The 57,671-nt window shown below is 35.5% G+C and carries 52 protein-coding genes and 1 pseudogene (1 of these 53 running past the window's edge); 9 read left to right on the forward strand and 44 right to left on the reverse strand.

Annotated features, from left to right (window positions below; translation table 11 throughout):
- Positions 1–35 precede the first annotated feature (35 nt).
- The 4 genes from brnQ to HMPREF0631_RS06565 form a co-directional block, all read right to left on the reverse strand.
- Positions 36–1,340, reverse strand: coding sequence for a branched-chain amino acid transport system II carrier protein (gene brnQ, locus HMPREF0631_RS06550; RefSeq protein ID WP_002844061.1), 1,305 nt, complete (start codon positions 1,338–1,340; stop codon positions 36–38).
- A gap of 534 nt (positions 1,341–1,874) precedes the next feature.
- A complete protein-coding gene (gene clpB, locus HMPREF0631_RS06555) occupies positions 1,875–4,469 on the reverse strand; it encodes an ATP-dependent chaperone ClpB (protein ID WP_002844048.1) in 2,595 nt (864 codons plus the stop codon).
- Complete coding sequence (locus HMPREF0631_RS06560; protein ID WP_002844103.1) at positions 4,470–5,114, reverse strand: hypothetical protein; 645 nt, start codon at positions 5,112–5,114, stop codon at positions 4,470–4,472.
- Positions 5,115–5,119: 5 nt separating this feature from the next.
- Positions 5,120–5,539, reverse strand: a complete 420-nt coding sequence (locus tag HMPREF0631_RS06565) for a replication/maintenance protein RepL (RefSeq protein WP_002844104.1) — start codon at positions 5,537–5,539, stop codon at positions 5,120–5,122.
- A gap of 352 nt (positions 5,540–5,891) precedes the next feature.
- On the opposite strand from HMPREF0631_RS06565, the gene HMPREF0631_RS06570 reads away from it, so the two are divergent.
- The 3 genes from HMPREF0631_RS06570 (at position 5,892) to ispG (ending at position 9,295) form a co-directional block, all read left to right on the forward strand.
- A complete protein-coding gene (locus tag HMPREF0631_RS06570; RefSeq protein WP_002844114.1) occupies positions 5,892–7,079 on the forward strand; it encodes a 1-deoxy-D-xylulose-5-phosphate reductoisomerase in 1,188 nt (395 codons plus the stop codon).
- Between the two features lie 40 nt (positions 7,080–7,119).
- On the forward strand, positions 7,120–8,133 hold the full coding sequence (rseP, locus tag HMPREF0631_RS06575) for an RIP metalloprotease RseP (protein ID WP_002844034.1): 1,014 nt from the start codon (positions 7,120–7,122) through the stop codon (positions 8,131–8,133).
- A 106-nt stretch (positions 8,134–8,239) separates the two neighbouring features.
- Positions 8,240–9,295 carry a flavodoxin-dependent (E)-4-hydroxy-3-methylbut-2-enyl-diphosphate synthase gene (ispG, locus tag HMPREF0631_RS06580; protein ID WP_002844051.1) on the forward strand — a complete coding sequence of 352 codons (1,056 nt, stop codon included), beginning with the start codon at positions 8,240–8,242 and terminating at the stop codon, positions 9,293–9,295.
- A gap of 208 nt (positions 9,296–9,503) precedes the next feature.
- On the opposite strand, the gene HMPREF0631_RS06585 is transcribed toward ispG, so the two are convergent.
- The 8 genes from HMPREF0631_RS06585 to HMPREF0631_RS06620 form a co-directional block, all read right to left on the reverse strand.
- Positions 9,504–10,427, reverse strand: a complete 924-nt coding sequence (locus HMPREF0631_RS06585) for a DUF4846 domain-containing protein (protein ID WP_002844067.1) — start codon at positions 10,425–10,427, stop codon at positions 9,504–9,506.
- A gap of 19 nt (positions 10,428–10,446) precedes the next feature.
- A complete protein-coding gene (locus HMPREF0631_RS06590) occupies positions 10,447–11,226 on the reverse strand; it encodes a phosphatidate cytidylyltransferase (RefSeq protein WP_002844069.1) in 780 nt (259 codons plus the stop codon).
- A gap of 11 nt (positions 11,227–11,237) precedes the next feature.
- A complete protein-coding gene (locus HMPREF0631_RS06595; protein ID WP_002844087.1) occupies positions 11,238–11,969 on the reverse strand; it encodes an isoprenyl transferase in 732 nt (243 codons plus the stop codon).
- Between the two features lie 214 nt (positions 11,970–12,183).
- A complete protein-coding gene (frr, locus tag HMPREF0631_RS06600; protein WP_002844086.1) occupies positions 12,184–12,741 on the reverse strand; it encodes a ribosome recycling factor in 558 nt (185 codons plus the stop codon).
- Between the two features lie 79 nt (positions 12,742–12,820).
- The gene (gene pyrH, locus HMPREF0631_RS06605; protein ID WP_002844026.1) at positions 12,821–13,528 is read right to left on the reverse strand and encodes a UMP kinase; all 708 of its coding nucleotides are present in this window, start codon (positions 13,526–13,528) and stop codon (positions 12,821–12,823) included.
- Positions 13,529–13,592: 64 nt separating this feature from the next.
- Entirely contained in the window at positions 13,593–14,501 is a 909-nt protein-coding gene (tsf, locus tag HMPREF0631_RS06610; RefSeq protein ID WP_002844025.1) for a translation elongation factor Ts, read from the reverse strand.
- 158 nt (positions 14,502–14,659) lie between these two features.
- Positions 14,660–15,406: a 30S ribosomal protein S2 gene (rpsB, locus tag HMPREF0631_RS06615; protein WP_002844082.1), complete on the reverse strand. Its 747-nt coding sequence runs from the start codon at positions 15,404–15,406 to the stop codon at positions 14,660–14,662.
- 197 nt (positions 15,407–15,603) lie between these two features.
- A complete protein-coding gene (locus HMPREF0631_RS06620) occupies positions 15,604–16,704 on the reverse strand; it encodes a protein kinase domain-containing protein (RefSeq protein WP_002844065.1) in 1,101 nt (366 codons plus the stop codon).
- A 297-nt stretch (positions 16,705–17,001) separates the two neighbouring features.
- On the opposite strand from HMPREF0631_RS06620, the gene HMPREF0631_RS06625 reads away from it, so the two are divergent.
- Positions 17,002–17,592, forward strand: a complete 591-nt coding sequence (locus tag HMPREF0631_RS06625) for a hypothetical protein (protein ID WP_002844102.1) — start codon at positions 17,002–17,004, stop codon at positions 17,590–17,592.
- 68 nt (positions 17,593–17,660) lie between these two features.
- Here HMPREF0631_RS06625 and HMPREF0631_RS06630 read toward each other — a convergent pair whose 3' ends face one another.
- The 13 genes from HMPREF0631_RS06630 to HMPREF0631_RS06690 all read right to left on the reverse strand — a co-directional run bounded on the left by HMPREF0631_RS06630 (position 17,661) and on the right by HMPREF0631_RS06690 (position 31,450).
- Entirely contained in the window at positions 17,661–18,692 is a 1,032-nt protein-coding gene (locus tag HMPREF0631_RS06630) for a biosynthetic peptidoglycan transglycosylase (RefSeq protein WP_002844097.1), read from the reverse strand.
- A 33-nt stretch (positions 18,693–18,725) separates the two neighbouring features.
- Entirely contained in the window at positions 18,726–19,250 is a 525-nt protein-coding gene (locus tag HMPREF0631_RS06635; RefSeq protein ID WP_002844109.1) for a 3'-5' exonuclease, read from the reverse strand.
- Between the two features lie 9 nt (positions 19,251–19,259).
- Entirely contained in the window at positions 19,260–20,159 is a 900-nt protein-coding gene (locus HMPREF0631_RS06640; RefSeq protein ID WP_002844037.1) for a tRNA 2-thiocytidine(32) synthetase TtcA, read from the reverse strand.
- Between the two features lie 42 nt (positions 20,160–20,201).
- Positions 20,202–22,403 carry a type IA DNA topoisomerase gene (locus HMPREF0631_RS06645; RefSeq protein WP_002844059.1) on the reverse strand — a complete coding sequence of 734 codons (2,202 nt, stop codon included), beginning with the start codon at positions 22,401–22,403 and terminating at the stop codon, positions 20,202–20,204.
- A gap of 204 nt (positions 22,404–22,607) precedes the next feature.
- Positions 22,608–24,047 (reverse strand): amidophosphoribosyltransferase, encoded by a 1,440-nt coding sequence (gene purF / locus HMPREF0631_RS06650; RefSeq protein WP_002844115.1) that lies wholly within the window; start codon positions 24,045–24,047, stop codon positions 22,608–22,610.
- Positions 24,048–24,057: 10 nt separating this feature from the next.
- Complete coding sequence (gene purC, locus HMPREF0631_RS06655) at positions 24,058–24,762, reverse strand: phosphoribosylaminoimidazolesuccinocarboxamide synthase (RefSeq protein WP_002844074.1); 705 nt, start codon at positions 24,760–24,762, stop codon at positions 24,058–24,060.
- 345 nt (positions 24,763–25,107) lie between these two features.
- Entirely contained in the window at positions 25,108–26,751 is a 1,644-nt protein-coding gene (gltX, locus tag HMPREF0631_RS06660) for a glutamate--tRNA ligase (RefSeq protein WP_002844111.1), read from the reverse strand.
- A gap of 87 nt (positions 26,752–26,838) precedes the next feature.
- Positions 26,839–27,726: a pyridoxamine 5'-phosphate oxidase family protein gene (locus HMPREF0631_RS06665; RefSeq protein WP_002844101.1), complete on the reverse strand. Its 888-nt coding sequence runs from the start codon at positions 27,724–27,726 to the stop codon at positions 26,839–26,841.
- Entirely contained in the window at positions 27,726–28,532 is an 807-nt protein-coding gene (gene folK / locus HMPREF0631_RS06670; RefSeq protein ID WP_002844072.1) for a 2-amino-4-hydroxy-6-hydroxymethyldihydropteridine diphosphokinase, read from the reverse strand. Before folK ends, HMPREF0631_RS06665 begins: the two co-directional genes overlap by 1 nt.
- 13 nt (positions 28,533–28,545) lie before the next feature.
- Positions 28,546–29,364, reverse strand: coding sequence for a dihydropteroate synthase (gene folP / locus HMPREF0631_RS06675; RefSeq protein WP_002844066.1), 819 nt, complete (start codon positions 29,362–29,364; stop codon positions 28,546–28,548).
- Positions 29,365–29,379: 15 nt separating this feature from the next.
- Complete coding sequence (locus HMPREF0631_RS06680; RefSeq protein WP_002844036.1) at positions 29,380–29,955, reverse strand: HD domain-containing protein; 576 nt, start codon at positions 29,953–29,955, stop codon at positions 29,380–29,382.
- On the reverse strand, positions 29,956–30,510 hold the full coding sequence (gene folE / locus HMPREF0631_RS06685; protein WP_002844047.1) for a GTP cyclohydrolase I FolE: 555 nt from the start codon (positions 30,508–30,510) through the stop codon (positions 29,956–29,958).
- A 181-nt stretch (positions 30,511–30,691) separates the two neighbouring features.
- Positions 30,692–31,450, reverse strand: a complete 759-nt coding sequence (locus HMPREF0631_RS06690; RefSeq protein ID WP_002844050.1) for a peptidylprolyl isomerase — start codon at positions 31,448–31,450, stop codon at positions 30,692–30,694.
- A gap of 730 nt (positions 31,451–32,180) precedes the next feature.
- On the opposite strand from HMPREF0631_RS06690, the gene HMPREF0631_RS06700 reads away from it, so the two are divergent.
- Positions 32,181–32,651, forward strand: a complete 471-nt coding sequence (locus HMPREF0631_RS06700; RefSeq protein ID WP_002844073.1) for a hypothetical protein — start codon at positions 32,181–32,183, stop codon at positions 32,649–32,651.
- Positions 32,652–32,743: 92 nt separating this feature from the next.
- On the opposite strand, the gene HMPREF0631_RS06705 is transcribed toward HMPREF0631_RS06700, so the two are convergent.
- Together HMPREF0631_RS06705 and HMPREF0631_RS06710 are read right to left on the reverse strand one after the other, a co-directional pair.
- Positions 32,744–33,184 (reverse strand): CBS domain-containing protein, encoded by a 441-nt coding sequence (locus HMPREF0631_RS06705; RefSeq protein ID WP_002844041.1) that lies wholly within the window; start codon positions 33,182–33,184, stop codon positions 32,744–32,746.
- Positions 33,185–33,439: 255 nt separating this feature from the next.
- Positions 33,440–33,640, reverse strand: coding sequence for a cold-shock protein (locus HMPREF0631_RS06710; protein ID WP_002844033.1), 201 nt, complete (start codon positions 33,638–33,640; stop codon positions 33,440–33,442).
- 285 nt (positions 33,641–33,925) lie between these two features.
- Between HMPREF0631_RS06710 and HMPREF0631_RS06715 the strand changes: the two genes are divergently transcribed.
- Positions 33,926–34,756: a pyridoxamine kinase gene (locus HMPREF0631_RS06715; protein ID WP_002844045.1), complete on the forward strand. Its 831-nt coding sequence runs from the start codon at positions 33,926–33,928 to the stop codon at positions 34,754–34,756.
- A gap of 201 nt (positions 34,757–34,957) precedes the next feature.
- On the opposite strand, the gene HMPREF0631_RS06720 is transcribed toward HMPREF0631_RS06715, so the two are convergent.
- The 3 genes from HMPREF0631_RS06720 to fsa form a co-directional block, all read right to left on the reverse strand.
- Positions 34,958–35,599, reverse strand: a complete 642-nt coding sequence (locus HMPREF0631_RS06720) for a hypothetical protein (protein WP_002844053.1) — start codon at positions 35,597–35,599, stop codon at positions 34,958–34,960.
- Positions 35,600–35,827: 228 nt separating this feature from the next.
- Positions 35,828–37,324 carry a phosphohexomutase domain-containing protein gene (locus tag HMPREF0631_RS06725; protein ID WP_002844098.1) on the reverse strand — a complete coding sequence of 499 codons (1,497 nt, stop codon included), beginning with the start codon at positions 37,322–37,324 and terminating at the stop codon, positions 35,828–35,830.
- 34 nt (positions 37,325–37,358) lie between these two features.
- A complete protein-coding gene (gene fsa, locus HMPREF0631_RS06730) occupies positions 37,359–38,009 on the reverse strand; it encodes a fructose-6-phosphate aldolase (protein ID WP_002844094.1) in 651 nt (216 codons plus the stop codon).
- Between the two features lie 343 nt (positions 38,010–38,352).
- Between fsa and HMPREF0631_RS06735 the strand changes: the two genes are divergently transcribed.
- Positions 38,353–39,852 (forward strand): IMP dehydrogenase, encoded by a 1,500-nt coding sequence (locus tag HMPREF0631_RS06735; protein ID WP_002844046.1) that lies wholly within the window; start codon positions 38,353–38,355, stop codon positions 39,850–39,852.
- 163 nt (positions 39,853–40,015) lie between these two features.
- Here the strand turns inward: HMPREF0631_RS06735 and HMPREF0631_RS06740 are convergent, their stop codons facing one another.
- From HMPREF0631_RS06740 to HMPREF0631_RS06775, 8 genes are all read right to left on the reverse strand, one after another.
- Entirely contained in the window at positions 40,016–40,327 is a 312-nt protein-coding gene (locus HMPREF0631_RS06740; RefSeq protein ID WP_002844084.1) for a hypothetical protein, read from the reverse strand.
- A 19-nt stretch (positions 40,328–40,346) separates the two neighbouring features.
- Positions 40,347–41,621 carry an alanyl-tRNA editing protein gene (locus HMPREF0631_RS06745; RefSeq protein WP_002844075.1) on the reverse strand — a complete coding sequence of 425 codons (1,275 nt, stop codon included), beginning with the start codon at positions 41,619–41,621 and terminating at the stop codon, positions 40,347–40,349.
- A gap of 176 nt (positions 41,622–41,797) precedes the next feature.
- A complete protein-coding gene (gene msrB / locus HMPREF0631_RS06750; protein ID WP_002844031.1) occupies positions 41,798–42,742 on the reverse strand; it encodes a peptide-methionine (R)-S-oxide reductase MsrB in 945 nt (314 codons plus the stop codon).
- 108 nt (positions 42,743–42,850) lie between these two features.
- Positions 42,851–43,525, reverse strand: a complete 675-nt coding sequence (locus HMPREF0631_RS06755) for a Crp/Fnr family transcriptional regulator (RefSeq protein WP_002844058.1) — start codon at positions 43,523–43,525, stop codon at positions 42,851–42,853.
- Between the two features lie 27 nt (positions 43,526–43,552).
- Complete coding sequence (locus tag HMPREF0631_RS06760) at positions 43,553–44,716, reverse strand: AI-2E family transporter (protein WP_002844077.1); 1,164 nt, start codon at positions 44,714–44,716, stop codon at positions 43,553–43,555.
- A 2-nt stretch (positions 44,717–44,718) separates the two neighbouring features.
- On the reverse strand, positions 44,719–46,527 hold the full coding sequence (locus tag HMPREF0631_RS06765) for an ABC transporter ATP-binding protein (protein WP_002844092.1): 1,809 nt from the start codon (positions 46,525–46,527) through the stop codon (positions 44,719–44,721).
- On the reverse strand, positions 46,511–48,688 hold the full coding sequence (locus HMPREF0631_RS06770; RefSeq protein ID WP_002844040.1) for an ABC transporter ATP-binding protein: 2,178 nt from the start codon (positions 48,686–48,688) through the stop codon (positions 46,511–46,513). The genes HMPREF0631_RS06765 and HMPREF0631_RS06770 overlap by 17 nt, the downstream gene beginning before the upstream one ends.
- 152 nt (positions 48,689–48,840) lie before the next feature.
- Positions 48,841–50,349 (reverse strand): SH3 domain-containing protein, encoded by a 1,509-nt coding sequence (locus HMPREF0631_RS06775; RefSeq protein WP_002844043.1) that lies wholly within the window; start codon positions 50,347–50,349, stop codon positions 48,841–48,843.
- 312 nt (positions 50,350–50,661) lie between these two features.
- Here HMPREF0631_RS06775 and HMPREF0631_RS10380 point away from each other — a divergent pair.
- Positions 50,662–51,427 (forward strand): annotated as a pseudogene (locus HMPREF0631_RS10380) (NAD-dependent protein deacylase).
- 173 nt (positions 51,428–51,600) lie between these two features.
- Here HMPREF0631_RS10380 and HMPREF0631_RS06785 read toward each other — a convergent pair.
- From HMPREF0631_RS06785 to HMPREF0631_RS06805, 5 genes are all read right to left on the reverse strand, one after another.
- A complete protein-coding gene (locus HMPREF0631_RS06785; protein ID WP_002844071.1) occupies positions 51,601–52,041 on the reverse strand; it encodes a MarR family winged helix-turn-helix transcriptional regulator in 441 nt (146 codons plus the stop codon).
- 211 nt (positions 52,042–52,252) lie between these two features.
- Positions 52,253–52,783: an SMC-Scp complex subunit ScpB gene (gene scpB, locus HMPREF0631_RS06790; protein WP_002844052.1), complete on the reverse strand. Its 531-nt coding sequence runs from the start codon at positions 52,781–52,783 to the stop codon at positions 52,253–52,255.
- A gap of 3 nt (positions 52,784–52,786) precedes the next feature.
- Entirely contained in the window at positions 52,787–53,524 is a 738-nt protein-coding gene (locus HMPREF0631_RS06795; protein WP_026333387.1) for a segregation and condensation protein A, read from the reverse strand.
- A gap of 28 nt (positions 53,525–53,552) precedes the next feature.
- Positions 53,553–54,164 carry a site-2 protease family protein gene (locus tag HMPREF0631_RS06800; RefSeq protein WP_002844028.1) on the reverse strand — a complete coding sequence of 204 codons (612 nt, stop codon included), beginning with the start codon at positions 54,162–54,164 and terminating at the stop codon, positions 53,553–53,555.
- A 145-nt stretch (positions 54,165–54,309) separates the two neighbouring features.
- On the reverse strand, positions 54,310–55,980 hold the full coding sequence (locus tag HMPREF0631_RS06805) for a ribonuclease J (RefSeq protein WP_002844110.1): 1,671 nt from the start codon (positions 55,978–55,980) through the stop codon (positions 54,310–54,312).
- A 177-nt stretch (positions 55,981–56,157) separates the two neighbouring features.
- Here HMPREF0631_RS06805 and HMPREF0631_RS06810 point away from each other — a divergent pair, with 177 nt between their 5' ends.
- On the forward strand, positions 56,158–56,907 hold the full coding sequence (locus HMPREF0631_RS06810; RefSeq protein WP_002844099.1) for a metal-dependent hydrolase: 750 nt from the start codon (positions 56,158–56,160) through the stop codon (positions 56,905–56,907).
- Between the two features lie 335 nt (positions 56,908–57,242).
- Here HMPREF0631_RS06810 and HMPREF0631_RS06815 read toward each other — a convergent pair whose 3' ends face one another.
- On the reverse strand, positions 57,243–57,671 hold the 3' portion of the coding sequence (locus HMPREF0631_RS06815) for an isoprenylcysteine carboxyl methyltransferase family protein (protein WP_002844105.1). The gene runs 102 nt beyond the window's last position; only the last 429 of its 531 coding nucleotides appear in the window; the start codon falls outside the window, past its right edge; the stop codon is at positions 57,243–57,245.

The following is a 57,671-nucleotide window of genomic DNA, read 5'->3' on the forward strand; positions in this document are numbered from 1 at the left end:
TTAACCACCCCTTTTATTATAAATTTAATCTTCTACTATGCCTTAACCTTTGAAGGTACGAACTTACCTACTAGTCCAGCTACAGCAACTGGTATTATCCAGAAGAATCCGAATTCTCCACCTGGGAATGCATTTAATTTTGCACCCATTGCCTGGATAGATGCGTTATCTGCTAGTCCTGGAACTGCTGGAAGAGCTGACAATAATCCAAGTACAACTGCAACCCATATAGCAAACTTGAATATATTGTCGTTACTAATCTTGTCATTAAACAATCCAAATATGATGTAAGTAACAACTGCTGGATATACGGTTAGTAGGATTGGCACTGCCATAGATATAATCTTATCTAGTCCTAGATTAGAAACTATAGCTGAGAATATACAAACAACTATAACTGTTCTTTCATATTTAAGTTTACCGCCTGTTATATCTCTGAAGTAGTTACCACAAGCTGAAGTAAGACCTATTGATGTAGTTAGACAGGCAAGAGCAACTATTATTGCTAATATAACCTTACCTGGTCCACCAAGTATAGATTCTGTTATAGATATTATAAGAGCTGATTTACCAACTGTGTCATCAAACATTGGAGATACAGTAGCACCTAAGTATGTAAGACCACCATATACAAATGCTAGACCAGCAACTGCAACAATACCTGCGTATAATGTAGCTTTTACGAGTGAGCCTTGGTCTGTATATCCCTTTGCCTTAACAGAACTGATTACTATACCTGCAAATATACAAGAAGCCATTGCGTCCATCGTCTGATAACCATCATATATACCCTTTACAACAACATTGTCTACTAGTGTTCTCTCTAATGGAGTTCCAAGTGGGCTTATTATACCCTTAACTATTAACACTGCAAGACATATTAGAAGTGCTGGAGTAAGGAACTGTCCAACTATATCTACAACCTTTGAAGGTTTGATTGTTAGGAATAATGTTATAGCAAAGAATATTATTGAAAATACCACTGGGCTAAAACTATCTCCAAACACTGGGTTGATACCAACCTCAAATGTAACAGCTGCTGTTCTAGGTATAGCTAGGAACGGTCCTATACATAGAATTGATGCTGTACCTATTACCAATCCAATCTTCTTACCAGCTCTACTATATAGGGCATCCAAATCTCCTCCCGTCCTAGTCATTGCTATAACACCTAGTAAAGCAAGTCCACCATCTGCAAATAGGAAGGCTATAAATCCTATAAACCACTTCGTACCATCAAGTACACCAAGGTATGGCGGGAAAACAAGGTTACCGGCTCCGAAAAACATTGCAAATAGTGCAAAACCGATAACTACGATGTCTTTCATCTTAATCTTCATTTTTTTAATCCTCCTTAAAAATTTTACATATTTATTAGTACAGTATTAGTATACAATCAATTAACAGTATTGTCAAACAATTCTTTAAATTATATTTTTTAATAACAAAGTAAAAATAAACAATAAAATTTTCATGATAAGGTTTTCTACTTTAATATATTAAGGCCTTGTCGTAAGGTCAATGTATTAGAGCAATAGTTTGAGAATTTTGTCCTTATATATTTAACCCATTTTTTCTGATAATTCTGTCTAAAAAAACGTTTTGTTTAAATTTAATTGGGTGCATACCCAACATTATCCAAATTTAATACAAAAAAAATTTTATTTAGCCTGTTTTTGTCTATTCATTAACACTTATTCTGATTTTTTCCATTAAAGATTTTAATATATTAATCTATTCTCTCAATAATTTCAATCTATTTTCCTGTTTTTATAAATAAAGATAGCCCCATCACACAGTTCAGGGGCTATTTTAAAGTCAAAACCTACTATTTGCTTAATTAATTTATTAAATATATTTTTGGTCCACTAAATTTAAACTATTTGTATATCTTCTCCTAATTTATCGACCTTAACTTTTGTATGGGCTTTGATCTGTCCACTGATTATAGCCTTTGCAAGTTTAGTTTCAAGATTAGAGTTTATGTATCTCTTAAGTGGTCTTGCACCATAGACTGGATCATAGGCTATATCAACTATAAAGTCTTTTGCCTCATCAGTTATCTCAATTTCGATATCCCTCTCTTTAAGCTTTGATTTGATTGACTCAAAGAATATATCTATTATCTTCTTGACCTCTTCCTTCATCAAAGGCTTGAACATTATGATATCGTCGACCCTGTTCAAAAATTCAGGTTTAAACTTAAACTTCATTATATCCATTACACTCTTTTGAACTGACTCATCTATCTTGCCCTTAGACTCCAACAAGATATCGCTACCTATATTTGAAGTCATTATTATAAGAGTATTCTTAAAGTCTACAGTCTTACCCTTGTTGTCAGTTAGCCTACCTTCGTCTAGTATTTGTAGGAACATATTGAATACATCATCATGGGCCTTTTCTATCTCGTCAAATAGGATTACTGAGTATGGCTTTCTCCTAACAGCCTCTGTAAGTTGTCCACCCTCTTCGTATCCTACATATCCTGGAGGTGGTCCAACTAGTCTTGATACACTGTGCTTTTCCATATACTCTGACATATCTAGTCTAATTATGCTGTCCTCTGAATCAAATAACTCTCTTGCTAGGGTCTTGGCAAGTTCTGTCTTACCTACACCTGTTGGACCTAGGAATATAAATGATCCGAGTGGTCTATTCTGGTCACTTAGTCCTGCCCTAGACCTCAATATAGCATCTGATACAGCCCTAACCGGTTCATCCTGACCTATGACTCTTTCATGGAGTTTGTCCTCTAGTCTTAATAGTTTTTCTTTTTCACTTTCAACTAGTTTCTTAATCGGTATACCAGTCCATTTAGATATTATATCAGCAATCTCTTCTTCAGTTACCTCTTGCTTTAATAGGCTGTATTCTTCATTGCTGTCTATATTTTCTTCTATCAGCCTTAACTCTTCCTCTAACTTAGGTATTTTACCATACTTCAACTCTGCAGCCTTGTTAAAATCACCCTCTCTTTCATACTTCTCAGCAAGGGCTTTAGCGTCATCTAGGTCCTGCTTGATGTCCTTGGCTCCTGTCAACCTAGACTTCTCCTTTTCGTATTTTGCAGTCATATCGTCATTTTCTTCTCTTAAAGTGACCAATTCTTTTTCAAGTTCTTCAAGTCTAGCCTTTGACTTGTCATCATTCTCTAACTTTAGGGCTTCTCTTTCTGTCTCTAATGTAAATAACCTTCTTCTTACAATATCAAGCTCAGTAGGTAATGAGTCTATCTCTGTTCTAATCATGGCACCAGCTTCGTCTATAAGGTCTATAGCCTTGTCAGGTAAGAACCTATCCTGTATATACCTATCTGATAACTTAGCAGCTGCAACTATCGCATTGTCATGTATTCTAATACCATGATGGATTTCAAATTTTTCCTTAAGACCTCTAAGTATAGATATTGTATCCTCTACACTCGGTTCGTCTACTATAACTGGTTGGAACCTTCTTTCAAGGGCCTTGTCTTTTTCTATATACTTTCTATATTCGTCAAATGTAGTTGCTCCTATACAATTTAGTTCCCCTCTTGCAAGCATTGGTTTTATTAGGTTACCTGCATCCACAGATCCTTCAGTCTTACCAGCACCTACAATTGTATGTATCTCGTCTATAAATAGTATTATCTTACCTTCAGACGCCTCTACTTCTTTAAGGACTGCCTTTAACCTCTCTTCAAACTCTCCCCTGTACTTGGCTCCTGCTATCAAAGAACCCATATCTAGAGAAAATACAATCTTATCCTTTAATCCCTCTGGAACATCGCCCTTTACAATTCTCTGGGCTAGACCCTCAACAATGGCTGTCTTACCAACACCTGGTTCACCAATAAGTACAGGGTTGTTCTTTGTTCTTCTGGATAATATTCTTATGGCTCTTCTAATCTCGTCATCCCTACCTATAACTGGGTCTAACTTGTTGTTCATAGCCCTCTTGACTAGGTTGGTACCGTATTTTGATAGGGCATCATATGTGCCCTCAGGGTCTTGACTATCAACCCTTTGGTTACCCCTGATTTCATGTAAAACAGCCAAGAAAGACTGCTTGTCTATCCTATATTTTTTTAATATTTTTCCTACATTTGATGTCGATAATCCCTTTGAAGATTCAAGATTTATCATAGCCAAGAAAAGATGCTCGACACTGATATATGAATCCTTGAATTCACCTGATATTTTCTCTGCCTCTATAAGGATCTTGTTTATCTTAACACTAGCTGTTACATTTACACCATCACCTGTAACCTTAGGTAATTTTGAGACTTCATCATCTATATCATTCTGGATACTAGTTCTGTCTATTCCCATCTTATCTATTATACTACCTATTAGCCCATCCTCCTGGACCATCAAGGCTGACAGTAGATGAATTGGCTCTAACTGTTGGTTGTTATTGCTTACTGCTATGTTAAAGGCTTCGTTTAAAGCATTTTGTACTCTTAATGTCATTTTATCTGCGTTCATTTATTCATTCCTCCTAATAATTATTGACCTACTAAGGTCTAACAAACTGTCTATTAGAGACTCTCCTATAGACGAATTGTACATGAGATTTAGGTCTATACTCTCATCCAAATTTGTGAATTTTACCTTATCTTGGTTTATAGGACAAAATACCAAGTCCTTGTCTATAAGCACTTTTTGACCTATGCCTACATTACTACACATATTCAAAAACTCTTGTCTATAGGATAAGACATATGCTCTTTTAATATCACTGTAGCTATAATCCAAGACAGAATTATAAAGATCTTGTAGCCATGTGTTTAGCTGCCTATACTTTTCTTGATCTTCATAAATTGATATTTCCTCATATACATAACCGCCAAACAAGGGATGGACATTGTCCCTCAATCTTCTAATATATTTGTAGGGTAGGCTAATATCTATTGTCCAATATATATGATTTGCCCTATTGAGACTTATTTTAGTGTCTATTTCAGCCTTATTCTTCCTTGTCAAATCTGCATTAGCCCTAGCATCCAAATCCACATTGTTCTTAGTGTCCAACAAAGAGCATACGAAATCGTCAATACTTATAGTCATTAGATTTTTTTCGAACAGTTCGTCAAACCACTTCATTATATTTCTATCTAAGTTTATGGACATCTACATCACTCTCCTTCCCTCAATTTATCTTCTATTTTGTTGTAGTCTTTAATCAATTTATCTCTTTCATATTTTGACCCCCTATATGACACCAGGGGATTTATCATATACACTCCATTTCTTTCCTTCTTCATAAAATCACCCTTTCTAAATTCAGTGATTGCCAGTGAAAGGCTCGTCTTTGGATAATCTAGGTCTTTTGCCAAATCTTCAAGTCTGGCATTGATCTTATTGTTTTTGTCCATCATTTCTATCATCCTAAAAGGTATCAAGGCCTTTTTAGAATATATTTTATCTACTGATTTGATAAAATTTGAGGGGGATATATTCAAAAACCTTTCATTTTTCTTCCTAATTGTAACTTGCTGACTCTTAGTTTCTTCTATATCGTTCAATATTCTTTGAGTATTCTCAATCTTAAACATATGTACCCCCTTTCTAATGCTTATCTTACTGATATAGTAAGCCTAATTTTATATCGTGTCAAGACAAACAAAGTATATTGTTTAGCAAAATGCTAAATTTTTATTATGCATTATATATAATTTTTATTTTTGCTATAGCTTATAATACTAGGTCTATGCTATATTTTTAAAAAAATAATAATATTTTTTATCTATCTTCTAAAAATACCAAGATTTAAGCTATACATATGTTTTTTATGCTATAATTTTATAGTAAATATATAGGTTGTATACCATAAATCTTCAATAAGACTCTTATCATGACCTATAGGATTACTCAATTAGATTTAATTATAAGAATGGATGTGAGTATATGCTTAATAAAAGTGATAATAATAGAAAAAAGTTAATTTCAATATTGGGTTCAACTGGCTCAATCGGTACTCAAACACTCGATGTTGTAAGAAAAAAACCAGACTTGTTTGAGGTTGAAGGTATATCCACAAATAAAAACCTAGACCTTTTTATAGATCAAATAAAGGAGTTTAGACCATCTATAGCAACTATTTTCGACAAGGATGCCTATGAAAGGTTCCAAGTTATAAAGACCATAGACCAGGACCTAATAGGTATAGAGGTCTACCAAGGTCTTGAAGGACTGATTAAAATAGCATCTTCAAAATCTATAGATACGCTTGTAACTGCTGTAGTAGGAATGATAGGTCTAGTACCTACAATGGAAGCTATCAAAAACTCTACAGATATAGCTTTGGCAAACAAGGAAACATTGGTTACAGCAGGTAAACTAGTCATGGAAGCCGCAAAGAAGTATGGTTCTAAAATACTTCCAGTTGACTCAGAACACAGTGCCATTTTCCAATGCCTAAATGGTGAAGAAAACAATAAAATTGATAAAATTCTTTTAACTGCATCAGGTGGTCCTTTTAGGGGTAAATCAAAAGAAGACCTTATAAATGTCAAAAAAGAAGATGCCCTTAAACACCCAAATTGGACAATGGGACAAAAAATAACTATAGACTCTTCTACCCTTATGAATAAAGGTTTAGAAGTTATAGAAGCAAGGTGGTTATTTGATGTAGATGCCAAGGACATAGTTGTACACGTCCACCCTCAGAGTATAGTCCACTCAATGGTTCAATTCAAAGACTCAAGTGTTATTGCCCAACTAGGTTGCCCTGATATGAGAGTTCCTATCCAGTATGCACTTACCTATCCAAATAGGTTGGATAGCGATTTTGAAAGACTTGACTTATTTGAAGTGGCAAGCCTGAGCTTTGAAAAGCCAGACCTTGAAGTATTCCCTTGCCTGAGACTGGCCTATGAAGCCCTAGAACATGGTGGTACTGATTGCGCAGTCCTAAACTCTGCCAACGAGGTGCTTGTTGATATGTTCCTAAAAGACAAAATCGGCTACTACGATATACCTAAGTATATTGATATGGCAATCAAAAGCCACAAATATATAGCTAATCCAAGTCTAGAAGATATCTTAGATATAGACCTATGGACTAGAGTCTATCTAAATGGTATACTAGCATAATAACAAATATAAATAATTTAAAAATTGAGGAAGGTGAAATATGAACATACTAGTAGCACTCTTAGTTTTTGGATTTATAGTATTTTTCCACGAACTAGGACACTTTTACTTCGCTAAAAGAGCTGGAGTAACAATACACGAATTCTCTATAGGCATGGGGCCTACAATATATGAGAAAGAAAAAGAAGGAATAAAATACTCTCTTAGACTACTTCCTATAGGTGGTTTCGTAGCTATGGAGGGTGAAGACGAAGAATCAGATGACCCAAATTCTTTTGAAAAGAAAACAATCGTAGAAAGGCTCAAGACTATACTGGCAGGACCGATAGCCAATATTGTTCTTTGTATACTGCTACTCCTACCTGTGTATGCTGTCATGGGTACTCCATCTAACTATGTTGATCAAGTACCTAAAAATATGCCAGCCTATACTAGTGGTATAAGAAAGGATGACCAGATTATAAGCCTTGATGGCAAGAAGGTTGACTCATTCGAAGACTTGACAAAGATTGTCAACCAATCAAAGGGAAAGGAAATGAAACTTGAATACAAGAGAAATCAGAAATTGATGTCTACAAATATCAAGCCTATTTCAACCCAGGGAAGATACCAAATAGGTGTCACTTCTCAATACAAAAAGAACAATCCTCTTGCCATAGTAAAGTACTCTTTCACTACTACCTATAGTGTTGGAAAGGGTATGTTAGAATTTTTATGGAAGCTTGTAACCGGACAGTTGTCTAATAAAATAGTAGACTCGCTATCAGGTCCTGTAGGTGTAATAAATATGGTATCAAATGCCGCCACAAATGGTTTTGTCAATGTATTGTACTTGACTGCCATAATAAGTTTAAACATAGGCATCATGAACCTACTCCCTATACCAGCCCTAGACGGTTGGAGAATCTTGATACTCCTACTTGAGGCCCTTAGGAAGGGTAAAAAACTTCCAGCCAAGGTAGAAGGATACATAAATGCAGGTGGACTTGTCTTCCTACTTAGCTTTATGCTATTTATAACATACAAGGATATTTTAAGGATATTCTTTAAATAAAAAAAATTGGTCATCTATAGATAACTTGGGTATATTACTTATTGTTGTCGTATAGATGACCAAATTTTTATCAAGATATATATGTAATTATAGAAAGGAATATGTTATGACATATAAAAGAAGGAAAACTAGAGTTGTAAATATAGGCTCTATTAAAATAGGTGGAGATAATCCAATCGCAGTCCAGTCAATGACTACTAGCGATACAAGAGACCCTCAGGCTACAATAGACCAGATACTAGCCCTTGAGGAAGTAGGATGCGACATAGTGAGAATAGCCGTACCAGACCTAACTGCTGCCAAGGCAATAGGAACTATAAAGGCTGCTACAAATATACCTATAGTTGCAGACATACACTTTAACTATAGACTAGCCCTTGAAGCTGTTGAGCAAGGTATAGACGCAATACGTATCAATCCTGGTAACATTGGTGATATAGATAGGACAAAGGCTGTTGTTGATGCATGTAAAGCCAAAAATATACCTATTAGGATAGGCGTAAATGGCGGTTCACTAGAAAAATCAATACTTGAAAAATACGGTCATGCTTGTCCAGAGGCCATGGTAGAATCTGCCCTAGGTCATATAAAAATTCTAGAGGACCTAGATTTTCATGATATAGTTATCTCCCTAAAAAATTCTGATATTAGAAAGTCTGTTGAAGCCTATAGGTTGATGTCAGAAAAGGTTGACTATCCACTACACTTGGGTATCACAGAATCAGGAGGAGTTGAAAAGGGAACTATAAAGTCTTCAATAGGTGTTGGAAGTCTATTGGTAGATGGTATAGGTGACACAATCAGGATATCGCTTACAGGAGATCCAAGAGAGGAAATCAAGGTAGGAAAGCAGATCCTAAGAAGTATCGGCCTATTAAATGACAAGATAAAGATTGTATCATGCCCAACATGTGGTAGGTGTAATATAGACCTTATCAAGTTTGCAGGTCAGATAGAAAAAGAAATCGAAGACATAGAAAAAGATATCACAGTTGCAGTCATGGGTTGTGCAGTAAATGGCCCAGGTGAAGCAAGAGAAGCAGATATAGGAGTTGCCGGTGGAGACGGAATGGGACTTCTCTTCAAAAAAGGAGAGATTGTAAAAAGAATTCCTGAGGATGAGATTGTTAGTACCCTTCTCGAAGAAATAGATAAATTATAAATGGGGATTTTAAGATCTTCTATTTGCAATATAAAGTAGTATTTCAAGTACATCAATACTAACTTAAGCGTTAAAAAACGACCTAGCCTGCATGAGCAGGCATTGAATTTTTAGCGAAAGTAGTATATGATGTACTAAATACTATGAGCAATTGCATAAGAAGACTTAAAGTCCCCATTTAAAAAATACATAACTAAAAATATATAAGTTAATTAAACCTAGCTAACTGGTCTAATTCAAATGTCCACTGAGGTGTCTTTAGTTTACCCATTTCCTTGACTTCTTTTAGCGAGTACCAAGGTCCTATTTCATCATTGTTTTTATTTACTAATATCTGTGGTTGCTGGGCTGGCATATATGACTGAGCCAGCATAAAAGCCTTATCTCCCCTTGAGTTTTCAGCCATATCAACTACTGTTATGGCGTGTCCCACCCTCTTAGAGCCAGGTGTTCCATCTTTTAGGAATATATCTCCAACTCTTATATCATCAATCTTAACCTTTTTTGTATCCTCTACTAGGGATATTGTCGATGAGTATATATAGACAGTATCCATAAATTTCTTGTACACTTTGGTATCGGACGATTTTTCACCCATCAGGAAGTACTCTCCCGTCTCCGGGTCTACCCTGTAGCCTTTTGTGTACTTATCAAAGTCGGCTATACCCTTGCCTACAAAATGGAATTTCATCTTGTCATATCTGCCTATAGAATATAGGTAATCTCCCCTAAACTTATAGCATGAATCTGCACAATGGAGTATATTTTTGCCTTCTAAATCTACATCGAATACTGCATCATAGACCCCCTCAGACTTTTTGGGCTTTCCATTATAATATATGGATTTTTGTCCATAAGGCTTGAGCTTTTCATTTCTTACAAAATTTGTAAATGTATACTTATCTGCCTTGACTCTCTTATAGCCCTTAGGAGGATTATATCTCTTTTCTATGGTATCTCCGTCCTTATTGACAAGTTCCGGATTGATACCTATAGTTTTACCCTTATCCGTTCTGCTTTCTTTCTTTGTCTGTGAATCACCCGAATCCTTGTCGAGTTTCTTGGTACAAGACGCTAGTGAAAATACTAATGTTAAAGTTAAAATACTTACAACAAGCTTTTTATTATACATATTTCCTCCATATTCTAGCCTATACAGCAAATAATGATAGTATTAGATAAACATAAGGCGCTACTAATAATACACTGTCAAACCTGTCAAGTATACCACCATGACCTGGTATAAGTCTGCCAAAGTCCTTGATGCCAACATATCTCTTGATAGATGATGCTATCAAGTCTCCCATCTGGGCTACTGCGCTACCCAACAAGCCCACAAGGAATATAGGACCTATCTGCAACTTGAAGATCAAGCCAAATAAGACACTAAATACCACACTAGCGACAACACCACCCATGCTGCCCTCTATTGTCTTCTTAGGGCTAACTGATGGTATTAGTTTATGGCTACCAAATCTCCTACCTATAAAGTAAGCGAATATATCAGTTGCAAATGAAATTATAAATATCAGCCATACATACAAGTATCCCTTCTCGCCCATATCAAACAATCTGATAATATAGTTAAAGCATAGGCATACATAGAAAATACCTGAAAAAGTAATTATAAGATCCATAACATCTGCCCTATGCAGAAGTACATACACTATTCCTATAACAAATGTCAAATACATTCCAACAGCATAGGATTCCTTATTCCATGAAAATATATTTATCAAAAATATCATAATTGCATATAGGTAACCCAATTCCTTGATTGGGCTGTGTCCTATATTGTTAAAGGCTGTGTAAAATTCGTGTAGTCCTATAGCCATGACAACTAGCCCTATACAATATAATGGGCCCCCACCTACATACAAAAATACCAGCAAGGGTAACATAATTAAAGATGAAATTATTCTTTGTTTCATAAAAACCACCCCTATTTCACATTTCCAAATCTTCTATCTCTTGCCTGATAATTGTATATTGCCTCTTGAAGTGCCTCTTCATCAAAATCAGGCCAATGCTTGTCTGTAAAATAAAACTCTGAATATGCAACTTCCCACAATAAGAAGTTTGATAGTCTCTGTTCACCACTAGTCCTGATGACAAGGTCTGGGTCTACTATATTCCTTGTAGACATGGAACTTGATATCATCTCATCATCAATATCATCAATGCTTATCTTACCTTCCTCAACCATCTTAGCTATTCTTGTCACTGCAGATTTGATGTCTGCCCTAGAACCATAATTAAGGGCTAACGATAATACTAGTCCAGTGTTGTCCTTTGTCTCATCAATAGACTTATTTAACTCATCTATGCAAGCCTGTGGTAGTTTAGATATATCACCAATTGTCAATATCTTTACATTGTTCTTGTGAAGTTCAGCCAGTTCCTTTCTAAGGTAAGAAACTAGTAGGCTCATTAAAGCATTTACCTCATCTGCTGGTCTCTTCCAATTTTCTGTTGAAAAAGCGTATAGGGTAAGGTATTTTACTCCTAGTCTAGAGCATTCCTTGACTACCTTCCTGATAGTTTCAACTCCCATCTTGTGACCATATGTCCTAGGCATCATCCTTGATTTTGCCCATCTACCATTACCATCCATTATAATTGCTATATGCTTAGGGACTCTTCCCAAATCTATATCATAGTATAAATTTTCCATACATTCCTCCGATCCTTTATTTAAAGATATTCTTATAATTATTATACCATAGTATAACACTATGGTATATAGAAAGAAGGCACGGTATCTCCTATTACCTAAATGTCAAAAATAAAAAAGACCTCTATTGATGATACTCCACCTCAAAATAGGATTTTGAGTGAACATAAAATAAAGGTCCTTTTTATTGTTCTAAAAACAAATACTATACTTCTTATACAGATAGTATATCCTTTTCTTTTTCGTCTGTTAACTGGTCTATAACCTTGATGTACTTGTCAGTCATTTTCTGAACTTCGTCAGTTGCCTTTTTTGCATCGTCTTCTGTAAGTTCAGCAGCCTTTTCCATCTTCTTGATCTTATCGTTGGCATCTCTTCTTTCGTTTCTAATCCTTACCTTGAAAGATTCAGAAGCCTTGTTAGCCTTCTTAGCAAGTTCTTTTCTTCTTTCTTCTGTTAACTGTGGTACAGTAAGTCTGATAACAGAACCATCATTTGATGGAGCTATACCAATATCAGAATCACTTATAGCCTTTTCTATAGCATGGATCACTGACTTGTCCCATGGTGTTATTGTCAGTACTCTACCTTCTGATACTGCAACGGCAGCCATCTGGTTTACTGGTGTTGGTGTTCCATAGTAGTCCACTCTTACCTTATCTAGCATTGAAGCATTAGCTCTACCAGCTCTGATTGTTCCAAACTCAAACTTTAAAGCTTCAATCGTTTTTTCCATTTGTTCTTCTAATTCTACATGAAGATCTAATTTCATAAGTCTCCTCCTAAAAATTAAATATGTGAGCTGGTTCTTTACATATGTAAGTACAGCCCGCTAAAATATTTTCTTACTACTATTCTACTATAGTTCCCATATTTTCGCCATACACAACTTTGATAATATTTTCTGTAGATAGCTCAAATACCTTGATTACGATATTATTGTCCATACATAATGAAGTTGCTGTTGAGTCCATTACCTTTAGTTCTCTGTTAATAACTTCCATATAAGTTAGGTGAGTAAACTTCTTAGCATCTGGATGAACCTTAGGGTCCTTGTCGTATACAGCATCGACATTCTTAGCAAGAAGGATAACTTCTGCTTCCATCTCTGCCGCTCTAAGGGCAGCTGCTGTATCAGTTGAGAAATAAGGGTTACCAGTACCTGCACCAAATATTACTACTCTACCCTTTTCAAGGTGTCTTACTGCTCTTCTTCTGATATATGGTTCTGCAACCTTGTTCATTTCTATACCAGTCTGAACTCTTGTTGGAACGTCAAGACTTTCTAGAGAATCCTGTAGTGCCATTGCATTCATAACTGTTGCCAACATTCCTATATAGTCGGCTGTTGTCCTATCCATTCCTTCGCTAGTACGACCTCTCCAGAAGTTACCACCGCCTACTACAACGGCTATCTCTACTCCAGATTCAACTAGTTCCTTTATCCCCAATGATATATCCTTTAATACATCATTATTGATACCAAATCCAGTACCACCAGATAGGGCTTCTCCACTTATTTTTAATAGCACTCTCTTGTACATTGGCTCTTGTGTCATTTCTATTCCTCCTAACAAAATCTTCAAAAAAAGAGAACACCAGAAGTGTCCTCTTTAATTACAATTACTTCATCTGCTTAGCTACTTCTTCAGCAAAGTTTTCTTCTTTCTTTTCTATACCTTCACCAACTTCATATCTTAACATACCAGCTACCTTGATATCTGCTCCAACTTCCTTAGCAACCTTAGCAACTAGCTTAGATATTGTAAGTTCTGAATCCTTTACGAATACCTGGTCTAATAGACAAACTTCCTTTAGTTCCTTGTTTAATCTACCAACAACCATCTTTTCTACTATGTTAGCTGGCTTACCTTCGTTAAGAGCCTGCTGAGTAAGAACTTCTGTTTCATGAGCTATGTAATCCTTGTCTACATCGTCTCTTGATATATACTTAGGGTTCATAGCAGCAACCTGCATAGCTATATCTCTACCAAGAGCTACAACCTTTTCGTCGTTTGCTGATGTTTCTAACTGAACTAGAACACCTATCTTTCCACCACCGTGGATATATCCTACTACCTTACCATCAACTGATAACTTAGCAAATCTTCTAACGTCTATCTTTTCACCTATTGTAGCTATTCTATCGTTTAGTACATCCTGAAGTGCCTTTCCTTCCTTGTGGTTAGCAGCAAGAAGAGCTGGAACATCAGCATAGTCTCCTTCAAGTACCATCTGAGCAACATCCTTTACAAAGTCCTTGAAATCCTGGTTCTTTGCAACGAAGTCTGTTTCAGAGTTAACTTCTACTATAGATGCAGCATTTCCTTCTGCATTCATTTCTATATTTACAAGACCTTCAGCAGCGATTCTGTCTGCCTTCTTAGCAGCCTTAGAAAGTCCCTTTTCTCTTAATAGGTCTATTGCTTTTTCCATGTTACCATCAGCTTCAGTAAGTGCCTTCTTACAGTCCATCATACCTGCGCCTGTAGTTTCTCTCAATTCTTTTACCATCTGAGCAGTTATAGCCATTGTAAAATCCTCCTAAAAATTTTGTTATTTTATTATAATTTTGTCTTGAACTATTTATATAGTTCATTTATTAATCATATGGGAATTCTCCCATTCATTCACAAAATGGTAAGGGCAAGGCCCTTACCATAAGCTTTCATATTAATGCTCGAATAGAATTATTCTGCAGCAGTTTCAGTTTCTACAACTTCTGCTTCAACTTCTTCTGCAGCTACATCATCAGCACCCTGTCTAGCTTCGATAACAGCATTTGCCATAGCACCAGTTATTAGCTTTATAGCTCTTATTGCATCATCGTTTGCTGGTATTGGATAGTCGATTTCTTCTGGATCACAGTTTGTATCAACTGTACCTATTACTGGTATTCCCAATCTATGAGCTTCCTGTATAGCTATATTTTCTTTTCTTGGGTCTATAACGAACATAGCAGCTGGTAGTTCAGGCATATCCTTAATACCACCTAAGAATTTTTCTAGCTTTTCTTTTTCAGCTCTTAGCTTGATTACTTCCTTCTTTGGAAGAACGTCGAATGTTCCGTCGTTTTCCATAGCTTCAAGTTCTCTAAGCTTCTGAATTCTAGTCTTTATAGTCTTGTGGTTTGTTAACATACCACCTAGCCATCTTTCGTTTACATAGTACATTCCACATCTCTGAGCTTCATCCTTGATAGCTTCCTGAGCCTGCTTCTTAGTACCTACGAATAGGATTGGCTTACCAGTTTCTGCGATTTCCTGCATATACTTGTATGCTTCATCAACCTTCTTTACTGTCTTCTGTAGGTCGATTATATATATTCCATTTCTTTCTGTGAATATATACTTCGCCATCTTTGGGTTCCATCTTCTAGTCTGGTGACCGAAGTGTACACCAGCTTCTAGTAACTGCTTCATTGAAATTACTGACATTAATTTTTCCTCCTTGGTTTTTACTTCCAGCACGATCTACTTCCTAAAAAACCTCTTTGGCACCTTCTAAGAATCCCGTTGCTGTGTTTAATTATATTTTTATGCCCGGTGGAATACACCACCAAAACCATTAAAGCGAATAAATCCGCACTAATGACCTCTATCATTGTATCACTAACCTAATATCTATGTCAATACTAAATATACCTCAAAGCCATTATTATCACAGTTGCCAACATTACAACTATTAGAGCAAGTGATACGACCTTAGCAAGAGTCGCTCCTTTCTTATGAGACTTCTTACTGATGTCTTTTAAAGACCTGTCTATAGTCTTGTATTTTTGTTTTTCTAAGGCTTCTTCAATATCCTTTAGGTATATTTGCTTAGTCTTGTAAAAGTCTTCTGGATTTACTCTACCTGTCTTATGTAGGACTGCCTCAAGTTCCGGTTTTAATTCCTCTTCTATATCCTTTATTGTAATTTTTGATGTCTTATACATAAAATTACTCAAACTAAGGAGCAACTCGTTGTAGTCCTTGTAGCATAAGTTATCATTTCTCTCTAATAATTTCTTTATAATCTCAACAAAATCATAGTTTTGATCATTAAGATTAACCTTAGACCAAATAACTCCCCTATCGACAACCTTCATCAACTGCTTCTCTGTATGTGCTTCTGAAAAAGGGAACTTCTTAAAAGTAGCCTCATAAAGAATGACCCCCAAACAGTATAGGTCAGTTTTTATGTCTGTAAAGTCTATAGACAGCTGAGATGGCGAAAGGTACTTCAAGTTACCTGAACACCTAATATTTGTCCCCCTATTTGCCTCAGTAAAGCCAAAGTCAGCTATTTTAATAGCATACCTATCATCTACAAGTATATCGTTTGGCTTAAGTGAACCATGGTGTTTGCCAATGCTATTGTAGGCCTGTAGGGCTTTGACAATCTGGTTGGATATTCTTATTAGGGCATCCATGTGTAGGTAGGCCCCCCTAGTAAGAGTAGCCAGGGACACACCCTTGAAATCCTCATATACTATATAATATAACAAGTTGTCTATTGTCCTATGAACACCTACATCTATAATGTTAAGTATATATGGACAGCCAAGCTCATTTAATATCATACTTTCATCTATAAGGTTGGGTATAAAGTCTGGACTAATATACCTGTTGTTTTCAATTATTTTAATCTTTACATTTATGTTTTTTTCAGAGTCATATGCATTGTAGAGTTTATTTTCTTCAATATATACTGGCTTATCTGTTATCTCATATCTATTGCCTATAAATATCACGCCTATTCCCCCCTGAATATTTAAATTTACTAAATAAAAAGTCGATAAAAAATATCAATTTTTGTCTCGACTGGTCGCTACACCCTGTAGCCTTATCAATATTATCCCTATAATAAATATATACTTATAATTTTACCACAAAGAAACTTTTCTTTCTATCCTAAATCTTCTATTTTATTGACTTAATTGGCTTTTTTTTATATAATTATATTATTATGCAAGATTTATTTTTGAGTATTTTGGATTAGATAAAAATACAAGCGAACTGATACTATTATGAGGATAAGGAGGTTTAAAATGGCTGACAACAAGAAAAAAAATAGTAAGACTATCAACTTTGCTGAAAAGAAAAGAGAAATAGCCAACAAAAAACAAATACCAACAGAACCGCCTTTAATCCACCATGATAACAGGGTAATTCAGTACGATATAAACAAGATGCGTGAAAAGATAAATCAAAAATCTAAAAATAAAAAACCTAGAAAATCTACTAATCTATCTAGGTCCAAGGTCCAATTAGCCCTGTACTCAGTCATATTCCTATTGTTTATGATTTTAGCTGTATATAGGGTTCTGGCAATCACACATATCATCGAGCTGGACAAGCCACCTGAAAAGTTTGTATCTCAATCTACCAAGCTTTCCACTGATGAAACTGTAAAGTACCAAGATATAGTGGAGTCTCTATTGGCAAAGGAAATCAAGGCAAATGGCAACATAGATATGGTCACTACTAGTGTTCACAAAAACGGAGACACAGTATTTTGCTCTGGCTACTTTACTTATCCCGATGAAAAAAACAAGATATACTTCGATTCTGTCGTAAAAAAAGACAAGGTGGCTTCACTTCTCGTCAACGGATTTGAATTAAAGGATAGAAAAAAATAAATACAGATATTAATTAAAGCGTTGAAGTTAGTAACCTAGCCTCAACGCTTATCTTTTGCTTTCATACACTATCTATCAATTTCTGATTTAAAGGGTGTATCCCTATATAATTGGGCCTTATAGACGTGCTCTTTTATCATGCCCAACTTGAACATTCTAAGACAAACAACAGCCTGTCTCTTCTTGGCCTGTTCATAATTCTGGTATAAACCAGGATTGTTGGTTATGCCTGCAAGCATAGTCGATTCGCCAAAAGTCAACTTCCAAACACTCTTTCCAAAGTATAATTGGGCTCCTGATTCTACTCCATAGGCTGATTTACCCAGATAGATATTGTTTAAATATGCCTCTAATATCTCATCCTTTGTCATTATCTTATTCAACTGCCTAGCATTATACATATCCTGTATCTTCCTCTTGATAGTCCTCTCATTGCTGGTCAAAAGGTTCTTGGATAATTGCATATCTATAGTAGAACCACCCTGCTTTTTCTCACTTGTCAAGTTATTAAAAAATGACCTGAACATAGACTTATAGTTAATTCCCTTGTGCTTGTAAAATGAGTCATCCTCTACCGCTATTACAGCCTTTTGAAGGTCTTTTGGAATCTTGTCCAAACTAACCGGCTGCTTATTGATATAAGATTCTCTGACCACCTTCTTAGTCAGCACTGGCATATCACTAACTATAGATCTAACATACAAGAATCCTGCTGAACCAAGAACTACAGTTATGATCAGTACTATAGTCAATACCTTTCTCAAAATATAGTAAATTCTTGACCTATCTACATGATAAGAATTGTCCTCTTCATCATATTCATCTTCTATATCGTAGTCCATCCTATAATCATATTCAGACCTGTCTCTATGACTTTTCTCAGACCTGTTACGACTCTTATACTTTTGAAAATCATACACATCAGCCCCTGATTTACTCCTCTTGTTTATCTCTCCAGAACCACTGCTTACTTGCTTTTTTATTCTCAAGCCTCTTCTATCATCACTAGAGTTCCTAGACCTATTTTCTGCAGTTAGATCCTTGTCTCTTGATGAAACGGTTTTTCGTCTTATTTTATTTTTATCATTAGTATCTGACATATATCCTCCTGCCTATAATATTACACCCATAACCTAGATTTCGTCCCTTATCTTCAAAAATAGCAAGGCTGTTGCATGTGTATCCGCATAAGCCCTGTGTGCCTCTACATTTTTAATACCATAAAAATCACACGCAGCAGACAAACTTTTCTTTTTAAGTGGGTACATCTTATTCATCTTTAGCATCTCTAGGGTGCATATGTAGTTTTTAATAGGCTCTAGTCCCATCTTTTCAAGATAATAGTTTAGAAATGGGATATCAAACTTCGCATTGTGGGCTATTAGAACACTATCACCTATGTACTCTCTAAATTTAGGTAAGACTTCTTCAAGCGTCTTTTCACCCTCAACCATCTCATTTGAAATATGAGTTAGGTTTGTGATAAAACTAGATATAATACCCTTAGGCTTGATAAGTCTAGAGTAGTTTAAAGTTATATCTCCCTTTTTAATCTCTGTAACACCTATTTCAATTATCTCATGACCTTGTAGAGGATCAAGCCCTGTTGTTTCAAGGTCAACAACTATGTATTCGTCTTTATAAAAATCTTTTACCATCATTTACTCCTAGTAAACATCCTCTTGGAACCTCTCCAAGAAAGAGTGTTTTTCTCCATCTATCTGCCATCCAAGTATAGAGTCTACATTTACATTTTCTGCCGCCTTGAATATGGACTTTTCTACATTGGTAAAATCCTTGGACAGGTTTTTAATCAAGTCTTTGATTTCATACCTCTTGTTTCCTGTCTTTTTGGCTGCAACCATGCAGGCACAGTTAAGTGGCCATATACCAGTATATGTCATCCACCTTATAATATCTTCTTCTCTTATATAGTATAGGGGTCTGATCAACTCTATACCTTCAAAGTTTGTTGATTTTAGTTTTGGCAACATAGTCTTAAAATTACCAGCACACAATACATTTAGCATCGTTGTCTCAATTACATCATCAAAATGATGTCCTAGGGCTAACTTATTGCAACCCAACTCTTCTGCTTTTCCGTATAGGGCTCCCCTTCTCATCCTAGCACACATATAACATGGATAATCACTAGCTATCCTGTCTGCCACCTCAAATATCTGAGAATCGAAAGTTACAAGTGGTATATCTAGATACTCACAATTGTCCTCTAACAACTTTCTTATAGAATCATGGTAGCCTGGATCCATAGCAAGGTAGACAACCTCAAAATTAACTGGTGAATGCCTCTTAAGCTCTTGGAACATCTTTGCCATCAGCATAGAATCCTTACCACCTGATATTGCTACTGCAATCTTATCCCCTTCTTGGACCAACTCATATGTCTTTATAGCCTTTATAAATTTGGACCAAAGTCTCTTTCTATATCTTTTTGTTATTGATTTTTCTATTTCTTTTAAAGATTTTCTATCTTCTTCTGGAACTAGGACCTTACATCCCGATCCAGCCAATTTATTAGTAGATTCTTCTAATATTTTCTCCGTCAAAATATTGCCTCCTATTTAATACTAGTAGATTATAGCACAATTTTACTTGCCGGTCAAAATCCTAAGGTGTAGCTTCTTGTCTGGTCCAATCTCATATTCAATTTCTGAATCAAACTTATTACCATCTGGTCCAACCATTCCTTTTACCTTTGCCTTTTTGGACTTGGATATTGACTTTACCATAGTTTTATTTGGTTTTTTCTTGTATTTAGCCAGCAAGGAATCATTCTTCCATAGGGTAAAGCCACAATTCTTGTAGTTCTTGCAGGCAAATGCCTTGTCTGACTCTATTATATCCCCTCCACATTCAGGACATGAGGATATTATTTCAAGGCCTGTATCTGGGTCTATCTTGGTTTTTGAGGCGGCCTTAGGGGCTTTTGAACCATATTTTTTAAGCTGACTTTCCTTGACATATTTTTTAGTCTTTGGATTATATACGATCTTATCAGTGTTTATAGGTCTAGCCTGACCATGCTTGATTTCGTTTACACTCTCATATATAAAGGCACAGACCATATTTAGGTAGTCCTTCCTTGAGAAGGCCCCCTTTTGTATATCCAGTAGATTTTTTTCTAGTTTACCTGTAAAATCCACATCGAAGAGGTTCTTAACCGGGAATATCTCTACTAAATTAATACCCAAGTCAGTTATATAATAACTCTTACCTTTTTTATTTACATATCCAACCTGCTTGATTTTCTTAAGGACATCTGCCCTAGTCGCTGATGTTCCTATTGAATAACCCGATAAAACGCTAGTATCGTCATCAGGCACATTCTTACCACAGTTTTTCATAGCCTTTAGCAGGGTATCTTCAGTGTATGACTTTGGTGGTGTAGTAGTCTTTTCTTCCGGCACAATATCTACCACATCTACACTATCTCCCTTTTCAACCCTAGGTAGGAGACTCGCCTTGGATTCTTTATTGTATATTTCAAGAAAGCCCTTGACCACTAAGACCTTGCCCTTAGTGTAGAACTTGTACTTGTCCACACCTGTAATGATTTCAGTATTCTCATATTCAGCTGGTGGCATAAAGTTTGCCAAGAACCTATCCCTAATAGCCTCATAGACTATCTTTTCATCACCAGTCAGGTTCTGAGGAGGTAGTATATAGGTAGGTATTATAGCAGAGTGACTCTCAACCTTTGATGAGTCGAATACCCTCTTGGACTTTGAAAATTTTATATTATCCTCACATGGATGACCCTTTTTCACTATCTCTAGGGTCTTTTTTGCCTTGTCTACAAGGGATTCCTCCAAATATATAGAGTCGGTCCTAGGGTATGTTATGTATCCTCCCTTTCCCTTACCTTCATAGAGGCTCTGACATACTGATAGTACCTTGTCAGATGTGAAACTTGCATATCTCGAAGTTATATATCCTTGTAATGATGTAAGCGAAAATAGCTTGGGAGCATATTCCTTGGTCATAGTCACCTTTTTATCTAGTATTTCTGCCCTTGACCTATCAATAGAGTCAATAATGGCCCTGGCATCTTCTAGCTTGTCGAACTTGGTTTCCTTGCCTTTTTTGTACTTACCTGTATAGATACCATTTGTATGTTCAAACTTGCCCCCTATCTCATAGTAGATTTCAGGCTTGAAATTTTTTATCTCCATGTCCCTGTCGTATACTAGTTTGACAGTTGGAAGTATTACCCTGCCTATGTTGAGCAACTTGCCATTACCGTATTTTAAGGTTGCAGCACAAGTAAAGTTGATCCCTATTAACCAGTCTGTTATAAGTCTTGTATAGCCGGCTGCCTGTAGGTTTCTCATTTCGCTATCATCCTTTAGGGCAGACATCCCCCTTGTTATATCTTCAGGAGTCCATTCATTAACCAATATCCTCTTTACAGGCTTCTTATTTTTAGACATCATAAGTATTAGGAAGGAAATAAGCTCACCTTCCCTATCGTTATCTGTAGCATTTATTATATATTCAATATCGTCTCTTTTTAATAAATCTTTTATAATTTTAAATTGCTTATTCTTGCTCTTATCTACCTTAAATCTAAACTTGTCTTCAGGTATAAAGGGATAGTTCTGCATCTTCCACGATCCAGAGTACCTTTCCTTGTCGTAGTCCTTCATATCGAATAGAGAGATCAAATGACCAACTGCATAGGTTACTATATAATTGTTTCCTTCAAAATAACCTTCCTTCCTAGCATTAGCCTTTAAAAAAGAGGCTATTGTTTTGGCAACAGAAGGTTTCTCCGCTAAAATTAAAATCATTTTTCTATCCCTTTCTATACTTTTTGCAATTAACTATTATCTTATCTATTATATCAGATTAGCATAAATTCTACCATAATCCAAAAAAAGAATGTGCCCAAAAGGACACACTCTTAAAAAAATATATAATTATAAAATTATTGTTAGCAAATTTAATATAAACTTGAACACTAGCACTAAATACTCAGATTTAGATATCTAGTATTAAAGTACCTTGGCTGATGAACAAGGCTTCCTGTCCTGCTCATCTGTTGGTATACCACCCTTGTATCTACCTGTGAAACATGAATCACAGTAGTCAAGTCCTGGACATAGGCATCCTAGACTGTCAACTGATAGGTATCCCAATGAGTCAGCATCTATGCTTTCTCTGATTTCTTCAAGTGAATTGTTGTAGGCAACAAGGTTTTCACTACTTGGTACATCTGTTCCATAGAAACATGGGAACTTGAAAGGTGGTGAAGAAACTCTTACGTGGACTTCTGTAGCCCCAGCCCTCTTTAACATTCTCACTATGTTTCTTATAGTAGTACCTCTAACTATAGAGTCATCTACCATTATTATCCTCTTGCCCTCTACTACTTCCCTGATTACATTCAGTTTAACCTGAACGCTGGCAGTTCTCTCATTCTGCTTTGGCTTGATAAACGTACGCCCAACATAAGAGTTCTTGTAGAATGCCATACCATATGGTATACCTGATTCCTGTGAATAACCTATAGCTGCAGCTAGTCCAGATTCTGGAACACCTACAACAAGGTCTGCCTCAACAGGATGTTCTTGGGCCAATAAGCTACCAGCCTTTGTCCTTGATGTATAGACACTCTGTCCATCTATACGACTGTCAGTTCTTGCAAAGTATATATATTCAAATATACATCTTGCAGCCTTTGTCTCTCTTGATATCCTATGTGTAGTCAAAGATCCATCCTTGTCTATAACTACCATTTCTCCTGGCTCAACATCTCTTATAAACTCCGCACCTATAGTATCTAGGGCTGCAGATTCTGATGATAGGAAGTATATATCCTCCTTCTTACCTATACAAAGTGGTCTAAAACCGTGGGGATCTCTAACACCTATAAGCTTTGATGGACTAGATATAACAAGTGAAAATGCACCTGTTAACCTCTCAGTAGCTGCCTTAACTGCATCTTCTACTGTAAGTGTATTTAGTCTTTCTCTAGCTATCATATATGTTATTAACTCAGAGTCTGTATTAGCCTGGAATATGGCACCAGTCTCAGCTAATTCATCTCTCAATTCCATAGCGTTTGTCAAGTTACCGTTGTGGGCCATTGATAGTATACCCTTAGTATAGTGGATAACAAAAGGTTGGGCATTTTCCCTACCTGTTCCACCAGCTGTAGAATATCTAACGTGACCAACACCAAGGTTTCCCTTAAGTGATAATAGGCTCTTCTTGTCAAATACTTCATTGACCAAGCCTGTATCCTTGTGATACATAACGTTGTTGTCCTCACCCGTAGTATCAGTTACAGATATACCTGCAGACTGCTGGCCCCTGTGCTGTAGGGCAAACAAACCGTAATACACATATGAAGCAACATCATCTCCCGCTAGGTCATAGGCTCCAAATACACCGCACTCTTCGCCTAATCCTGTCATTATTTCCTCTACCATATTTTATCTCCTAGAATCCAAGACGTCTTCTTACTTCGGCATAGGCCCCCTCAACGTTACCCATGTCTCTTCTGAATCTATCCTTGTCTAATTTTTCATTTGTTTCTTTATCCCATAGACGACATGTATCTGGTGATATTTCGTCTGCTAGTATTATCTGTCCATGGAAACGTCCGAATTCAAGCTTAAAGTCTATTAGCTTGATGTTACATTCAAGGAATAAGTCCTTTAACAATTCATTTACCTTTAAAGCCATTGACTTTATCTGGTCTATTTCTTCCTGAGTAGCAAGCTTAAGTGCTAGTGCGAATGAATCGTTGATCAGTGGATCGCCTAAATCATCGTTCTTGTATGAAAATTCTACTGTAGGCTGATCAAAAGGTGTACCTTCTTCTACTCCAAGTCTCTTAGAGAATGATCCCGCAGCAACGTTTCTTACTATTACTTCAAGTGGCACTATCTCAACATGCTTAACAACTGTATCTCTATTGTCTATAGTCTCAACAAAGTGAGTATTTACTCCGTTCTTTTCTAGGTATTCGAACAACTTATTTGACATAAGGTTGTTTATTACACCCTTTCCTTCAATTGTTCCCTTCTTTAAACCGTTAAAAGCAGTAGCATCATCCTTATAAGACACTATCACATAGTCAGGGTTCTCTGTCTTAAATACTTTTTTAGCTTTTCCTTCGTATACCTGTTCTAACTTTTCCATAACATTCTCCTTATAAAAATAAACTCATATTCAAACGTACCTAACGTACGCCATTAATCCGTATATTAAACAAACTAAAGATAAAAATGTATGTTTTTATCCTACAAGTATATTTTAGTAGTTATCTTGCTTTTTTGCAAGGGTAAATACGTATTTTTTTATTTTTTTTATAAAAATATGTATTTTTAGGCTTTTTTACGAACATTAATCCCGGACATCCTAGTATTATGTTCGTTTTTATATAAAAAGCGTTGGAAAAATCACCATAGCCCCTTAATAGGATTGGCGATTTGCTCCAACGCAATATAAATCTAATATATGCTTTATATTAGTATAAGCTTCTATTTATAATCTATCCAAGTACTTTTCTATTCTATTTAGCACCCTGTCTTTTCCCATAATCTGCTGGATACTCCAAAGATCTGGTGACTGCTGACGACCTACAACCGCAACTCTTATAGCTGTAGACACATCTGTGATGTTACCCTTGTAGGCTTCTGGATTCTTCTTGAACTCCTTGTTGTTTGAAGTGAATCCATGGGCATCTGTTATAGTCTTTACCTTTTCAAACCATTCTTCATTGGTATCTTCCTGACTATATCCATCTACATATTCCTTTAGGATAAGCTTGGCATCTTCCTTTGATACTCTCTCTGGTAACTCATCTACAAAATCAAAGTCCTCTTCAAAATAGTAGCCTATAAATTTCATGATCTGTGTACAGTTTACTAGGTCCTTTCTAGGCTTCTTACCACCCCTACCTATGGCAAGTAATTTGATAAGTTCATCGTAGTACTTAGTAAGTAGGTCGTGGGCCTTTTGGTCAAACTTATTAGACCAATCAAGCATAAACTTTAATATCTCTTCTTCTGACAACCTAACTAAAACATCTTTTGATATATCGTTTAATTTATTAAGGTCGAACAAGGCACCTGAAGATGACATATTCTTAGCCTTGAATGGGAATTCAGCATAGGACTTGTCAGGATTCTTCATTCTCCACTCTTCATAGTTAGAGTTCATAAGAGTCATCAGGTATTCTGTGACAGCCTGTGGGAAGTAACCATCTCTCATGTAGTATTCAAGAGATAGCTCTGGATCCTTTCTCTTAGATAGCTTTCTCTTTTTACCATCCTCTGTCTTCATCAAATGAGCAGTATGGTTGTAGTTAGGTCTTCTCCATCCCATCTGGAAGAATAATTCTAGGTGGATTGGTAGTGTTGATAGCCACTCTTCACCCCTGACAACATCAGTTACCCTCATAAAGTGGTCATCCACTACATGGGCAAAGTGGTAAGTTGGTATACCATTGTTCTTTAGGACTACAACATCTAGGTTGTTCTGTCTAACATTTATTTCTCCACGGATACCATCCTTAAACTTCATGGCAACTTCTGGGTCTCCAGTAGATTTTAGTCTTAGGGTCCAAGGCATACCAGCATCTAGCTTGGCCTTGATTTCATCCAAAGTCAAATCCCTATCCTTGGCCCATTCACCATAGTAGCCTGGGTTAACTCCTGCCTTTTCTTGTTCTTCCCTGATTTGAGCCATCTCCTCTTCAGTTACGAAAGATGGGTAGGCACACCCCTTTTCAGTTAAAAACTTTGCAGCAGTCTGGTAGATTTCTTTTCTCATTGACTGAGTGTAAGGTCCATATTCGCCCTTGTAACCATCTATAGTCACACCCTCGTCAAACTCTATACCGAAAAACTTAAGAGAGTTTATGATTAGTTCCTCTGCTCCCTCAACCTTTCTCTTATCATCTGTATCTTCTATTCTTAAAAACATCGGTCCCCCAGATAGGTGGGCAATTCTCTCATCGACAAGAGCCCCGTACAAGTTACCTAAATGTATAAATCCTGTTGGACTTGGACCTAGTCTAGTTACCTTAGCACCCTTCTCTAGATTTCTCTCTGGGTACATTTGCTCATAGTAGTCTAATGTTTTATCTACATTAGGAAACAATAGGTCTGCTAATTCTTTACTCATTATTTTGCCTCCGTTACTTAGTATATTAATATTCAACCATTCAATTATACCATATGTGACCCCTATACTCTATATTTATTCTTAGTTTTATTTAAGGTCTTTGCTATTTAGAAACTGGTATGGACTATAGCCATCAACCCTTAGGCTAAAATCTGTATATATATAGTCTAAAGGACTTAGTTTTAAGACATATAGGTCTATATCAAGCCTAGATAGCTTGTTCTCATCAAGTCCCCTAAGGGCCATTGCCATCTTATACTCTTGGGATTTAAGGTCAAGTAGCTCAGATTTTGTATATACGACAAGCCCTTTTACCTTTGCCATAGATGTAAATTCATCATGGATACTTATAGAAGCCCTCTCATTTATCAGGAGGTTGGAGAATTTTATCCCACCCTCAGTTATAATATAAAATGAACCTTCGTGGTATATATATTCGAGTATTGTAGACCTAGGTACATCAGCTGAGCATGAAGCTAGATTTAGGGTCTTGTGGTCTAAAATAAATCCATCTATTCTCTCTTTTAGCTTGGACTTGTCAATTAACTTTTCAGAGCTATTGAATATGTCAAACTCCTCCCTGATCTCAAGGGCAGATGATATGGAATCATTTTCTACATCCTTATTTATGAATACAAAGTTGTTGGCTGACATGACATTATTTTTGAGGACCCTTACACACTCGTTTAATTGGTATATCTGGCTGGCATCAAATAGGACTCCCAACTTTATTTTTTTATCCAAAAAGTTGACCTTCACATAATTTGTCATCTCCAAAAATGTCTTATCGCCATCTAAATACTTAATCTTTTGTCCTAGAACTTGGTCTAGGTCAACAAGCATAAGAAGGTTGTCATACCTATCGTAATCTATATGGTCCATGTAGGTTTTGATCTTTGAATGGGAAATTATGGATCCCAGGACCTGGCTAGACCTTTCCTTTGTATTATTGGTCAATATAAGTGTTTTTCTCATTACTCCACCTCTTTCAACAATTCTCTTATAGATTTATTCTTTATAGGGTGTATCAAGTGGGGCTCTATCTCTTCAAGAGGCCTTAAGACAAAGTCTCTTATATGCATTTCAGGGTGGGGGATTATTAAATCATCTGTAAAAACAGTATTATTGCCGTACATTAGTATATCTACATCGAGTACCCTCTCTCCCCACCTCCTAGTAGCTACCCTACCTGCAAGCTTCTCTGTACGCTTACAAAAGTCTAGTAACTCCTTGGGAGTATAGATTGTCTCAACCTTTATAGCCCCATTTAAAAAGTCCGGTTGATCAAGCACTCCATATGGTTTTGTCTCTATATAGGATGACTTGGCAAGTAGCTTGATACTCGGATCGCTATCTATGGCCTTGCCAACATAGTCCAAATTGTCCTTCCTATCCCCCAGGTTGCTGCCTATTGCAAGGTAGACCCTCTCTCTTTTTCTCCTGACTGTCATAGTCACATCGTCAAACTTTGTAGCTATTGGGGCGTGTGGCTTGTGAACTGCTAATTTGATATCGTCCATCAGTTCATATTTTTGAAGAAGGTAGCTAGCAAGCTTATTGGCTAGGCTCTCTAGAAGATCATACCTATTTTGGCTGGCAAATTCTTTTATATCTAGGGCTACTTGACCGTAGTTTACTGTCTTATTTATATCGTCATTGCATACTGACGAATCTAAAGAAAACTCGCAGTCTATCCTAAAAGTCTGCCCTAGTTCTTTTTCACTATCAAGTACACCGTGGTAGGCATAGAATTCTATGCCATATATCTTTATAGTGTCCATTTTATCCTCCTGCTTACTTAGACCACTTCTGCTCAGACATTATGGCCTTTGTCATTTTAATTATATCTGCATTTTCTTCTATGTCATGCACCCTGACAAAAGATGCTCCTTTTTGGATACCTATAACTGTAGTAGCTAGTGTTGCTATAGTTCTTTCTGTCACAGGCTTATCGATTGTAAGACCTATTACTGATTTTTTTGAGGTAGCCATCAAAAGTGGATAGCCCAACTTGCACAGGTCCTCAGTCCTATTGATCACCATTAGGTTTTCCTCGTATGTTTTTTGGAATCCCACACCACCGTCAAGCATAATCCTGTCTTTTTCAATGCCTGCATCAAGGGCAAGCTTGACTGATCCCTTAAGGTCATCAAGAAGGTCACTCCAAAAATCCACATAATCGTGTTCTCTTCTATTGTGCATCAAACAGCAGGCTAGGTCCAGGTCTTTTACGGTCTTAGCCATATTAGGATCGTATTTAAATCCCCATATATCATTTACAAGGTCTATTGTATGCCCTGCTCCTCTTACAACACCTGACTTGTATGTATCAAGAGACAGGCAAGTGTTAAACCTTGACCTGATAGCCTCAAGAACAGGGACTACCCTATCTATTTCCTCTTGGTCAGATATCTTTGTGTAGCCAGGCCTAGTAGATTCTCCACCAACATCTATTATATCTGCACCAGCCTTTATCATTTCCTCAACGTGGAATAGGGCCTTGTCCATATTGTTAAACTTGCCCCCATCTGAAAATGAATCCGGTGTAACATTCAAGATACCCATTATATATACATTATTTTTTGTATCAAAATTCTTATTTCCTATCCTCATAAAATCCCCCTCTATTTATATCAACAATCTTTTATTTTTCTTGTCATCAGACCACTTACAAGTGTCTCTAGTCCCACAGTAATAACAGAGTCTCGACTTCTTATCAACATACCTGAGTAGGTCTGCTAGCCTTTGTCTTTTATTATCTTGGTTCTCGTTTTTTTGATTCTCATTTTTTGGGCTATTATTCTCTGTTCCACAAGTGGCTACTTCTTCCTTGCAAGACCTATGCCTGCCAATGGCATATAGACTAATGTCTATCTCTTTGCTTGAAAAACCAGCATCTTGCATGAGTTTGTCAGCTATTTTGCAACTAGCTACATGGTGGTCAATACCTTTTTCATACTCGTCAACCCTTCCTATATCATGAAGAAGACCGACAGCATATATTAATTCCTTATCAAGACCTAGGCCATCCTCGAGGTTTATAATATACATCATCCTAGCTACGGATAGCAAATGATCTATATCGTGACCACAATAAATCCTATCTTGCTCAAGTTTTTCTATCTTAGATATATAATATTTAAATTCTCGACTTGCCATAAGACTTTCTATCCTAGGCATTAGGTACTTATTTTCATTTATCATTTATTTGATCAGCTCCCTAATAGACATGAGTAAATTGTGGTCTTCCTTAAATCTACCCCTAGTAGCTTGGGTCACTGTTATAGTACCCGGCTTTTTTATACCTCTCATAGTCATACACATATGCTCAGCCTCTACTATCACGACAACACCTAGAGGACTTAGCTCTTTTACAAGGGCATCGGCAATTTGAACTGTCATCTGTTCCTGTAGCTGGAGTCTTCTAGCATAGACTTCCACAAGCCTAGCCAATTTACTGAGTCCAGTAACCTTGCCATTTGGTATATAGGCTATATGGACCTTGCCAAAAAACGGTAGCATATGGTGTTCACACATGGAATAAAAGTGGATGTCCTTTTCCAATACCCAATCGGCATCATCAGCCTTGAATACCCTTGATAGATATTCACTAGGATCATCATCATAGCCTGCCAAAACTTCCTTATACATCTTTGCTACCCTCTTAGGAGTATCAACCAAACCTTCCCTATCTGGGTCTTCACCAATAGCAATCAAAAGGTCTCTTACGGCTTTTTGAGCCTTATCTATATCTATCATCTTATCCTCCCAATTAAAATACTTTTAATATTAAATACATAGTTTAGACTAGCTAGGTCTAAACAAACCATACCAATATTATATCAGATATACAAAAAAAAGACACCCTATAGGATATACCCAAGAGTGTCTAATATTCCATTTTTACAAATACTAATAATATGATATAGTAATTTTAAAATTACTTATTGATTACTAGTATATCCTTATATCTATCAGTTAGTTCAGTCAACTTACCAACAAATGCTTCATTCTGCTTCTTGTAAGCAACTGCATTTGCAACTTCATCCTTAACATCTTCAAATTCAAGCTGCCCCTCTTCCTTGTGAGACTCAACCTTTATGATGTGGTATCCAAACTGAGACTTAACTGGTTCAGATACTTTTCCAACTTCTAGAGCAAAAGCTGCTTCTTCAAATTCAGGTACCATCTGACCCTTGCCAAATTCGCCAAGGTCTCCACCCTTCATATTTGATGGACACTTAGAGTACTCAACAGCTGCATCTTCAAAAGACATTTCCTTCTTGTCTATTTTAGTCTTTATTTCCTTAGCCTGGTCTTCTTCATCAACTAGTATGTGCTTTGCAGAAACCATCTCAGGGCTTACAAACTGAGCCTTGTTTTCTTCATAGTAGTTTAACTTTTCTTCGTCACTTACTTCAACGCTAGCTATAATTTTGTTTATAGCATACTGCTTGATCATGTTAATCTTTATTAACTCCATTTCTTTAACGAAGTTTTCATCCTGGTCTAGCTTATTTTCGATAGCATCAAGATAGAACAGTTCCTGGTTTATTAAGTCAGCAAGTATTCTCTTTCTTCCTTCTTCATTGTCAAACTGCTGTCTCTGATATGGGTCTATACTACTAATAGCTGCTTCAACATCAGCTGCAGTTATTTCTTTATCACCAATTTTAGCTAAATAATTTAATTCTGTCATTTTATTCCTCCAATAATTAATTTCTACCTCGATTTTTATGATAACATTTTTTCTTATAAAAGTCTACTAATTTAGTGGGTATTCTAAAAGTTTAGCTGACAAGTAAAACTAGGCTAAGACCAAAATTGCGCCAACAAATAAAATTATGACCGAACAAGAGGTCTAATAAAAATAAGTCAATACTAATATTAGTATTGAGGATAGAATACCTACAACACCTGTATCATTTTTATCCTTTTTTATCAACTTGTTAGACACTAGCAACAATAGGACACAAAGTATAATTTTGACATACAGAGCCTCAATATTCCTAGGAGCCACCATAAAACTGTACAAGGACTCAAGATATGTAAGTATCAGTACCATCCTATACAAATAGTAAATTCCTGTTGTGGACTTTTTAATTATATATACCATTGTGCAAACAATTAAAAATAATCCTGAAACCACCAAATATATGTTAAACAATATCTCGTTGTAGTTTGCAATTGTTATTACACTCCACTTGTACCAATATAGAGGCCAGAATAACATACACGTAAACCTAAAAAAAACTTCCAAAAATCCTAGATTTTTAACCGATTTAAACATCTCGCCTCCCAAATTCACCCTTATAGTCTTCTTATATTTAAATTATACCATAGTTTACTAATATTATCTTTCAATTTAGGTCCGAATATGTTAAAATAGAGAAGGTATTTATAAGAATAAGAAGATAGGAGGCATTAGTATGGGCTTAAGAGATAGATTTGCAGATCAGTTCGCTAGACAGAAGACTATGACTGGTCCAGAGAAAAAGGCAAATGATATAATCGGTAAATTGATAATGAAAAAAGCTCTATGGTTTATAGTTGCCATGGTAGTGGTTGGAATCTTAGTAGCTACAGTATTGAAGTTCCCTTGGTGGGCCACACTTCTAGTAGATGTTGTGATACTAGTAGCAGCATATTTCTTTATGAAAAAAGAAAGTGAAAAATATCAGGAATTCACTCCTTATGTGGGCAACCTGATCAGCCTTGAAAACAAGGGTAAGGACGGTTACACTGCCCTAATCAAACAGGGTAAGAAGCCTATTAAGTTGGACATAAAATACGGTGGCGAAGACCTTGTAAAGGTTAAAAAGAACGCTATTGTACAGATAACATACAATCCAACAGGAAAAATAGCTATATTAGTAACTAAAAACGATATAAAAAGATAAACAAAAAGAGCTCAAATTGAGGTGTCTAAGATTAATCTGACCCCAAAATTCGAGCTCTTTTCTATTAACTAATATCGTAACTAGTCTAATTATCAATTTTTGTTGAACATATCATCTAGAGACTGGTCTTTCCCCTTCAATAAATCATATGTATAAGAGATTACCTCTCTTCTCTTGACTATACCTATAAAGATACCTGCATCATCTATAACAGGAACAAAATTCTGGTTGATAAGAACCCCTAGTAAATCTTCTACATTGGCGTCTATCTTGGCAGTGTCATTATTGCTCCTCCTAGGTACTTCCATTATATTGATTTCTTTAAGCGATTCAAGATCATATTTCTTCATGCTATCTATATACCACAATAAATCACCTTCTTTTACTGTACCTACATAGTTACCCGCTTCATTTAGTATAGGCACAGATGCATACCTATATTTTTTAAGTGTTTCTAAAACAGTATAAACAGAATCTGTATCCATCAAACTGACTACATCCGTTTTTGGCGTTAAGAAAAATAATATATTCATAGCCTTCTCCTCGATTAATAATTTATATCTGTAAAAAAGATATATATATTTATAAGATACCCAATGCCGATTACTTTAGCAAAGGATCTCCATAGTTATTATAACACAAGTAAAAGGAATTCACCTATAAATACCTTGAAAATGTTTGCTTAAATGTCAATATGCAAAAGAGACCAGTAAACTGGTCTCTGTACTAACTGATTCAAATTTCAAAATTTCTCATACTACAGAATAAACTGTAGCTTAATTTATAATTTAAACTCTTGTTACGTTTGCAGCCTGAGGTCCCTTTGAACCGTCTACGATTTCAAATTCAACCTGCTGACCTTCTTCAAGAGACTTGTAACCATCGCCCTGTATTGCTGAAAAATGTACGAATACGTCATTTTCTCCATCTACTGATATAAAACCAAATCCCTTTTCATTGTTAAACCACTTTACTACTCCGACTTTCATTAAATCCTCCTAAAATTGTGAACGTTTGAATTTTTTGCTGTTCACTACTTCTCCAATATAACATAATAAATAAGAATAGTCAATTATATTTTAAAAATAATAAAAATTTAATTTTATTTTTAATAATAATTCTCCACTTTTAGCCGGTAACTTGATTAATTGTGTAATATTGATATATAATAATATACAAGAAGAACTATTATTGTAAATTCTTGATATTGTTCAACAATTTCACCAAAACTTAACAATATATAAGAATTACAAGTATTTACGGAGGATTTACAAATGTCTAAGCAAAAGAAAATAGCCTGTATAAACGATATTTCCGGACTTGGAAAATGTTCTCTAACAGTAGCTATACCAATAATATCAGCACTTAAGTGTCAGTGTTGTCCCCTACCTACATCCGTTCTGTCTAGTCAAACAGGCTATCCTAAATTCAGCTTTGTAGACTTGACTGATTCCATAGAAGAATACATAGATATATGGCAGGAATTAAGGGCCAATTTCGATACTATTTATTCAGGATTTTTGGGTTCATCAAGGCAGATTAAACTAGTAGAAAATTTAATTAAGAATAACCCAGATTCATTTGTAATTGTAGACCCTGTATTGGCGGATAACGGAAAGATGTTTCCAATTTTCACAGATGAAGATGTCGTAGAAATGAGAGAGTTGGTCACAATGGCGGATTTGATAACACCAAATATCACCGAAGCCAACCTATTGTCAGGTCGCAAAATAGACAATTTTGACTACAAGGAAGAAGACCTACTTGAACTGTGCAGAGACCTTTCCAAGACTGGTCCTTCTTATGTCATTATCACAGGCTTTGAAGAAAAAGACTCAATATACAATATATGCTATGATCGTAGACAGGATTCAATATCAAAGATAGGAGTCCCTTTCAATAGAGTTAGTTTCAGTGGTACAGGAGATATATTTACATCCATAGTATCTGCCCTTATAACAAGAGGCTTTGAACTAGAAAAATGTGTCAGTGCTGCTGTCGATTTTATCTACAAATCTGTAAACTATACAGTAGAAAGCGGCGACTTTGACAGGAACGACGGTATATTATTTGAATACTTTTTAGATAACCTAACACAGATATAAGATAAATTTAGTATATAAATTAGAGAAGTATTTTAATACATAAATAAAAAGGTTATGCAAAATTTCTTTTGAAATCAAATGCATAACCTTCTTAAGTGCCTATATTACTTCGCATATTTAAATTAAATTTTATAAACAACCTATATTTGGACCAACTGCTTGCCTCTTTAAATACCTGTCCAAGTAAGCTTGTACTTACTACTAATACTGGTCAATATAACCTGATGGATGGAAGTAGTATACTTCTTTTGTATTCTTGTCTACAAATAAGCCCATATCAGTGTTTGTATTAGGTAGGAACACATAGCCTTCATGTCCTTTTTCCTTTAGCACTGAGTAGTCTTTTTCATCGCCCATATATGAGTAGTCTAGGTTTGTTCCCTGGTTCTTTAGTACATTTAAGGCCTCTTCCCTGTTTAATGACTTGTTAGCCTTAGGAGCTTCTTGACTTGTTAAATCACCTATCTTATTTGTTTTATTTTCTGCTACATTATTAGCAAGAGTCTTTTCAGATTTATTTACTGTTACATTATTAGCAAGAGTCTTTTCAGATTTATTTACTTCAACCTTGTTTATAACTCTATCTTGATTCCTAACCTTGTTTACATCCTGCATCTGATTTGACTTTAGGCTTGTATCTGCCTCAACTATGTCTTCCTTCTTCTTGTCTGAAACAGGTGACTCATTATCTATAACTGTATCATCGCTATCAGCTACCACATCCTGCTTTGCTGGCCTTGCATACATCATATCTTCTTGTTGCCTATTTACTGCATCGCTTAGGGGGCTGACTGCAAATATACCCATCATCACTACCATCGCTAAAACTATTCTCTTCTTCATAAGATCACACCCCTTCTCAAATTTATATAATTAATATTTATGTCTTATTTATGTCTTTCTATATTTATAATATACCACAATATATACATAAAAAACGTTACAGGGGTGTTATCTAGCATTACAGGTCTGTTACTATAGTTACAAGCTGTAATAATATTATTATAAAAACAAAAAAAGTCCCAAAACAGTTGAAATCAACCATCTTGAGACTTTCACTACATATTAATTTTATAAATCTAGATTGTATTCCTTTAAGAAGTTCTCTATTTTAGAATACATTTTGTTACATCCACTGTCAACATCTGACTCTAAGTTAAGAACTAATAGCGGCTCGTGTAGGGATGCCCTTAACAAGAACCAACCATTTTCATCTGGATATGCAGAATCAACTCTTACACCTTCAAAGTTTTTCTCTAGCTCAGACCATGAGTCACTAGATTTTGCAAATTCCTTTAAGTCTTCTATTACTTTAGCAGCATAGGCCTTAAAATCCTCTTCCTTGATCTTAATCCTGTATTCTGAAGATTCCTTTGCTTCTTTTAGGTCGGATATGATATCTGCAACACTCTGACCCTTCTCATGCATCTGGGCAGCCTTCATCAATATCTTGGCTATTAAATAAGCTCCATCATCCAAGAAATAATTCTCCCTAAGTGCTGCATGACCTGATGTCTCTATAGCAAGTGGTGATGATATACCTTCCTTGTTTAGTCTTACTGATTCGTTGATTACATTCTTGTAACCCCTCTTAAACCTATGGTGAACCCCACCTCTTTTTTCTATAAATTCAGCAAGGCCCTTAGAAGTTACAGAATCTGTTACTATTGTAGCCCCAGCCTCTTCTTCTAGTAGGATCGATGCAATCAAGGCTATCAAGGCGTTTTTATTTATAGATTTTCCATCTGGACCTACTATAGCTGCCCTGTCTACATCGGTATCAAATATAATACCAAGGTCAGCACCTACATTTACAGTAGCCTGAGATATAGACTTCATAGCTTCCTTGTTTTCAGGGTTAGGTATATGATTAGGGAACATTCCATCTGGCTCTAGGAACTGACTTCCCTCTGTATCGGCACCAAGTCTAGCAAGGACCTTTTCAGCAAAAAATCCACCTGCACCATTTCCGGCATCTACTATGATCTTCATACCAGCAAATGGCTTATCATGGTTTATCTTAGAGTCCACACCTTTTATTATCTTATCTACAAGGACCCTTGAATAGTCCTCTAATAGGTCTCTAGTTTCGTAACCACCATATTCTAGCCCCTTCATGATATTCTTAGATACAGCTATATCCAAGACATCCTTTAGGTCCTGCTTGTCTAGGCATCCATCCTCAGTAAACATCTTCATTCCATTATATATATATGGCATATGACTTGCTGTAAACATTATAGCACCATCGCACTTGTAATCTTCCATTACAGTAGTCATAAACATAGATGGTGTAGTTGCAAGACCGCAATCTACTAGATATACGCCTATAGACCTCAAGGCATCACCTGCAACCTGTCTAAATTCAGGGCCTGTGACCCTTGAATCCATACCTAATGCAATCCTTATGTCAGACTTCTTGTCCTTGTCTGTAATCCAAGTAGCAAAAGCCTTGGCTATTATTTCTACATCTTCCTTAGTAAGAGTTATATCCAATTCAGAGTTTTCATCCTTATAGGCTACCCCTCTAACATCTGTACCATTTTGTAAACTGAATAACTTGTCCATTTCTTTCTCCTATGGGAATAATCCCTACTATCTACTATATTGTTAATTTTGCCTTCTCAGCATCCTTTATAAAATTTTCTATACCCCTGTCTGTAAGTGGATGGTTGATCATCTGCATTATTACCTTATATGGCACTGTAGCTATGTCTGCTCCTAGCTTTGCAGACTCTAGTACATGGATTGGATTTCTAACACTTGCAACTATTATTTCTGTTTCTATAAAGTTAACTTCAAATATCTGCTTGATGTCAGCTATAAGTCCTAGGCCATCAAATGATATGTCATCTAATCTACCAACAAAAGGACTCACATATGACGCTCCAGCCCTAGCTGCAAGAAGTGCCTGATTAGCTGAGAATATAAGAGTTACATTTGTTCTTATGCCCTTGTCGCTAAGTGCCTTTACTGCCTTTAGACCTTCTGCACACATAGGTATCTTTATAACTATGTTTTCGTGGATCTTAGCAAGCTTTTCGCCTTCTTTTATCATACCTTCATGGTCCATACTTAGTACCTCAGCACTGATAGGCCCATCAACTATAGTAGTTATTTCATTTACTACCTCTGCAAAATCTCTACCTTCTTTGGCTATAAGCGATGGGTTTGTAGTTACACCGCAGATTACACCTAGATCATTTGCTTCCTTTATTTCATCAATATTGGCTGTGTCGATAAAAAAGTTCATATATTCCTCCCGAATTTTATTTGGTTATTTTGATTATACTAACGCTATAAATCCATTTCACTTTCTTAAACAAAGTGTCAATTAAACACCTATAAATAAGTTTAATAAATTATAGCATTTACTTCTATATTATATAGCAAATTTACAAGTTTTGCAATTTAGGTCTTGCAAGTTCTCCCAAGATAAATCACTATTATATAAAATTTCATTAAAATTCAGTTTTCTTTAGATATTTTCCTAGACTTTTTGTTTCAATAGTGTTAAAATCTCTTTATATATAAACATTCAGTTAAGGATTTTATAATAATGTTTGGAAAAAACAATATAAAGGAGATGATTATTAATGGCTTTTTACTTTGATACTCCATCAAGAACTTTCAGTGAGTATTTATTAGTACCAGGTTATTCATCAGCTGAGTGCATACCAGCTAATGTTAGCCTTGTTACACCAGTTGTTAAATTCAAAAAAGGAGAAGAACCAGCTTTAAAGATGAATATACCTCTAGTTTCAGCTGTCATGCAGTCAGTATCTGATGACAATATGGCTGTTGCTCTAGCAAAAGAAGGTGGTATCTCATTCATATACGGATCACAGACTATAGAAAATCAGGCTGCAATGGTAGCAAAAGTAAAGTCTCACAAGGCAGGGTTTGTAATATCTGACTCAAACCTTACTCCAGACCACACACTAGCAGATATACTTGACCTAAAGGAAAAGACTGGCCACTCTACTGTTGCCATAACAGATGATGGTACTGCAAAAGGTAAATTATTGGGAATAGTAGCAAGCCGTGACTACAGAGTCAGCAGAATGTCACGTGATACTAAAGTTCGTGATTTTATGACACCAATAGAAAAAATTGTATACGCAGATAAAAATGTTACTCTTAAAGAAGCCAACAACATAATCTGGGACAACAAGTTAAATTCTCTACCAGTACTAGACGAAGATGGCAAGCTAGTATATATGGTATTTAGAAAAGACTATGATTCACACAAGGAAAACCCACTTGAACTACACGACGCTAAAAAGAGATACGTTGTAGGTGCTGGTATCAACACTAGAGACTACGAAGAGCGTATTCCTGCCCTACTAGAGGCTGGTGTTGACATACTATGCATAGATTCATCTGAAGGCTACTCAGAATGGCAGTCAAGAACTATAGCGTGGGTTAGAGAAAAGTACGGTGACACTGTAAAGATAGGTGCTGGTAACGTAGTTGACAGAGAGGGATTCAGATTCCTTGCTGATGCTGGTGCTGACTTTATAAAGATCGGTATCGGTGGTGGATCAATATGTATCACTAGAGAACAAAAGGGTATCGGACGTGGTCAGGCTACTTCAGTAATTGATGTTGCCAAGGCTAGAGATGAATATTTTGAAGAAACTGGTATATATATTCCAATCTGCTCAGATGGTGGTATCGTATATGACCACCACATCACACTTGCACTAGCTATGGGATCAGACTTTGTAATGCTTGGTAGATACTTCTCAAGATTTGATGAATCTCCAACAAACAAGGTAAATATAAACGGCGTTTACATGAAGGAATACTGGGGTGAAGGTTCTGCTAGGGCTAGAAACTGGCAGAGATATGACCTAGGTGGAGACAAGAAGCTGTCATTTGAAGAAGGTGTAGACTCTTACGTTCCATATGCTGGTTCATTAAAAGACAATGTAAACATGACTCTTGCTAAGGTAAGATCAACTATGTGTAACTGCGGTGCCCTTTCAATTCCTGAACTACAGGACAAGGCCAAGCTAACAGTTGTATCTTCTACTTCAATCGTAGAGGGTGGAGCTCACGACGTTATACTAAAGGACAATAGAAACCTATAATAGAATCCATTAGCATTTTGTTAAAATCAATACGATAAATTAAGGTCGCTCAAATAAGGGCGGCCTTTTCTGTATCCAAGTAAGAACTATAAAATCTGTCCAAATAAAAGCTATAAAATGTCTACAAAAAAACCGCAGGATATATCCCACGGTCACTACTTGCTTAGTCTAAATATGATAGGTAGGCTCCTAATGTACCAATCACCAAGGCCAAAACCAACAATATGCTGGATTTTCTGTAATCCTTCTTGTAAAAGTATATAGACCCTACAGCAATAGCTACCGTCAATAGGCCTATGTAAACAGCTATAATATCACACCTGTTTATCCTCGTTACAGCAAGTAGTCCTAGCAAAATCGCATAGGCTGTAGCTGTATTCTTAATCATATGTCTCTTAAGACCCTTACTTGTTAATATACTATATAGTGCAAGTACCAACAACACCAAAAGTATAATCAATCCTGAAATTGACATTTTTACCTCCAATAAATTCCTATAAAACTCCAATATATAAATCATATACATTATCTAACAATATGTCAATATTTTTTTCAGAATCATATACTCCAGACGCTGAAAACTTAGATCCACCACCCTTTAATGGATACTCATTGGCTAAACTCTTAAATAATTTACCTAAATCTATATAGGTGTGTTCTGATATTGTAGTCTTACTTGCCATAAAGTTTATCATGTATTTGCCTTGCTTTTTATTTGCAAAGATTAGAACAAGAGGTCCACTCTCTACTAGGTGCTTTGCAAGACTATCCAAATACCATGTCTCTTCATTATCAAATTTACTTATAATAACCTTTAATCCCTTGGCATTTGACTTAGCAGAAGATAAGTATATCTCCATATCTTTTTTGATTAGCTCATTTAATAGATAAGCTGATCTACTATAGTAATCATCCTTTTTCTTTTCTATATTTTCCAAACTCTTTATAATATTGTCTTCTCCTGCACTGTACTTATTAAGGACAGAATCGAAAATTCGATCCCTTTTTAACAAGTAATCTACAGCCCTTTTTCCAGCTAAGTATTCAAACCTAGTTCCAGACTTGTGCTTGTAGTACCTTTTTATCTTTACCATGGTGATGTCCCTAGTGTTGTCTAGATGAAGACCACAACAGGCATTAATATCCAGGTCCTCAATTTCAAGAATCCTAATATCACCATCTGTACTTGGAAGAGGCCTTCTAGTTTCTAGACTGTCACCCTCTTTTAAGACATAATTTTTGATATTTATAGCCCTTGAAATCTGGTCATTAGCATAGTCTTCAAGCTTTTTAACCATTTCGTCCGTAAATTCACCATCAATATCTAGCTGAGATACATCTTTACCTATATGAAGACCCTTAGTATTGGCCTTAAACAATTTATAGAAACATCCTGATAAGAGATGCTGACCTGTATGTTGCTGCATACCATCAATCCTGTGGTCCCAATCAAGCTCCATAAGACATTCAATATCACCTGATGATATTTTGTCTGATGATATCTCATATGTAGATAGTACTTGATCCCTAGATACTATATGTTTAATTCTATTATCAACCTCACGAATATCTTCAAGCTTGTATCTATGCTTTACTTCCCCACCACTGACTAGGCTGATAAATCCCCTGTCCATGGGTTGGCCGCCGCCCCCTGGGAAAAATATCGTATCTTCAAACTCTAATTCCAGTAGTTCAGAATTATCATAAGTATTGCAAGCTACAAGTTTTGTTTTAAAATTTTTAAACCATTTATTATCGTAATAACTCATATCTACCTCCATCATCACAAGATATACTATAACCCAAATCTCAAAAAACCTCAATATCAAAACGTTACAAAGGCACCTAATTCAAGGTGCCTAAAATATTTATTAAAATTTTATACTTAAATCTACTTTTTATACTTAAATCTACTTTTTATACTTAAATCTACTTTGTATATTTTCTACTTAACATATTTGATATATTCACCGTATCCTAGTTCTTCCATCTTTTCAAGTGGTATAAACTTTAGGGCTGCTGAATTGATACAATACCTATTGCCTCCCAATGAGTCTGGACCATCTTCAAATACATGACCTAGATGAGAGTTAGCCTTCAAACTCCTAACCTCAGTCCTACTCATACCAAATGAATAGTCAGCCCTCTTATGGATAGACGTATCTTTTATTGGCTTAGAAAATGCTGGCCAACCACAGCCTGAATCAAACTTGTCGCTTGAAGAAAATAATGGCTGTCCATCGACTATATCGACATATATACCCTTGTCAAAATTATCGTAGTATTCATTTTCAAAAGGTACTTCAGTCATATCATTTTGGGTAACTTCAAAAGATATATCAGATAAGATATCCCTTCTTTCCTCCCTAAGATCATTGTTCCTATCCCAGTAGGCCTTTAAAAAATTATGTCTTCCTGAATTCCTATAGTACATTTCATAATGCCTAGACTGAGTCTTATAGTAGTCCTGATGATTATCTTCTGCAGGATAGAACTTTTCAGCCGGAATTATCTTAGTGAAGACCTTCTTATCAGACTCTCTCTCTAATTTATCCTTGTAATAAGTAGCAATCCTCTTTTGATCTTCATCATGGTAGAAAATAGCAGTATGGTACTGACTTCCAATATCGGCAAATTGTCCTGCTGGATTAAAGGGATCTATCTGTCTCCAAAAAACCTCAAGTATTTCTTCGTATGTAATTCTATCATCATATCTAATCTGAACGGCTTCAAAATGACCTGTCTTTCCACTACAAACTTCCTTGTAAGTAGGATTATCTGTCTGGCCGCCGGTATATCCAACCTTTAAATCTAGGACTCCTTCATAACTAGTGAATGGTTTAACCATGCACCAAAAGCATCCACCAGCAAATGTCGCTAATTTTTCCATCGTACAATCCTCCTAATACCACATATACTATTATATAATATGCCCCAATAATATATGCTTAAAACAGAATGTATAAGAAAATATATCATTACATAACAAATTTATATATTATAAAAACTTAAAAGTTGATTTATCAAAATCGATAATTCCTTCTTCTCTTAACCTACTAAGCTCTCTTGAAAGGGCCGACCTATCAACACCTAAAAAATCTGCCATATCCTTTCTCGAATAAGGAATTTCAAAGAAAATATTACATGATTTCATACTCTCCTTTTCTAGAAAATGAAGTATCTTGTCCCTAGTATTCCTCCTAGAAAGTATTTCTATTTTGTTTAGCAGGATTAGGTTCTTATCCGCAAATGTCTTTATAAGACAAGAAATAATTGTAGCCTGTTCACTTGTAAACTTTTCTCCAAGATCAAAATCTGGCCTTAGCAACCTATCTGTATTTATAGTCATCAATAATGACTTTTTCTCAGCAGTGGCTGTGACAGGGCACACCTTATTGGATGTCATGGAAAATACCTCTGCAAATATCTGGCCAGGACTTATCTTATCTATTATATTTCTATTTCCACTTTCGTCACTCTTAGAAAGCACTATCTCACCCTCCAAGAGAAAGCACATATTCTCATAAATATGTCCCTCTTCAAATAAATTTTGTCCCTTGCTAATTGCTATAGTTTTTGCACCTATTAAATCGAGAAATTCTGCTAGGTCACCTAGAGCAAAATTTTCAAACAAAATATTATTTTTTATTAAATCTATATACTTATTAATCATAATACACCCCTATAGAGATTTTTCTTTTTACTTATATTCTTCCTTGGATGTAGGTAGTCCCTTCTTTACTAGCTTGTCATTTATAGTCTCTCCTGCAAGAGTATGTATAACTGCAAAAAGAGGCACACCCAATACCATACCAATTAGTCCAAAGAACTTGCCTGCTAGTAGCAATGAAAATAGTATCCAGAATGATGATATACCTAGAGATCCACCTAGTATCTTCGGACCTATAACATTACCATCAAGCTGTTGGATGATAAATATTATAATTGTTAACCATAAAGCCTTAATAGGACTTACAAATAGGACAAGTATAATAGATGGCACAGCTCCTATAAAAGGACCAAAAAATGGAATTATATTTGTAACACCTATTATAAATGTAATAAGTATAAGGTAAGGCATCTTAACAATATATAAAACTATAAAGGCTATTGCACCTATAATTGTAGAGTCAATTATCTTACCAACTATAAACTTACCAAACATATCATTTGAAAGATCTGTCACATATAGAATATAGTCACCAGCACTAATTGAAAATACAGCTCTTATAAACTTCTTACACATAGCGTAGAAGCCTTCCTTATCAGCCAAGACATATACAGATATAATTATACCTAAAACTAGGTTCCATATACTCTTAAGCACCATTAAAAGTGTGTTTGCGAGATAAGGCATAAGGTTGGTAGCAAATTCCATCAATTGCTTTCCTATTTCCTCTATCTTAGCCGTTACAAATTCCTTTGCAGGTCCTGATATTTCTATACTGCTTATAAGAGAATCTGTATATAGGTATAGTTTATTCACTATTCTCGGAAAGTCAGTTATTATAGATGATAAACTGGCTGCAACCTCTGGCAATATGAACTCTATAAACAAGTATACCAAGATACAAACAGTAAAATAAGTCATCAATAGTGATAGGGTCCTCATTTTTCTATGGCTAATTCCCTTCTTGGCTATATTCAATATTATCTTATCCTCATAAAAAGCCAACATAAAATTGAATAAGTAAGCCAAAGAAAATCCTATAATAAAGGGTCTTATTATAGCTATAAAGGTATTAAATAGCTCACTCAACTTAGTAAACTTAGTAAGTCCAAGATATAGCATGATACCAGATGCAATTACTATCACTGAATACAGTGCAATAGTCGTATATTTTTTGTTCCAATCAAATTTCATTTTTAATCAGTTTCCCCCTCATACTGCGACCTGTATAGTTTGCTATAAAATCCATCTAGTTTCATCAGCTCTTCATGATTGCCTTGCTCGACTATATCTCCTTCATTCATAACTAGTATCAAGTCTGCGTTTCTTATTGTTGAAAGTCTATGGGCTATTATAAAACTAGTCCTGTTGACTACCAGGTTATCCATGGCCTTTTGTATCATCTGCTCAGTACGTGTATCTACAGAACTTGTCGCCTCATCCAAGATTAGTACCCTAGGATCAGAAAGTATGGCCCTTGCTATTGTCATAAGCTGTTTTTGTCCCTGAGAGATATTGCTTGAATCCGCAGTCAACATAGTGTCATAACCATGAGGCTGGGTCATTATAAACCTATGGACATAGGCAGACTTTGCAGCCCTTTTAACCTCTTCATCACTGGCATCTAACTTACCATACCTTAGGTTGTCTTTTATAGAGCCTGTAAACAGCCAGGCATCCTGAAGAACCATGGCAAACTTGGACCTATAACTTTCAAAGTCTAGTTCGTTGATGTCCTTACCATCAATTCTTATAGTCCCCGAATTTGCCTGATAAAACCTCATAAGTAGTTTGACAAGTGTAGTCTTACCAGCACCAGTCGGTCCTACAATAGCAACCTTTTGTCCTGGGCTAACGTGTAGATTAAAATCATTTATAATAATCTTATTTTCTTCATATCCAAACCTAACGTGGTCAAAGTCTATAGCACCCTTGAAAGACTTTTCATCTATTATATCCTTCTTACTTAAATCTACCTCTTCTTCATCAAGAAACTCAAATATCCTGTCAGCTGCAGCGACTGTAGACTGAAGTAGGTTCATAACCTGGGCTAACTGGTTAAGAGGTTGGGTGAAAGTCCTCATATACTGGATAAATGCCTGTATATCACCAACTTGAATATTTCCATTTATAGCCATATAGCCACCGAAGATAGCTACTATTGCATAGCCCAGATTGCCTACAAACATCATTATGGGCATCATAACTGAAGATAAAAATTGAGACTTCCAACCACTTTCATATAGCTTATTGTTAATCCTGTTAAACTCAGTTATTTCATATTTTTCTCCCATATAGCCTCTTATTACTTCTTGTCCAGAGAATGATTCTTCTATCTTTCCATTTATCTTACCTAAGTGTTTTTGCTGGTCTTTAAAGTACTTCTGTGAATTTTTGATTACAAGTCCAAGCACCAAGACAGTTATAGGTAAAACAACCAAGGATACCAAACTCATAACTAGGTTTATAGACACCATCATCACAAATACACCAACTACAGTTATCAAGGATGTCACTAGCTGCATCAATGATTGGTTAAGGGTTGTACTAAGTGTATCTACATCATTTGTAACCCTAGATATTATGTCACCCTTAGAATTTGTATCGTAATAGCTTATAGGTAGCCTATTGAACTTCTCTGATATATCCTTTCTAAGATTGTAGGTTACCCTCTGTGATACACCAGACATTATATATGATTGAATATAAGAGAATAGTGAGCTAAGTGTGTACAGGATTATCAAGGTAAATACTATCATGCCTACCTTGTAAAAATCTATTCCATCCTGAGGATTTTGTACCTTTCTCATCATCCCCTTAAATATCTCAGTTGTTGCATTACCCATTATCTTTGGTCCAACTATAGCAAATATAGTAGATAATATAGCAAATACAAATACTATAAGTATCTTTAATTTCTCATCTGCTAGGTAGCTGGACAATCTTTTTAGTGTAGCCATAAATGATTTTTTGGAAGACTTGTTTTTCTTACTCGCTGATTTCATTGTTCAACTCCTCCTCTGTCATCTGTGATTTTGCTATTTCATAGTATACCTCGCAAGTTCTTAGAAGGTCCTTATGCCTACCCCTACCTGCTATCTTACCATTTTCAATTACCAATATTTCATCTGCATCCATAATAGTATTTATCCTCTGAGCAACTACTATTATAGTCTTGTCAGATAATTTTTCTTTTATACTCCTACGAAGCATCCTATCAGTCTTTGAATCAAGGGCTGAGAAGGAGTCGTCAAATACAATAATTTCTGGATCTCTTGCTATAGCCCTTGCAATAGATATCCTCTGCTTTTGACCACCTGATAGGTTTGCACCAGCCTGCTCTACCTTAGAATCAAAGCTGTCTTTCTTAGACTGGATAAACTCCATTGACTGTGATATCTCTGCAGCTTGTTTAATTGCAAAATGATCAAATGCAGGATTGGCATATCCTATATTAGACCCAATAGTACCTGAAAATAGGGTTGCCTTTTGGTTTACAAGAGATATCTTTGTTCTAAGCACCTTGAGAGGCATATTCCTCACATCAACACCATCTACAAGAATATTTCCTGATGTAGCCTCCAAGAACCTAGGTATAAGCTTTACAATTGTAGATTTGCCAGAACCAGTTGACCCTATAATTGCTAGGGTATTGCCCTTAGGTATTGAGAAACTAATATCGCTTATTATATCCTCTTCTGCCCCTTCATACCTAAAACTTACATCCTTAAATTCTATGCTGCCTTCTTTATTGAACTTATTTACCCTACCTTCGTCTTTAATAAGTATCTCGCAGTCCAATACCTCACCTACCCTATTGGCAGATATCATGGCCCTTGGCACTATAATAGACATCATAGATATAAATAAAAATGCCATTATAATCTGCATAGCATACTGGATAAATGCCATCATATCACCAACCTGTAGATTACCTGATTCTATAGCCTTGGCGCCAAACCATATAATCAATAGAGTTGCCCCGTTCATTACAAACATCAACATAGGCTGCATTATTGACATAAGCCTTGATATAAATAGGTATATTCCTGTAAGTTCAGTATTTACCTTGTCAAATCGTTCTTCTTCATATTTGGCAGTACCAAATACCCTGTTGACCTCTATACCTGATATAAATTCCATAGATACTAGGTTCAACTTGTCAACAATAGACTGTACAATCTTAAACCTTGGCATAGCTATATACATGACTACCGCTATACTAACCAATGTTACAAGTATTGCAAGTACGATTATCCATATCATAGAAACATTGAGTTTCAATATGCTGCTAAATGCGCCTATAGCCATTATAGGACCATAAAATATAAATCTTAGTGCCATTACAGAAGATTGTTGAATCTGTTGTATATCATTTGTGCACCTTGAAATCAATGATGCACTAGAAAATCTGTTCATTTCATACTGTGAAAACTTAAGCACCTTTGAATATGAGTCCCTTCTAAGGTTCCTAGCTATTTTTGTAGAGACCCTAGACGATATAAAGCTAACTCCTATTGATGCAATTCCACCAAGAAGTGCTATAAACAACATCCACCTAGCTGTTGACCACATATATGCTTTTTGTATCTTATCTACATTCACTCCATAAGTCTTATACAATTCTTTGACCATTCTTACCGATATTTGTTTTTTGACTTGTTCAGTTAGACCTGTATCTGAAGCCAGTTCCATTCTCGGTTTCTTACCTGCCTCAATATCCTTATCTGATAGGTATATAGCCATTTTAGTCAATGAATCCGCCATGTATTTATCCAACTTAAGATAGTCACTTTTCGTCAACTTGTCTTTTAGTACATAGTAGTTTGTATCCTCATACTTTGAAGATATCATCTTAGCATTCTCATTTTCTTGCCTAATTTTTTTGTTTTCCTGACTATCGCTCTCAGGTTCCCATCTCTCATATGAACTAGCAATCTTGCCCTTGTATCCTACTTTTGTTATGGAAAGTAAGACACCATATGTTTTCTCATCTATTACTCTTGGTGTAGACTCTTTTAGTCCTCCCTGCTGGATTCCTACATTTACAATATCAGAAGTGTACTTGGGTAGCATCAATTCAAACTTGACCTGTACAACTAATATAGCAACCAAAAGCAGTATTGATAATATATGTTTGCCATAATAAGACATTACTCTCTTCATAATACTTGATCCTTTCATAAATACTCTAAAGAATATTATACCATTTTTTCATAGATAATATCCAATCTGTTTGTAAATTATATCTTAAATTTAAATACCCCACACAAGTATTTAGCTTATGTGGGGGTTGATGTCTTTTAAATTTTTATTAACTACTTATATCTAGGAACTTGGTAGGCTAGATTATGAGTAGAATTTGAGTAGGATGCTATCTCAGACATGACCCTACCTATATGTGAAGGCCACTGTATAGCTGTTGCATACTGGTGATAAATAGATGTAGTAGACCACTTCATCTTGTAAAGTGTATTCTGGTCATACTTGCCGCTATGTATATACCTATTAGATATCCATGTAGCTGCACCATCAATACCTGCAGCAACACTTGTCCAACCATTCTTGTAGGCTGTAGCAGTACCTCCTGCAAAGGCATTACCATCGACTGCACCAATACCAAAGAAGTTATAGACAGTCTTTCCATTTACTACATTACCACGTGCAAGCTTTGAAGTACCTCTTCCTGTTTCTATAAATGAATGGGCAACAAGATAGATTACATCTATGTTGTTCTTCTTAGCCGCATTTATAAATGCCTGCCCCTGATTATGGAATGGATTACCAACTGGACAATACCTGTTAATATAACTGTTTAACTGGTCAACACTTATGCAATTTGAAAATCTATCCAACCTTACAAACTGCATCATACCTGTGCTGTCAGTGAAATTATTAGGATCCATCAGGTATGTAAGTTCCTCTTTAGTAGCCCTAGGCCAACCTGGAGCATTCGATACATTTAGTGCATTTGACATCTGCATATTAACATGGTCACTAAGACTCATATTCATGTCCTGGTAACTTACTCCACCCTGTATTCCAGCATTTGAGTTCCTATTTGCAATGTTAGGGTCTATACTAGGTTTTGTTTCAGCCTCATTTATTTCATCCCTAGGAGCTTCTTGTGTCTTACCTGTATCCTTTAAGTAGTAAGAAGATACATAGCCTGTCTTACCATCCTTAGTAATCTTTGCCCAACCATTAGTGTTGGCTTCAAATACCACTTCATCTCCCTTATATATTGTCATCAATTTAGCACTAGTTGCCTTAGCTTCTCTTCTGACATTTAACTGGTTTGATGTTACTGTCATTATAGTCTTTGCTGGTATACTTGAAGTGTTGGCATTTACATCAGATAAGTATCTACTTGATAAGTATCCAACCTTACCATTAAAATCAACCTTACACCAACCTACCCTATCTTCTAATAATCTTACTATATCTCCTTTTTTAAGTACGGCAATTATTTTACTTGATGTTGTCGCACCCTGTCTAAGATTTAGCGTAGGATTGTTGATCATCTTCTGACTACCAACGTTAGAGTTTAGTTTTACATTGTTATTATCCTCACCCTTGATAATAGAATTAGACTGTACCCAACCTTCATGGTTTCCACTTTTTATATGTGACCATCCATCTTTTTCTTCTAATATAGTGACTTCTGCACCCCTCTTTAGTACAAAACTTACCCTATCATCCATGCTGGGATTAGTTCTTATATTTACAAATTCAAAATTTATATGTCCAACACTAGCCTCAGCATTTGCATTCATACCTAGGGCAGGTATAAGAGCTAGGGCAGACAAAAACATCTTAGTTTTCAATTAATATTACCTCCAATACTATTCAATAAACAGTAAGATTTGAAAAAATACCTACTGACTTTAATCTATCCTTCATTCCAAAATATACTCTATTATAACAAATAATTACAGCTATGTAAATAATTATGGCCAAAAATTACAAAAAAGTTACAAGAATACACGTAACTAATATTATTTTGTCTACAATCTACCAATATTATTTTCATCTAGCAAGCAATCAAATAATCTCTGTGGTATAATTTAATTGTGGTATTTAAATCAACTATATCAAGTTATATCACTTATAATTCTCTTAACTCAAGGAGGTCTAATATGACAAATGAAGAAAAAACATTGACGTATAATGAAAATATAAGCAAACTAAGGGATTACATAAAAAATGCAAAAAGGATTGTATTCTTTGGTGGTGCAGGTGTATCTACGGAATCTAATATACCAGATTTTAGGAGTTCCAATGGGCTATTTTCAAAAAAATTAAACAGGCAGTTTTCACCCGAACAACTAGTTTCACATACTTTTTTTGTTAGGTATACAGAGGATTTTTTCTCTTTTTACAAGTCCAATATGATATATAAGGATGCAAAGCCAAACAAGGCCCACCTTGCCCTAGCAAAACTGGAAAAAAATGGGTAAGTTGGACTCAATAGTAACTCAAAATATAGATGGCCTCCACCAACTTGCAGGTAATACTAGGGTATTTGACCTACATGGAAATATCAACCACAATACCTGTACCTCATGTAAGGCAAAATACAATCTTGATGAATTCTTAGACCTAGGAGATCCTGTACCACGCTGCAAAAAGTGTGGTTCTATAGTCAAGCCAGATGTAGTCCTATACGAAGAGTCACTAGACGACAAAACTATATCTGGAGCAATCAACTCTATATCCAAGGCTGACCTGCTTATAGTTGGAGGAACTTCACTTGTAGTTTACCCAGCAGCTGGATTTTTGGACTATTTTAAGGGAGACCACATTGTACTTATAAACAAGTCAAGTACACAGTTAGACTCAAGAGCCGACCTAGTAATCAATGAATCTATAGGTAAAGTACTTGATGATGCTATCAACTACTAAAGCTAAATAGGGAAGAAAGATATAAATAAATATATAAATAAGCATCCAAAATATCTATGAAAATAAAAATATAAATAAATGTGATAATAAAAATACGTGCACAAATGTACACGTATTTTTATTATCACATATTATTAATTTAGATGCAATCTTTAGATAAAGATTCTTAAGAATTAATAAAGTTTTTCAGTCGCCTTAAATAGAACTGACAAGCTCTTTTCTAGACTCTTCTTAAACTTTTCATCAAAGCTAGACATATTATTAGCTATTGATGTAGCTATTCTATCTTCTTCGCTCTTAAGTACTTCTTTACCTTCTTCAGTTAGACCATAGAATGTATTTCTTCTATCTTTTTCATCCTCTTCTCTAAAGACATATCCTAGTTCTACCATCTTATTTAAAAGAATACATAGGCTTGATGTTGATACATACAAGTCCTTACTTAGATTCTTTAATTCAATCTTATCATATTTCTTAACTTGCTCTAGTGTAAAAAACTGCTTAGAAGTTAACTTCTGTATTTTCTTAGTTCCTGTACCTGCAATATTTTTGATAAGATTGTCAAATAAGTTTAAATTCTGTAAAATTAGGAGTGCTAATTCCTTATCTTCCATTTTTTTGCCTCCAATACTTAAAATAATAATCTCCATAACCATTGTCTTTTTGTATAAAATATATTAACAATTTTAATATAACATAAATCCTATACAATTAAAAGACCTAAATTAAATAAATTTAAAGTTTTCTATTTTTTTATAAATTATACATAAATATTAATTAAGAATTTCTTAATATTAATATAAATCTTTCTTTATGATTTCAATTCTAGTCTATTCCATTACTATTTGGGCTATCCGGCAGCTCCTCAAGAGACTGAATGTCTAGTAATTTTAAAAATTCATCAGTAGTCCTATATATTATAGGCTTGCCTGTTTTGTTGAGCCTGCCAGCCTCATATATAAGGTTGTTGTCTATAAGTGTAGCTATTACCTTGTCGCACTTGACTCCCCTGATCTCTTCTAGGTCATTTTTTGTTATAGGCTGCTTGTAAGCAATTATTATCAAAGACTCAAAAGTTGCCTGACTAAGGTTTTTCTTCTTGTTGGGTTCAACAACTCTCTTAACAAAGTCACAATATTCATCATTCGAACACATTTGGTATTTATCGTTTAACTTAATTATCTGTATGCCCCTTTTGTTTTCCTTATATTCCTCTATAAGTTTATTCAGCATAAGTTCAATTTCCTTAAAAGAAAGCTCTTCATTTATAGCCATATTTAATTCTTTTATTGAAATAGGTTCTGCATACGAAAACATTATAGCTTCTATTATATTTTTGATATCACTTCTTCTCATATATTACTCCTGGTTCAACTTAATAATTTTTATCTGGTCGTAGAATTTTTCCTGTACAATCTGAACTTCCTTTAACTTGACCATCTCAAGTACAGCCAGAAAACTGGCGATAATCTCTTTTTTATCCTGCTCTTTACTTATATTAGAAAAATCTAGGATTGCACCATCCTTTAACATCTCTCTTATGTATGTTATCTTATCTTCTACAGATACTATCTTGTTCTTGACAATGGTCTTTAGTTTTTGATTCTTTTCTAGCTTTTCTTCCATTTTGACCAAGTCCTTGTCTGAGAACAAGCTAGGCAGTATATCTATTATCTTATCAAGATTTATTGATCCTAGGTCATATACAAGGTCAGAACTATGGTTATTAGGAGCACTCCTATAATATCTCCTGTCATACTCACTAACCCTTGGAAGCAAGTCTTCAGATATATTTTTGTACTTTTTGTACTCCTCTATTTTTTGGACAAGTTCAAGTCTAGGGTCTTCCTGGTCTAAGGACTTGTCTTTCTGGTAGAGAACATATCTAGACTTTATCTCTAAGAGTTTTGATGCCATAGCTATAAAGTCACTGGCAGTATCAAGGTCGATTCCCTGCATACTATCTACATACTCAACATACTGGTCTGTTATTTCAACTATAGATATGTCCCTTATGTCTATTTTATTTTTATTTATCAAATCAAACAAAAGGTCCATAGGCCCTTCGTATATTCCCGTCTGCACGCTGTAAGACACGCACTTCACCTCACTTAATTAATTTATATTACAAGAACAACCTGACTAAGCCCAAAAACAGCCCATAGATAGGACTCAGTATATATGTTAGCTTACCTGAAAACATAAGGACTATAAATAGTATATAGGCGTAGTTTGAGTAGGCATACATCTTCTCTACTATTCTAGCTGGTAAAAATGTTGCCAATACGTTCCAACCATCAAGTGGTGGTATAGGAAGTATATTAAAGGCTGCAAAACCAATATTATAGGTAATCATAGCAACAAATATGTCTGAAAACAGGGGACTAGTTATAAACCTACTCATTATTGCAAATACTATTGCAGAAACAAGGTTGAATGCTATACCAGCCAAGGATACAGTAATATTCCCTAATCTCAGATTCCTGTAGTTGTATGGGTTGACAGGCACTGGCTTTGCCCATCCAAAATGTATCAAAAACATCATCAACATACCAAATGGATCAATATGGTCTATGGGATTAATAGTCATCCTTCCCATATTTTTGGCTGTATCATCACCGTTTAAATGAGCTACATAGGCATGACCAAACTCGTGAATTGAAATTGCAAACAAGATGGCCAAAGCACTCGTCAAAAACGATGAAATTGAATTTAAAAAATTTATATCAAAATTCATTTTTTCCTCCTTAAAATAGTACTAAAGAGATTATAAAACAAGAACCTTTAGATACTATTAATTCTTGTTTTACAAAAATCATTTTACAAAAATAAGAGGACAACCAATAGCTATCAGCCCTTGGTTGACCCCTTAACGACTCTTTCTATACTTCCATCAATATAGGCAATATCATAGGATTTCTCTTAGTCTTAATATACAGATAATCCTTTAGTTCTTCCTTTATAGTATTCTTGATATAAGCCCATTCTTTTATATTCTTTGACTCACACTGTTCAAATACATTGTTTATTATAGCCTTTGCGCCATCCATCAAGCCCTCAGACTCTCTCACATATACAAATCCTCTTGATATGATGTCTGGACCTGCAAGTATCCTACCATCTTCCTTAGATAGGGTTACAACAATAGTCATAAGTCCATCTTCTGATAGGTGCTTTCTATCCCTAAGGACAATATTACCAACATCTCCAACCCCAAGACCGTCTATAAGAATTCTACCTGAGGCTACTCTTCCGGCCTTTCTAGCAGACCTCCTATCCACCTCAAGGATATCTCCATTGGATATTATAAATATATTATCTGGGTTAGTACCTACACTCTTTGCAAGCTCTGCATGTCTCTTTAACATCTTGTACTCACCATGGACTGGCAAGAAGAACTTTGGCTTGGCAAATGCCTGCATCAGCTTTAATTCATCCTGTCTAGCATGACCAGATACGTGTATATCAGCTATGTCACTAGATACAACCTCTGCTCCCTTTTCTAGTAGGAAGTTTATGATTTTTGATACTGTCTTTTCATTTCCTGGTATAGGATGGGCTGAGATAATAACTAGGTCACCCTTCTTTATCTCTACTTTTTTGTGTTCTGAATTAGCCATTCTTGCTAGGGCTGACATTGGTTCACCCTGAGAACCTGTTGTGATTATGACAAGTTCTTCATCCTTATACTTGTGTATATCGTTTAAATCAATTATATGCTCATCTGTAGTCAAATATCCTAAATCCTTGGCAACACCTAATATATTGACCATAGATCTTCCTGATACTGCTACCTTTCTTCCGTACTGCTTGGCTGCATCAGCTATCTGCTGTAGCCTGTGAATATTAGATGCAAATGTAGCAACAATTATCCTCGAATTCTGAGCCTTTTTGAATAGATCATCAAGACCTGCTCCCACGCTCTTTTCAGACATTGTAGAACCTGGCTTGTCTGCATTTGTTGAATCCGCCATCATCAATAGGATACCCTCTTCGTCACTAATCTGGCATATCCTATGTATATCCATCATTTCACCATCGATAGGTGTAAGGTCTATCTTAAAGTCTCCCGTATGGTATATAACCCCTTGATTAGTATGTACTGCTATAGAGTAAGCATCCGGTATAGAATGGTTAACTCTTATAAATTCCACGCTCATGTGCTTTAACTTAATCTGGTCCCTAGAACCTACCGTATTAAGTTTAGCCTTTGTAATCCTGTGTTCTTTTAGTTTTACCTTTACAAGCTCCATACTCAAGGCTGAACCATACACTGGAACGTTAATCTTCTTCAAGATGTAAGGCATTGCTCCAATGTGGTCCTCATGACCGTGAGTGATAAATATCCCCTTCACCTTGTCTATATTCTTCTCTAAATAAGTAATATCTGGTATTACTATATCAATTCCCAACAATTCATCTTCTGGGAAACATAGACCTGCGTCTATTACTATTATCTCGTCCTTATACTCAATAATGGTCATATTTTTACCAATTTCGTTTAGACCACCTAGAGGTATAATCTTTATCTTATCGTTATTATTTCTTGACAAAATCTACTCTCCTTTTTATTTTATTTAACTTAATCACGAACACAAATGTTACTATATATAATACCACACTTTTATATCTTTTAAAATATTTTTTATATAGAATAGCGATTATTTGACATTTTGTTTCAATTTATGTATGATAAACTGAGAATATGAAGATAAAGGAAAGGATTTATTATGAGGGGTAAAACACACTTGATCCTAGGCAGCCTATCGAGCCTAGAACTTGCAATACTTTACAATATTCCTATAGGACCTGTTGGACTGGCTAGTGTCTTATTTTGCTCTATTGTGGCGGACCTAGACGAGTCCAATTCCAATGTTATGAACAATATCATAAGAAAAGATACTACAAAAAAAATCCACACCCTGCTATCATACTTCTTAGCAATAGTCCTTTTTTACTACTCCCAGAAAGTTGGTAAAAACTTCTACCTGGCACTCGGTATCTCGGTGATTGTGGTAACCCTTACAGCAAAAAAATTCACAGCTGGTAAATTAAGAAATATATTTATATTTATATTTTTCTTTATACTATCTCTTAATTTTTATCTTTTTGATTTTAATTTGGGGCTTGTTTTTATCAGTAGTTTATTGTCACTGTTTCCATTTTTAAAACACAGGAAACTAACCCACTCACTCATTATGTTACTTATAGTCTATGGACTTGTCCATCTAGTTGAAGTACAGACCGGTATCAGGCATCTGGCCATCTTGTCTACTATAGCTTACTCAAGTCACCTAGTGCTTGATCTGACAACCAAAATGGGGATACCTCTTTTCTACCCCTTTAGTTCAAAAAACTATAGCCTGTTTCCTTTGAGAGTCGGCTCCTTATTTTGCAATATGGTAGAAAATATCCTTATAGTCATAATGGCCATCATATTTTCATTATCACTAATAAGTATAGGACCAAGATTTAAATAAATATAAAATCACTCAAAAACCACAATAAAAAACAGCAAGCATATTCACTAACACTTTTAAGCTAACTATCAGTAAAAAGTTCAGTCCTATTGCTTGCTATTTTTTAATTAAAATCGTTTATTCTATATTTGTATTTTTAATTCTTGTATCTTCAATTTTCTACTTAGAATTTTGTGTTTTAACCTACTATTTCGCTTCTTCCAACTTAGCTGTTAACATTCTATTATAGTCTGTTTCGTCTAATGAGTTTACTAGCTCATAAGCCTCGTCCATCCATCCGATAAACCTATAGCCATCTTTTGTTGGTCTTTCTAGTTTATTTTAATACAATATTTCTATCGATTTGGTATAATGTACTTTTCTAATATCATGTTTTCTTGACTTATCCTCTTATACAAAACTATGGCATATAGAGGCAAAATGACTAAACTTGTTAATTTGGCATGGCACAAAAGTCCTATACCACATAGTTCAGGCATTATATTCAAGAAGTAGTTTGGATGTTTAAAAGTCCTGAACAACCAGTGATCCACATACTTATGATTTTTTAAAAGCATCAACTTTACAGTCCATATATCACCTAGAATGCTAATAACTGTATAAAGAACTATCATAGAGAAAATCACCATGGATATTCCTACTAGTCCAACACTATCAAGCCTAACCCCTCTAATTATGGCTTCGATCGGACAAAATACATAAAAAAGAATGTGTAGTATGGTTATGGCCTTTGTGTTTTTTACACCAAATTCTTTTCCACCATT

The sequence above is a fragment of the Peptostreptococcus anaerobius 653-L genome (assembly GCF_000178095.1).
Lineage (GTDB): Bacteria > Bacillota > Clostridia > Peptostreptococcales > Peptostreptococcaceae > Peptostreptococcus > Peptostreptococcus anaerobius.

Coding starts and splice junctions, on each gene's coding strand:
- brnQ (WP_002844061.1), bottom strand. CDS start 1,340: ATGAAGATTAAGATGAAAGACATCGTAGTTATCGGTTTTGCACTATTT.
- clpB (WP_002844048.1), bottom strand. CDS start 4,469: ATGAACGCAGATAAAATGACATTAAGAGTACAAAATGCTTTAAACGAA.
- HMPREF0631_RS06560 (WP_002844103.1), bottom strand. CDS start 5,114: ATGTCCATAAACTTAGATAGAAATATAATGAAGTGGTTTGACGAACTG.
- HMPREF0631_RS06565 (WP_002844104.1), bottom strand. CDS start 5,539: ATGTTTAAGATTGAGAATACTCAAAGAATATTGAACGATATAGAAGAA.
- HMPREF0631_RS06570 (WP_002844114.1), top strand. CDS start 5,892: ATGCTTAATAAAAGTGATAATAATAGAAAAAAGTTAATTTCAATATTG.
- rseP (WP_002844034.1), top strand. CDS start 7,120: ATGAACATACTAGTAGCACTCTTAGTTTTTGGATTTATAGTATTTTTC.
- ispG (WP_002844051.1), top strand. CDS start 8,240: ATGACATATAAAAGAAGGAAAACTAGAGTTGTAAATATAGGCTCTATT.
- HMPREF0631_RS06585 (WP_002844067.1), bottom strand. CDS start 10,427: ATGTATAATAAAAAGCTTGTTGTAAGTATTTTAACTTTAACATTAGTA.
- HMPREF0631_RS06590 (WP_002844069.1), bottom strand. CDS start 11,226: ATGAAACAAAGAATAATTTCATCTTTAATTATGTTACCCTTGCTGGTA.
- HMPREF0631_RS06595 (WP_002844087.1), bottom strand. CDS start 11,969: ATGGAAAATTTATACTATGATATAGATTTGGGAAGAGTCCCTAAGCAT.
- frr (WP_002844086.1), bottom strand. CDS start 12,741: ATGAAATTAGATCTTCATGTAGAATTAGAAGAACAAATGGAAAAAACG.
- pyrH (WP_002844026.1), bottom strand. CDS start 13,528: ATGACACAAGAGCCAATGTACAAGAGAGTGCTATTAAAAATAAGTGGA.
- tsf (WP_002844025.1), bottom strand. CDS start 14,501: ATGGCTATAACTGCTCAGATGGTAAAAGAATTGAGAGAAACTACAGGC.
- rpsB (WP_002844082.1), bottom strand. CDS start 15,406: ATGTCAGTAATTTCAATGAAGCAGTTACTAGAAGCTGGTGTACACTTC.
- HMPREF0631_RS06625 (WP_002844102.1), top strand. CDS start 17,002: ATGGCTGACAACAAGAAAAAAAATAGTAAGACTATCAACTTTGCTGAA.
- HMPREF0631_RS06630 (WP_002844097.1), bottom strand. CDS start 18,692: ATGTCAGATACTAATGATAAAAATAAAATAAGACGAAAAACCGTTTCA.
- HMPREF0631_RS06635 (WP_002844109.1), bottom strand. CDS start 19,250: ATGGTAAAAGATTTTTATAAAGACGAATACATAGTTGTTGACCTTGAA.
- HMPREF0631_RS06645 (WP_002844059.1), bottom strand. CDS start 22,403: ATGATTTTAATTTTAGCGGAGAAACCTTCTGTTGCCAAAACAATAGCC.
- purF (WP_002844115.1), bottom strand. CDS start 24,047: ATGGTAGAGGAAATAATGACAGGATTAGGCGAAGAGTGCGGTGTATTT.
- purC (WP_002844074.1), bottom strand. CDS start 24,762: ATGGAAAAGTTAGAACAGGTATACGAAGGAAAAGCTAAAAAAGTATTT.
- gltX (WP_002844111.1), bottom strand. CDS start 26,751: ATGAGTAAAGAATTAGCAGACCTATTGTTTCCTAATGTAGATAAAACA.
- HMPREF0631_RS06665 (WP_002844101.1), bottom strand. CDS start 27,726: ATGAGAAAAACACTTATATTGACCAATAATACAAAGGAAAGGTCTAGC.
- folK (WP_002844072.1), bottom strand. CDS start 28,532: ATGGACACTATAAAGATATATGGCATAGAATTCTATGCCTACCACGGT.
- folP (WP_002844066.1), bottom strand. CDS start 29,364: ATGAGGATAGGAAATAAGAATTTTGATACAAAAAATAATGTATATATA.
- HMPREF0631_RS06680 (WP_002844036.1), bottom strand. CDS start 29,955: ATGATAAATGAAAATAAGTACCTAATGCCTAGGATAGAAAGTCTTATG.
- folE (WP_002844047.1), bottom strand. CDS start 30,510: ATGATAGATATAGATAAGGCTCAAAAAGCCGTAAGAGACCTTTTGATT.
- HMPREF0631_RS06690 (WP_002844050.1), bottom strand. CDS start 31,450: ATGACAGAATTAAATTATTTAGCTAAAATTGGTGATAAAGAAATAACT.
- HMPREF0631_RS06700 (WP_002844073.1), top strand. CDS start 32,181: ATGGGCTTAAGAGATAGATTTGCAGATCAGTTCGCTAGACAGAAGACT.
- HMPREF0631_RS06705 (WP_002844041.1), bottom strand. CDS start 33,184: ATGAATATATTATTTTTCTTAACGCCAAAAACGGATGTAGTCAGTTTG.
- HMPREF0631_RS06710 (WP_002844033.1), bottom strand. CDS start 33,640: ATGAAAGTCGGAGTAGTAAAGTGGTTTAACAATGAAAAGGGATTTGGT.
- HMPREF0631_RS06715 (WP_002844045.1), top strand. CDS start 33,926: ATGTCTAAGCAAAAGAAAATAGCCTGTATAAACGATATTTCCGGACTT.
- HMPREF0631_RS06720 (WP_002844053.1), bottom strand. CDS start 35,599: ATGAAGAAGAGAATAGTTTTAGCGATGGTAGTGATGATGGGTATATTT.
- HMPREF0631_RS06725 (WP_002844098.1), bottom strand. CDS start 37,324: ATGGACAAGTTATTCAGTTTACAAAATGGTACAGATGTTAGAGGGGTA.
- fsa (WP_002844094.1), bottom strand. CDS start 38,009: ATGAACTTTTTTATCGACACAGCCAATATTGATGAAATAAAGGAAGCA.
- HMPREF0631_RS06735 (WP_002844046.1), top strand. CDS start 38,353: ATGGCTTTTTACTTTGATACTCCATCAAGAACTTTCAGTGAGTATTTA.
- HMPREF0631_RS06740 (WP_002844084.1), bottom strand. CDS start 40,327: ATGTCAATTTCAGGATTGATTATACTTTTGGTGTTGTTGGTACTTGCA.
- HMPREF0631_RS06745 (WP_002844075.1), bottom strand. CDS start 41,621: ATGAGTTATTACGATAATAAATGGTTTAAAAATTTTAAAACAAAACTT.
- msrB (WP_002844031.1), bottom strand. CDS start 42,742: ATGGAAAAATTAGCGACATTTGCTGGTGGATGCTTTTGGTGCATGGTT.
- HMPREF0631_RS06755 (WP_002844058.1), bottom strand. CDS start 43,525: ATGATTAATAAGTATATAGATTTAATAAAAAATAATATTTTGTTTGAA.
- HMPREF0631_RS06760 (WP_002844077.1), bottom strand. CDS start 44,716: ATGAAATTTGATTGGAACAAAAAATATACGACTATTGCACTGTATTCA.
- HMPREF0631_RS06765 (WP_002844092.1), bottom strand. CDS start 46,527: ATGAAATCAGCGAGTAAGAAAAACAAGTCTTCCAAAAAATCATTTATG.
- HMPREF0631_RS06770 (WP_002844040.1), bottom strand. CDS start 48,688: ATGAAGAGAGTAATGTCTTATTATGGCAAACATATATTATCAATACTG.
- HMPREF0631_RS06785 (WP_002844071.1), bottom strand. CDS start 52,041: ATGGAAGATAAGGAATTAGCACTCCTAATTTTACAGAATTTAAACTTA.
- scpB (WP_002844052.1), bottom strand. CDS start 52,783: ATGAGAAGAAGTGATATCAAAAATATAATAGAAGCTATAATGTTTTCG.
- HMPREF0631_RS06800 (WP_002844028.1), bottom strand. CDS start 54,164: ATGAATTTTGATATAAATTTTTTAAATTCAATTTCATCGTTTTTGACG.
- HMPREF0631_RS06810 (WP_002844099.1), top strand. CDS start 56,158: ATGAGGGGTAAAACACACTTGATCCTAGGCAGCCTATCGAGCCTAGAA.